This window comes from Amycolatopsis sp. w19 (assembly GCF_051373225.1).
GTDB classification, from domain to species: domain Bacteria; phylum Actinomycetota; class Actinomycetes; order Mycobacteriales; family Pseudonocardiaceae; genus Amycolatopsis; species Amycolatopsis japonica.
In genome coordinates this window covers 1-57,671 of sequence record NZ_JBPQFM010000027.1, presented here as the reverse complement: position 1 = coordinate 57,671, position 57,671 = coordinate 1, and the positions used below count along the sequence as shown (strand labels likewise).

40 protein-coding genes, 1 rRNA gene and 2 pseudogenes (1 of these 43 running past the window's edge) are annotated in these 57,671 nt (G+C 67.0%); 29 read left to right on the top strand and 14 right to left on the bottom strand.

Features of this window, described 5'->3' with window-relative positions; genetic code table 11:
- From ACSMFO_RS35375 to ACSMFO_RS35360, 4 genes are all read left to right on the top strand, one after another.
- Positions 1-180: the final stretch of a hypothetical protein gene (locus ACSMFO_RS35375; RefSeq protein ID WP_436461982.1), read on the top strand. The gene continues 417 nt to the left of window position 1, outside the view; 180 of the gene's 597 nt are visible here — the last part of the coding sequence; its start codon lies beyond the left edge, outside the window; the stop codon is at positions 178-180.
- 4 nt (positions 181-184) lie between these two features.
- Positions 185-1,183, top strand: a complete 999-nt coding sequence (locus tag ACSMFO_RS35370) for a C40 family peptidase (RefSeq protein WP_038518851.1) — start codon at positions 185-187, stop codon at positions 1,181-1,183.
- Between the two features lie 102 nt (positions 1,184-1,285).
- Entirely contained in the window at positions 1,286-2,404 is a 1,119-nt protein-coding gene (locus ACSMFO_RS35365; RefSeq protein WP_436461981.1) for a hypothetical protein, read from the top strand.
- A 34-nt stretch (positions 2,405-2,438) separates the two neighbouring features.
- Entirely contained in the window at positions 2,439-2,636 is a 198-nt protein-coding gene (locus ACSMFO_RS35360) for a hypothetical protein (RefSeq protein WP_125680358.1), read from the top strand.
- Between the two features lie 153 nt (positions 2,637-2,789).
- Here ACSMFO_RS35360 and ACSMFO_RS35355 read toward each other — a convergent pair whose 3' ends face one another.
- Entirely contained in the window at positions 2,790-3,755 is a 966-nt protein-coding gene (locus ACSMFO_RS35355) for an AAA family ATPase (RefSeq protein WP_436461980.1), read from the bottom strand.
- Positions 3,756-3,889: 134 nt separating this feature from the next.
- Here ACSMFO_RS35355 and ACSMFO_RS35350 point away from each other — a divergent pair, with 134 nt between their 5' ends.
- Complete coding sequence (locus ACSMFO_RS35350) at positions 3,890-5,299, top strand: RNB domain-containing ribonuclease (protein ID WP_436461998.1); 1,410 nt, start codon at positions 3,890-3,892, stop codon at positions 5,297-5,299.
- Positions 5,296-6,057: a helical backbone metal receptor gene (locus ACSMFO_RS35345; protein ID WP_436461979.1), complete on the top strand. Its 762-nt coding sequence runs from the start codon at positions 5,296-5,298 to the stop codon at positions 6,055-6,057. The genes ACSMFO_RS35350 and ACSMFO_RS35345 overlap by 4 nt, the downstream gene beginning before the upstream one ends.
- A 39-nt stretch (positions 6,058-6,096) precedes the next feature.
- Here the strand turns inward: ACSMFO_RS35345 and ACSMFO_RS35340 are convergent, their stop codons facing one another.
- Both ACSMFO_RS35340 and gabT read right to left on the bottom strand, forming a co-directional pair.
- A complete protein-coding gene (locus tag ACSMFO_RS35340) occupies positions 6,097-7,527 on the bottom strand; it encodes an aldehyde dehydrogenase family protein (RefSeq protein WP_360125961.1) in 1,431 nt (476 codons plus the stop codon).
- Positions 7,524-8,855, bottom strand: coding sequence for a 4-aminobutyrate--2-oxoglutarate transaminase (gene gabT, locus ACSMFO_RS35335; RefSeq protein WP_436461978.1), 1,332 nt, complete (start codon positions 8,853-8,855; stop codon positions 7,524-7,526). Before gabT ends, ACSMFO_RS35340 begins: the two co-directional genes overlap by 4 nt.
- Positions 8,856-8,965: 110 nt before the next feature.
- On the opposite strand from gabT, the gene ACSMFO_RS35330 reads away from it, so the two are divergent.
- Positions 8,966-10,435 (top strand): PucR family transcriptional regulator, encoded by a 1,470-nt coding sequence (locus ACSMFO_RS35330; protein ID WP_436461977.1) that lies wholly within the window; start codon positions 8,966-8,968, stop codon positions 10,433-10,435.
- On the opposite strand, the gene ACSMFO_RS35325 is transcribed toward ACSMFO_RS35330, so the two are convergent.
- The gene (locus tag ACSMFO_RS35325) at positions 10,419-11,153 is read right to left on the bottom strand and encodes a PDC sensor domain-containing protein (RefSeq protein WP_436461976.1); all 735 of its coding nucleotides are present in this window, start codon (positions 11,151-11,153) and stop codon (positions 10,419-10,421) included. The genes ACSMFO_RS35330 and ACSMFO_RS35325 overlap by 17 nt on opposite strands.
- 32 nt (positions 11,154-11,185) lie before the next feature.
- Entirely contained in the window at positions 11,186-11,929 is a 744-nt protein-coding gene (locus ACSMFO_RS35320; RefSeq protein ID WP_038518834.1) for a FadR/GntR family transcriptional regulator, read from the bottom strand.
- 158 nt (positions 11,930-12,087) lie between these two features.
- Between ACSMFO_RS35320 and ACSMFO_RS35315 the strand changes: the two genes are divergently transcribed.
- The 5 genes from ACSMFO_RS35315 (at position 12,088) to ACSMFO_RS35295 (ending at position 17,634) form a co-directional block, all read left to right on the top strand.
- Entirely contained in the window at positions 12,088-13,509 is a 1,422-nt protein-coding gene (locus ACSMFO_RS35315) for a gamma-aminobutyraldehyde dehydrogenase (protein WP_436461975.1), read from the top strand.
- A 20-nt stretch (positions 13,510-13,529) separates the two neighbouring features.
- On the top strand, positions 13,530-14,624 hold the full coding sequence (locus ACSMFO_RS35310; protein WP_436461997.1) for an ABC transporter ATP-binding protein: 1,095 nt from the start codon (positions 13,530-13,532) through the stop codon (positions 14,622-14,624).
- Positions 14,625-14,651: 27 nt separating this feature from the next.
- The gene (locus tag ACSMFO_RS35305; protein WP_073847580.1) at positions 14,652-15,857 is read left to right on the top strand and encodes an ABC transporter substrate-binding protein; all 1,206 of its coding nucleotides are present in this window, start codon (positions 14,652-14,654) and stop codon (positions 15,855-15,857) included.
- A gap of 76 nt (positions 15,858-15,933) precedes the next feature.
- The gene (locus ACSMFO_RS35300; protein WP_038518829.1) at positions 15,934-16,818 is read left to right on the top strand and encodes an ABC transporter permease; all 885 of its coding nucleotides are present in this window, start codon (positions 15,934-15,936) and stop codon (positions 16,816-16,818) included.
- A 9-nt stretch (positions 16,819-16,827) separates the two neighbouring features.
- Positions 16,828-17,634, top strand: coding sequence for an ABC transporter permease (locus ACSMFO_RS35295; protein WP_038518826.1), 807 nt, complete (start codon positions 16,828-16,830; stop codon positions 17,632-17,634).
- 52 nt (positions 17,635-17,686) lie between these two features.
- On the opposite strand, the gene ACSMFO_RS35290 is transcribed toward ACSMFO_RS35295, so the two are convergent.
- Positions 17,687-20,677 carry a PQQ-dependent sugar dehydrogenase gene (locus ACSMFO_RS35290; RefSeq protein WP_436461974.1) on the bottom strand — a complete coding sequence of 997 codons (2,991 nt, stop codon included), beginning with the start codon at positions 20,675-20,677 and terminating at the stop codon, positions 17,687-17,689.
- Between the two features lie 440 nt (positions 20,678-21,117).
- On the opposite strand from ACSMFO_RS35290, the gene ACSMFO_RS35285 reads away from it, so the two are divergent.
- From ACSMFO_RS35285 to ACSMFO_RS35275, 3 genes are all read left to right on the top strand, one after another.
- Entirely contained in the window at positions 21,118-30,672 is a 9,555-nt protein-coding gene (locus ACSMFO_RS35285) for an RHS repeat-associated core domain-containing protein (RefSeq protein ID WP_436461973.1), read from the top strand.
- 14 nt (positions 30,673-30,686) lie between these two features.
- Entirely contained in the window at positions 30,687-31,232 is a 546-nt protein-coding gene (locus ACSMFO_RS35280; RefSeq protein ID WP_436461972.1) for a hypothetical protein, read from the top strand.
- A 262-nt stretch (positions 31,233-31,494) separates the two neighbouring features.
- Positions 31,495-32,163 (top strand): polymorphic toxin-type HINT domain-containing protein, encoded by a 669-nt coding sequence (locus tag ACSMFO_RS35275; RefSeq protein ID WP_436461971.1) that lies wholly within the window; start codon positions 31,495-31,497, stop codon positions 32,161-32,163.
- A gap of 57 nt (positions 32,164-32,220) precedes the next feature.
- Here the strand turns inward: ACSMFO_RS35275 and ACSMFO_RS35270 are convergent, their stop codons facing one another.
- Positions 32,221-32,577 (bottom strand): XRE family transcriptional regulator, encoded by a 357-nt coding sequence (locus tag ACSMFO_RS35270; protein WP_436461970.1) that lies wholly within the window; start codon positions 32,575-32,577, stop codon positions 32,221-32,223.
- Positions 32,578-32,666: 89 nt separating this feature from the next.
- On the opposite strand from ACSMFO_RS35270, the pseudogene ACSMFO_RS35265 reads away from it, so the two are divergent.
- The 5 genes and pseudogenes from ACSMFO_RS35265 to ACSMFO_RS35245 all read left to right on the top strand — a co-directional run.
- A pseudogene (locus tag ACSMFO_RS35265) lies at positions 32,667-33,152 on the top strand (polymorphic toxin-type HINT domain-containing protein); the annotation flags it as partial.
- A 243-nt stretch (positions 33,153-33,395) separates the two neighbouring features.
- Positions 33,396-33,785: a hypothetical protein gene (locus ACSMFO_RS35260; protein ID WP_436461969.1), complete on the top strand. Its 390-nt coding sequence runs from the start codon at positions 33,396-33,398 to the stop codon at positions 33,783-33,785.
- 494 nt (positions 33,786-34,279) lie between these two features.
- A complete protein-coding gene (locus ACSMFO_RS35255; RefSeq protein WP_436461968.1) occupies positions 34,280-34,864 on the top strand; it encodes an SUKH-3 domain-containing protein in 585 nt (194 codons plus the stop codon).
- A 61-nt stretch (positions 34,865-34,925) separates the two neighbouring features.
- A complete protein-coding gene (locus ACSMFO_RS35250; protein ID WP_436461967.1) occupies positions 34,926-35,063 on the top strand; it encodes a hypothetical protein in 138 nt (45 codons plus the stop codon).
- A 164-nt stretch (positions 35,064-35,227) separates the two neighbouring features.
- Positions 35,228-35,710, top strand: coding sequence for a hypothetical protein (locus ACSMFO_RS35245; RefSeq protein WP_436461966.1), 483 nt, complete (start codon positions 35,228-35,230; stop codon positions 35,708-35,710).
- Between the two features lie 99 nt (positions 35,711-35,809).
- Here the strand turns inward: ACSMFO_RS35245 and pip are convergent, their stop codons facing one another.
- The 3 genes from pip to panB all read right to left on the bottom strand — a co-directional run bounded on the left by pip (position 35,810) and on the right by panB (position 39,066).
- Complete coding sequence (gene pip, locus ACSMFO_RS35240) at positions 35,810-36,769, bottom strand: prolyl aminopeptidase (protein ID WP_436461965.1); 960 nt, start codon at positions 36,767-36,769, stop codon at positions 35,810-35,812.
- An 89-nt stretch (positions 36,770-36,858) separates the two neighbouring features.
- The gene (locus tag ACSMFO_RS35235) at positions 36,859-37,833 is read right to left on the bottom strand and encodes a hypothetical protein (RefSeq protein WP_436461964.1); all 975 of its coding nucleotides are present in this window, start codon (positions 37,831-37,833) and stop codon (positions 36,859-36,861) included.
- A 357-nt stretch (positions 37,834-38,190) separates the two neighbouring features.
- Entirely contained in the window at positions 38,191-39,066 is an 876-nt protein-coding gene (gene panB / locus ACSMFO_RS35230; protein ID WP_063276161.1) for a 3-methyl-2-oxobutanoate hydroxymethyltransferase, read from the bottom strand.
- Positions 39,067-39,310: 244 nt separating this feature from the next.
- Here panB and lysX point away from each other — a divergent pair, with 244 nt between their 5' ends.
- Both lysX and ACSMFO_RS35220 read left to right on the top strand, forming a co-directional pair.
- Positions 39,311-42,628: a bifunctional lysylphosphatidylglycerol synthetase/lysine--tRNA ligase LysX gene (gene lysX / locus ACSMFO_RS35225; protein WP_436461963.1), complete on the top strand. Its 3,318-nt coding sequence runs from the start codon at positions 39,311-39,313 to the stop codon at positions 42,626-42,628.
- A 95-nt stretch (positions 42,629-42,723) separates the two neighbouring features.
- Positions 42,724-43,311, top strand: a complete 588-nt coding sequence (locus ACSMFO_RS35220) for a DinB family protein (RefSeq protein WP_038518815.1) — start codon at positions 42,724-42,726, stop codon at positions 43,309-43,311.
- A gap of 3 nt (positions 43,312-43,314) precedes the next feature.
- Here ACSMFO_RS35220 and ACSMFO_RS35215 read toward each other — a convergent pair whose 3' ends face one another.
- On the bottom strand, positions 43,315-43,851 hold the full coding sequence (locus tag ACSMFO_RS35215) for a methylated-DNA--[protein]-cysteine S-methyltransferase (RefSeq protein ID WP_436461962.1): 537 nt from the start codon (positions 43,849-43,851) through the stop codon (positions 43,315-43,317).
- A gap of 90 nt (positions 43,852-43,941) precedes the next feature.
- Between ACSMFO_RS35215 and ACSMFO_RS35210 the strand changes: the two genes are divergently transcribed.
- Entirely contained in the window at positions 43,942-44,568 is a 627-nt protein-coding gene (locus ACSMFO_RS35210; RefSeq protein WP_037335714.1) for a VOC family protein, read from the top strand.
- On the opposite strand, the gene ACSMFO_RS35205 is transcribed toward ACSMFO_RS35210, so the two are convergent.
- Together ACSMFO_RS35205 and secA2 are read right to left on the bottom strand one after the other, a co-directional pair.
- Positions 44,539-46,296: an NAD+ synthase gene (locus tag ACSMFO_RS35205; protein ID WP_436461961.1), complete on the bottom strand. Its 1,758-nt coding sequence runs from the start codon at positions 46,294-46,296 to the stop codon at positions 44,539-44,541. The two genes, ACSMFO_RS35210 and ACSMFO_RS35205, sit on opposite strands and share 30 nt — an antisense overlap.
- Before the next feature lie 149 nt (positions 46,297-46,445).
- On the bottom strand, positions 46,446-48,773 hold the full coding sequence (gene secA2 / locus ACSMFO_RS35200; RefSeq protein WP_436461960.1) for an accessory Sec system translocase SecA2: 2,328 nt from the start codon (positions 48,771-48,773) through the stop codon (positions 46,446-46,448).
- A gap of 149 nt (positions 48,774-48,922) precedes the next feature.
- On the opposite strand from secA2, the gene ACSMFO_RS35195 reads away from it, so the two are divergent.
- Together ACSMFO_RS35195 and ACSMFO_RS35190 are read left to right on the top strand one after the other, a co-directional pair.
- A complete protein-coding gene (locus ACSMFO_RS35195) occupies positions 48,923-50,494 on the top strand; it encodes an alpha/beta hydrolase (RefSeq protein WP_436461996.1) in 1,572 nt (523 codons plus the stop codon).
- 52 nt (positions 50,495-50,546) lie between these two features.
- A pseudogene (locus ACSMFO_RS35190) lies at positions 50,547-52,098 on the top strand (alpha/beta hydrolase).
- A gap of 78 nt (positions 52,099-52,176) precedes the next feature.
- Here the strand turns inward: ACSMFO_RS35190 and ACSMFO_RS35185 are convergent.
- Positions 52,177-52,845 (bottom strand): LppX_LprAFG lipoprotein, encoded by a 669-nt coding sequence (locus ACSMFO_RS35185; protein ID WP_436461959.1) that lies wholly within the window; start codon positions 52,843-52,845, stop codon positions 52,177-52,179.
- Between the two features lie 89 nt (positions 52,846-52,934).
- On the opposite strand from ACSMFO_RS35185, the gene ACSMFO_RS35180 reads away from it, so the two are divergent.
- From ACSMFO_RS35180 to ACSMFO_RS35165, 4 genes are all read left to right on the top strand, one after another.
- Positions 52,935-54,200 (top strand): MFS transporter, encoded by a 1,266-nt coding sequence (locus ACSMFO_RS35180; protein ID WP_038524345.1) that lies wholly within the window; start codon positions 52,935-52,937, stop codon positions 54,198-54,200.
- A gap of 68 nt (positions 54,201-54,268) precedes the next feature.
- Positions 54,269-55,612, top strand: coding sequence for a type I glutamate--ammonia ligase (gene glnA / locus ACSMFO_RS35175; protein WP_016331613.1), 1,344 nt, complete (start codon positions 54,269-54,271; stop codon positions 55,610-55,612).
- Between the two features lie 14 nt (positions 55,613-55,626).
- A complete protein-coding gene (locus ACSMFO_RS35170) occupies positions 55,627-57,189 on the top strand; it encodes an amidase (protein WP_073847593.1) in 1,563 nt (520 codons plus the stop codon).
- 394 nt (positions 57,190-57,583) lie between these two features.
- Positions 57,584-57,671 (top strand): 16S ribosomal RNA (locus tag ACSMFO_RS35165); the annotation flags it as partial.

Genomic DNA, 57,671 nt, shown 5'->3' with positions numbered 1-57,671 from the left:
ATGACCTCGGTGGATCCCGCGAACATCACCGCGACCAGGGTCGCCGGGGAGCCGCAGGTCGTCTCCTCGCTCGCCGGGTCGATGGAGGTGGAGGTCGCGACGGACGGCCCCAAGGTCCGGGTCACCGTCGTCAAGACGAACCCGGGATGGCGGGTCACCAAGTACACCCAAGCGGGCTGACCCGATGAAGATCGGGATCATCGTCGGCGTGCTGATCGCCGCGGTCTTCGCCGCGGTGGTCACCACGAGCACGGTCACCAAGGTGGTGACCGACCACGTGGAGGCCCAGTCGGGCGGGATCGTCAAGACCTCGTGCGACGCGTCGGTCGGGCCGACCCTGCCGGGGCAGACCGATCGCGGTTCTTCGGACATCAACAAGCTGGACGAGGAACAGAAGGGGATCGTCGCGCTGATCATCTCGATCGGCAAGCAGCGCACACTGTCCCCGCGCGCGTGGCAGGTGGCGATCCAGGCCGGGATGACCGAGTCGAAACTGCGGAACCTGACCTACGGCGACCGCGACTCGCTCGGCATCTTCCAGATGCGGCCGTCGATGGGCTGGGGCACCGTCGCGCAGGTCACCGACCCGCCGTACCAGGTCAACAAGTTCTTCGACGTGCTGCTCGCGGTGCCGGACTGGGAGAACATGCGGCCCGGCGACGCCGCCCAGCGTGTCGAGCGGTCCGGTTTCCCCGACCGGTACCACAACTGGGAGCCGATGGCGGCGCTCCTCGTGCAGAACGAGGGCCAGATCGTCGACGTCGTCGGCTGCGGGACGAGCGTGGGCAGTGTCGTGCCGCCGAGCCAGGCGGCCGCGCAGGCCATCAAGTTCGCCCTCGCCGAGCAGGGCAAGCCGTACGTCTGGGGCGCCACCGGTCCGAACAGCTATGACTGTTCCGGCCTGATGCTGCGGGCCTACGAGTCGGCGGGGATCATCATTCCGCGGGTTTCGCGTGACCAGTACAAGGGCGGCGCGATGCTGCCGGTGCGTCAGGCGCAGCCGGGTGATCTGCTGTTCCTCGCCACCGTGCCGTCGAACCCGGCGACCATCCACCACGTGATGATGTACCTGGGTGACGGCAAGATCGTCGAAGCGCAGCAGACCGGGGTGCCGGTGCACATCCGCGACTTCTCCTTCGACGAGGCCGAAGTGGTCGCGCAGGCGGTCCGTCCTGGCGTTTAGCATGGTGAAAGCGTGGTATCGCGATCGCGGGACCATCCGATTCACCCGAAGTGGCGGCCTGTCCACCGGCGAGCGGCCGCACACTGGCAGAGGATGAAGAACGTGGCACGGAAATTCGGAAGGCGAGGCAAGCCCGCGGCGGGGAACGGCCCGGAGGTCGATCCCCGCGATCTCTTCGGCACCGCCCAGCCCGCGCGGCAGGCGGCGCGGCCGGCGTCGAGCACGCCGCTGGCCGATCAGCTGAACCAGGGCTGGCCGGGCGTCGACCCCGGTTACGTCGTGTTGCCGCGTTCGCTGGCCGAGGGGATGTCGCTGCCCTGGCAGCAGCAGATGGCCGCGTTGCTGGCGCAGTTCCACCAGGAGAACGGCAGGCTCGCCTGGCCGATCTACCGTGTCGTCCCGTCGCGTTACGAAAAGCTCGTCGACCTCGACGAAGAGCAGCTGGCGGAGGCCGGCTACCTGGTCGAGATGGACACCGAAGGCGAGATGATCTACCGCGAACGCAGTGGGCGGAAGGTCGAAGATCCGGCGAACACCACTGTGCTCGTCTCGTGCCTGGACCCGATCCCGAAGCCTTCGCAGCGCCAGGCGCCTCCGCCGCCTTCGCAGGCCGCGCCGCCCGCGACCGGGCAGCCGCCGCGTGCTCCGGCGCCGATGAACATCGGACCCGCGCCGGTGTGGCGTACGGTCGCGCCGCCTGCCGGGCCACCTGCTCCGCCGTTGCCGGGCAATCACGGGGCTCCGCAGGCTCCCGCACCTCAAGCCCCTGCACCTCAGGCGGCCCAGACTCCTGCACCCCAGGTGCCCGCTTCTCAGCAGGCGCTCGCGCCTCAGCCGCCGGTGTCCCAGGCACCCCCGACCCAGCCGCCGCCTCCGCTGCCCCAGCCCAGCCGGATGCAGCCACCGCCGGTCAGCGCCCCTCCGGCCACTCCGGAGGTCCCACCCGCCGCGGCGGGCCAGGCCGAGCCGGAGCCGCCCGTGAGCCCACCCGACCCGCCGGTCACGGCGCCGCCGTCGGCCGCAATGCCGGCGTCACCCCCGCAGGGGATTCCCGTCGCGCCGGAACCGGCGACCCCGCCCCGTGGTGTGCCGATGCACCGGGGCTGGTTCGACGAGCTCGCCGAGAACGTGCCGGAAAGTTCGAAGGTGGATCCGCCCGAGGGTGGCGAGTTCGGTCCGACCGGCGATCCCACGGAGATCCCCTACCGCTATCGCAAGTGATGACAGGACGTCCCGGTGATGTCAGGCTTGACGTATGTCGAGCGACCCGAACCCGGATCAGGGCTGGTACTTCAACACCAAGACGAACCAGGTCGAGCACCTGGAACGAGGCCGGAGCATCGACCTCCTCGGCCCGTACCCGGACGAGGCGACGGCCAGGCGCGCCCTGGAAATCGCCAAGGAACGCACGAAACAGGCCGACGCCGAAGACGCCAAATGGAGCGGCGACTGACCCGCACCAGGCCCGCACTCACGTGATCAGCGACGTGACTCGCGTGATCGAAGCCGGAACTCGCGTGATCAGCGGCGGAACACCCGAGTCACGCCTCCAATCACGCGAGTCACGTCCCTGATCACGCGAGTCACGCCTCCGCGCACACTGCGATCAGGCGTCCTGACCGGCGAGGGCCGGCCCCAGCATGAACTCCGGGTCCACCTGGGCCGTGAGGTCTTCCCCGGCCCGTCCGCTGCCCCACGCCCGCGCGTTGCGCAGGTGGAACTCGACGCCCTGCCGCTGGTAGCGGGCCCAGTCGCGCCGTTCGCCGTCGACGGTCGCGAGCATCGAGCCCAGTGTCCCGAGGTTGTGCGCCTCGAGTTCGCCGATCGGGCGCGCGCGACCGCGTTCGGCGGCGCGGACGTGCCGCGAGTTCTCCATCCAGCCCAGCAGGGCGTCGCCGACCTCTTCGCGCAGGAACTCGATGTCCTCGTCCTCGGTCACCTTGTTGCCCACTACGACCAGCCGCACGCCGAAGTCCCGCGCGTAGTCGGCGTACTGCCGGTACACGCCGACGCTGCGCACGGTCGGCTCGCACACCAGGAACGTCACGTCGAACCGCGTGAACAGACCGGACGCGAACGCGTCGGCCCCCGCGGTCATGTCCATCACGACGTACTCGCCCGCGTCGTCGATCATGTGGTTCAGCAGCAGTTCCGCCGCGCCGACCTTCGAGTGGTAGCACGCGACGCCGAGGTCGTCCTCGTCGAACTGCCCGGTGACGCCGAGCCGCACGCCGCCGAACTCGCGGAAGCACGCCTCGAAGATCGGGTTGTCCTCGAACGGCCGGACCAGCCGCGACCCGCGCCCCGGCGGCGTCGTCTTGATCATCGAGGCCGCGTCGGCGATCCGCGGGTTGTCGCCGCGCAGGTACTCCTTGATCAGGCCCATGTTGTCGCCCAGCGTCGGCCACGCGATGGCCTCTTCCTCGCTCGCGCCGAGCGCGACGGCGAGGTGCTGGTTGATGTCCGCGTCGATCGCCAGCACCGGTTTCCCGCCGCCTGCCAGGTACGCGGTGAACAGCGACGCCAGCGTGGTCTTGCCGCTGCCGCCCTTCCCGACGAACGCGATCTTCACGCCACGGCCCTTCCTGTCGTTTTGAAAAGGGTATCGGTTTTCATTTCGATCCGTAACGTACACCCGACCGGCCCGCACCCGAACGGGCGATCAACGGCGCCGGATCGGGATAGGGTTGGGTGGTGCCTCCACTCGTGATCAGGACACATGCGGCGGGAGGGGACTTCGGTCACCTGCGCGCCGAGTTCGTGCTGCCGGAGTCGTTCGGGCCCGACGTGCTCGCCGAGGCGGAGGCGGCGGTCGTCGACCCGCTCGAGTCGGCCGGGGAACGCGAGGACGCCACCGGTCTGCCCTTCGTCACCATCGACCCGCCCGGCGCCAAGGACCTCGACCAGGCGGTGCTGATCGAACGCGTCGACGGCGGCGGCTTCCGGGTCCACTACGCGATCGCCGATCTGGCCGCGTTCATCCCGCCGGGTGGCGCGCTCGACAAGGAGGCACGCCGCCGCGGGCAGACGCTCTACCTGCCCGACGGGAACGTCCCGCTGCACCCGCCGGTGCTGTCCGAGGGCGCGGCGAGCCTGCTGCCGGGGGAGACCCGGCCCGCGGTGCTGTGGACCATCGACGTCGACGCGAACGGCGAGCCGACCGCGACCAAGGTCCGCCGGGCACTGGTCCGGTCCACCGAGCAGTTCGACTACGAGACCGTCCAGGCCTCCATCGACGCGGGCGACCCGCATCCCTCGGTCGCCGCGCTGCCGGAACTGGGCCGCCTGCGGCGCGAGCTCGCGATCCGGCGTGGCGCGGTCGAACTGCAGTTGCCGGAGCAGGAGATCAGCGGTGACCCCGACGGCGGCTGGGCGCTGATCCAGCGCCCGCGCAACGACGTCGACGCGTGGAACGCCGAGATCTCGCTGCTCACCGGCATGGCCGCGGCCGAGATCATGATCGACGCGAAGATCGGCGTCCTGCGCACGCTGCCGCAGCCCGACCCCGAGGCGGTCGAATGGCTCGGCCGGTCCGCGCAGGCGCTGAACATCGACTGGCCGGAAGGCAAGAGCGTGTCGGAGTTCCTGGCCGCGCTCGACCCCGGGCAGCCCGCGTCCATGGCGCTTTTCGCCGACACCACAAGGCTTTTGCGCGGCGCCGGGTACACCGCGTTCGACGGTGAGCTGCCGGAGCTGACGACGCACGCCGGGATCGGCGGCGCGTACGCCCATGTCACCGCGCCGATCCGGCGGCTGGTCGACCGGTTCGCCACCGAGATCTGTCTCGCGGTGAGCGCCGGCCGCGAAGTGCCCGAGTGGGTGCGCGCGGCGCTTTCGGAGGTGCCGGAACAGATGTCGGCGTCCGACACGCTGGCGGCCAAGGTCGAACGCGCCACCATCGACCAGGTCGAGGTCTGGGTGATGGCCGAGCACATCGGCGGCGAGTTCAGCGCGATCGTGCTGCGCGCGGAGGAGACCAAGGCCGAGATCCTGGTCGAGGATCCGCCGGTGATGTCCAAGTGCACCGGCGAAAAGCTGCCGGAAGGCGAGCGGATCCGCGTCCGGCTCACCGCGGTGGACGTCGACAAGCGGAAACTGTCGTTCGAGCGGGCATGATCGACGACCTCGGCGAAGTCGTCCCGCTGCGCGAACCGGCGTCGCGAGTGGTCTCGCTCGTACCGTCGCTGACCGAGGCCGTCGAAGTGAGCGCGCCGGGACGGCTCGCCGGCGCGACGGACTACTGCACCCACCCGGTCGATTTGGACGTCCCGCGGGTGGGCGGCTCGAAGTACCCGAACGTCGACAAGGTGCTCGAACTCGAACCGGATCTGGTGCTGGCCAACTCCGAGGAGAACCGGCCGGAGGACGTGGAACGCTTACGCGCCAATGGAATCCCGGTCTGGGTGATGGAGGCGTCGGCGACCGTGCCCAGCGCGCTCGCCTCGATCCGGAGGATCCTGACGCAGGCCTACGACCTCGCCGAGCCCGAGTGGCTCGTCGAGGCGGAGGAGATCTGGCGGGAGACGGTGCCGGAGCGGTTCCGCGCGGTCGTGCCGGTCTGGCGGAAGCCGTGGATCGTGCTCGGCCGGGACACCTTCGGCGGCGACGTGCTGCATCGCGTCGGAATCGGCAACGTCTACGCGGACCACGAAGAGCGTTACCCGCGCCCGAAGCTCGACGAGCTCCAAGCGCGCTTCGCGGCCGAAGAGGCGAACCTGCTCGTGTTGCCCGACGAGCCTTACGAGTTCACTGCCGACGACGGCCCCGAAGCGTTCCCCGGCACGAAGCACGTTCTGGTCTCCGGTCGCTACCTGACCTGGTACGGCCCTTCGCTCGTCGAAGCGCACGCCCACCTCACGCATTTCGTCCTCTGAATGCGGTAGTAGCGCATCCAGAGGACGAAATGCGGGGCGTCAGAGGGTCAGGCCGGTCAGGACGGTGACACGCTCTTCGGTGAAGTCCGCCATCGCCGACGCCGGGCCCTCGCGGCCGACGCCGGAGTCCTTAACTCCGCCGTAGGGCATCTGGTCGGCGCGGAAACTCGGCACGTCGCCGACGAGCACGCCCCCGACCCGCAGCTTCGCGGACACGTCGAACGCCGTCGGCAGGTCACGCGTGAACACGCCCGCCTGCAGGCCGAAGCGCGAGTCGTTGATCCGGCGCACGCCGTCTTCCACCGAGTCCACCCGGGTGATCGACACGACCGGCCCGAAGACCTCGTCGGCCATCACCGACGCGTCCTCGGGCACGTTCGCGAGCACCGTCGGCTCGACGGTGGCGCCGTCACGCTTGCCGCCGGTCAGCAGTTCGCCGCCCGCCTCGACGGCCGCCGTGATCCACGATTCGACCCGGGAGGCGGCGGCGGTGTTGATCAGCGGCCCGACGTCCACGCCGTCCGCCCGCGGGTCGCCGGTCCCCAGCGCGCGCACCTGCTCCAGCACCTTCGCCTGAAGCTCTTCGTAGACGTCGGCGTGCGCGTACACACGCTGCACCGAGATGCACGACTGACCGGCCTGGTACATCGCGAACGTCGCGATCCGCTGCGCCGCGAAGTCCAGATCCGTCCAATCAGGACAGACGAGCACCGCGGCGTTGCCGCCGAGTTCGAGCGCGACGTGCTTGCGCGGCACGCTGTCCCGGATCCCCCAGCCCACCGGCACGGAACCGGTGAACGACACGACCGGCAGGCGCGGGTCGGCCACCAGCTTGGCCGATTCCTCGTTGCTCACCGGGAGGATCGACCAGCTGCCGGCGGGCAGCTGGGTCTCGGCGAGGATCTCGCCGAGCAGCAACGCGGTCAGCGGCGTCGCGGGCGCGGGCTTGAGCACGATCGGCGCGCCGACCGCGATCGCCGGCGCGACCTTGTGCGCCACCAGGTTCAGCGGGAAGTTGAACGGCGTGATGCCCAGCACCGGGCCCTTCGGCACGCGGCGCACCAGCGCGAGCCGTCCGGTGCCGCCGGGGTCGGTGTCGAGCCGCTGCAGGTCACCGGAGAACCGGCGGGCCTCCTCGGCGGCCCAGCGGAACGTCGACGCCGCGCGCCCGATCTCGCCGCGAGCCCACTTCAACGGCTTGCCGGACTCGGCGGTGATCAGCTGTGCGATCTCTTCGGACCGCTCACCCAAAACTCGGGACACGTGGTCCAACGCGCCCGCCCGGACGTGCGCGGGCAGCGTCGCGAACTCGTCCTGGACGTCGTGCGCGGCCTGGACCGCGGCTTCGATGTCCGAAGTGGACGGAACGTGGTGCGACCCGGCCTCGCTTCCGTCGAAGGAGTGACGGACGACGACGGTCTCGTCGCTGGTGACCGGCTTTCCGGCTACCCAGTAAGGGAAGGTGGTCACTTGGAGGCCTCCGTGCGGACAGCGTGCTCCAGGACCGTCAGGCCCTCGTCGAGCAGTTCGGTGGACAGGGACAGCGGCGGCAGCAGACGGACGACGTTGCCGTAGGTGCCGCAGGTGAGGACGACGACGCCCGCCTGGTGGCAGGCCTGCGCGACGCGTTTGGTCAGGTCGGCGTCGGGTTCGGTGGTGCCCGGCTTCACGAACTCGGCGGCCAGCATCGCGCCGCGGCCGCGGACGTCGCCGATCACGCCGGTCTCCTCGGCCAGCGCGCGCAGCCGCGGCAGCACCGTGTTCTCGATGCGCTTCGCCGACGCCGCGAGGTTCTCCTGCCGCATGATCTCGATCGAGCCGAGCGCCGCGGCGCACGCGATCGGGTTACCGCCGTAGGTGCCGCCGAGCCCGCCCGGACCGACGGCGTCGAGCAGTTCCGCGCGGCCGGTGACGGCGGCGAGCGGCAGCCCGCCCGCGATGCCCTTGGCGGTGGCGATCAGGTCCGGCACGACCTCCTCGTGCGTGGACGCGAACCACTCACCGGTACGGCAGAAGCCGGTCTGCACCTCGTCGGCGACGAACACGACGCCGTTTTCGGTGCACCAGCGGGAAAGCGCGGGAAGGAAACCCGGGGCGGGCTCGATGAAACCGCCTTCACCCTGCACCGGCTCCAGCACGACCGCCGCGACCTGGTCGCCGCCGATCTGCTTCTCGATCCGGTCGATGGCGATCCGCGCGGCCTCGGGTCCGGACAGACCGTCGCGGTACGGGTACGACCCCGGCACCCGGTAGACCTCGGGCGCGAACGGGCCGAAACCGTGCTTGTAGGGGATGGACTTCGCGGTCAGCGCCATCGTCAGGTTGGTGCGGCCGTGGTAGGCGTGGTCGAACACGACGACCGCCTGACGGCCGGTCGCGGCGCGGGCGATCTTCACCGCGTTCTCGACGGCTTCGGCGCCGGAGTTGAACAGCACCGAACGCTTCTCGTGCGTACCCGGCGTCAGCTTGTCGAGTGCTTCGCACACCTCGACGTAGCCCTCGTACGGCGTGACCATGAAACACGTGTGCGTGAACCGGCCCGCCTGCTCGCGGACGCGGTCCACGACGGCGGGGGCGGCGTGGCCGACGTTGGTCACCGCGATACCGGAACCGAAGTCGATCAGGACGTTGCCGTCGGCGTCGGTGAGCAGGCCGCCTTCGGCCGAGGTGACGTAGACGGGCAGCACCGAGCTCACGCCGGCGGCGACGACGGCCGCGCGTCGTTCCTGCAGGGCGCGCGAGGCGGGGCCGGGGATCTCGGTGCGCAGCCTGCGCTGCGTTGCGGTGGTGGCGGTCACGGCCAAACTCCTGCGGACGCGAGGGACGGTGGTCGCCCTCCAGGATGGGAGCCGCGCCGGGTGTCGTCAGCTCGACATCTTGTCGATATCGAGGCGTAGAGTTGGACAACATGGCACTGACGCTGGCCGCCCTCGCGGCGGAACGCCCGCTCGGCCTGCGGGTGCGTGCGGCCGAGGCGGCGCTCGACCGGGCGATCGGCTGGGTCCATCCCACCGAACTGACCGATCCGCAGGCCTTCCTCGAAGGCGGCGAACTGCTGCTGACCACCGGCCTCGCCCTCGACGAGACCACGTCGCCCGAGTACATCCGGCGGCTGGTCGACGCGGGTGTGGCGGGGCTGGGTTTCGGGGTCGGCCTCAGCCACGAAAGCATCCCTCAGTCCCTTGTGGACACCGCCGAAGAGGTGGGGCTCCCGGTGCTGGAAGTGCCGAGGAAGACGCCGTTCATCGCGATCACCCGCGCGGTTTCGCGTGCGGTCGCCGCGGACGAGTACGCCTCGCTCGTGCGCACCGGCAAGGGGCAGCAGGAGCTGACGAGGACCGCGGTCGGCAAAGGCGGTCCCGGCGGGGTGGTGCGGAAACTGGCGAAGCTGGTCGACGGCTGGGTGCTCCTGCTCGATTCGTCCGGTGCGGTCACCGAGGCTTCGCCTTCCGCGCGGCCCTTCGCCGACGAACTCCAGGACGACTTCGCGCGGCTGCGCGCGGGCACGCTGGTGACGGTGCTGGGGGAGTACGAGGTCGTCCTGCAGACGCTCGACACACGCGCGCGGGGCGTGCTCGCCGTCGGCACCCGCGAGCCGCTCGACGCCGCGGGGCAGCACATCGTCAATACCGCGGTGTCCTTGCTTTCCCTTGCCCTGGAACAGAACCGTGAGCACAGCGGGGCCTTGCGGCGGCTGAGGTCCGGGCTGTGCGACCTGCTCGCCGCGGGGCAGGGCGAGCTCGCCACGCGGACGATGAAGTCGCTCTGGAGTGGTGTCCCGGAAGCGCCGTGGTCCGTGCTGGCCGTCGCCGGACCCGCGAGTGCGCGACGGTCGCTCGCCGACGCGCTCGACGCCGAAATGGCGGGGGAGAGGGTGTTCTTCGGCGAGTCCGGCGCGTTCGTGCTCGCTTTCGGCGACGTGGAGGCGGTCACCCGGCACGCTTCCCGGATCGGCGGCTTGCACGCCGGGCTGTCCGAACCCGTGTCCACTGTGGACTTTCCGGCCGGGCTGCGGCAGGCGAAACAGGCGGCGGAAGCGGCGAAGGCCGAGCGGTCCCCGCTGGTCCGGTTCGCCGAACACGCCGGACGCGGCTTCCTGGAGATCGTCGATTCCCAAGCGGCGCAAGCGTTTTCGGACAGCTTGCTGGCGCCGCTGCGGCAGCACGACGAAACCGGCAGGGGAGAGCTGGTCGCCTCGCTGACCTGCTGGCTCGAACACCACGGTCACTGGGATCTGGCGTCCGCGCGGCTCGGCGTCCACCGGCACACCTTGCGCAACCGCATGCGCAAGGTCGCCGAACTGACCGGCCGCGACCTCGATTCCCCTGGCGTGCGCGCCGAATTCTGGCTCGCGCTGCAGGTCAGCGCTCGGACCTGACCAACGCGATCGGCGAGTCCCCGCAGCGCCGCAGGTGTGTGCCGGTCTCCGTCGTGACCGGCTCCGCGCCGGCGGACCACCACGCCGGGACGTCGACCTCGCGGACCAGCGAGCCCGTCGCCTGCCGCGCGTTGTTCGACACGATCACCCTGCCCTGCGCGTTGACCAGCGCCGCACGGCCGCCGAGGGCGCGCAGCTTCGGCTGCAGCAGGCGCTCGACCTCGCGCACGTAGATGTCCGCGCCGACGACGCCCGCGAAGGCCCCGTCACGCTGGACGGGGACGGTGAAGGTCAGCGTGTATTCGTCGGTGCAGAGGTAGTCGACGTACGGGCCGTTGATGTGGCGGCGGCCGGTGTCGCGCGGGACGGTGAACCACGACTGCCTGGTGTAGTCCAGGAAGTTCTCGCTGTCCGGATCGAGGCCGATGACCAGTTGCACCGGCTCGGCGTCGCCGGTCTCGGTCCACCATTCGAAGCCGAATTCCTGATCCGCCAGTGCGTTCGGCGCGCTGATGAACCCGGCGCCGACGACCAGGCCGCCGAGGACCTCGAAGACCTGCGGCCGGAGACGGGTCAGGTCTTCCGCGGTGGCATCGGCGGATGCGGCCAGGAGCCCCTCGGCGCCGGCCAGTACCGGCTTCAGTCGGCCGAAGACGTCTTCGACCAGGGCGGATACCTGTTCGACGACCTCGGAACCGGCGGACGGTGTGTCGTTCACGATGCTCACCTCGGATGCGCGGATGTCGCAGCTTAAGGGGCCAGAAGGTCTAAATGCACGTCCGCCAGCCGGTCTATCGCTTCGAGGATGTGCTCCTCGGTGAGCTTCCTGGCCAGCTCGCCGTCGCCCTGTGCGATGGCGGCGGCGATCGCGCGGTGTTCGGCGTAGGCGTTCTCGCGGGTGCCGTGCGGTTCGAGCGGCAGCCAGAGCAACCCGCCCCGCTCGCTCTGCAACTGCACTTCTTCCCTGGTCAGCCGTGGCGATTGGGCGGCCGCGGCGACTTCGAGATGGAACTGGCGCTCGGCGCGCGACGCTTCCGCGCCGGTGGCGGTGCGGATGTCCTCGGTCGCCAGCTCGAGCCGCTCGATGTCTTCGGGCGAACTACGCTCGGCGGCGAGTTTGGCCGCCGCGCCCGCGATGGCGAGGTAGTGATCGCCGACGTCGCGAAGCTCGGACAGCGAGACCGTGCGAAGGCGCTCTCGCCACGAAGCGGCCGAAGGGTTGGCAGGCGTCTTCACGAAGCTTCCGCCGCCTCGGCCGCGTCGCGTCTCGACAAGGCCCTGCTGTCGCAAGGCCACGAGCGCTTCGCGGACCGTCACGGTGGAGACGCCGAACTGGGCGGCCAGCTCGGCTTCGCTCGGCAGCTGTTCCGAATCGGCCAGCAGCCCGAGCGTGATGGCGTCGACCAGCCGCGAGGTGACCGCTTCCGCCCGGCCGATCTGGTCGAGCGGAGCGAACATCGCTGATCGCGCGCTGTGCGACATCCCCTTACGCATGGTGGCCCTTCGCCCGTACCGCTACCCGATGGAACCAATCTTGCACCATCGTCTTGTCATTTAACCTATGGACTTATATGTTTTAGCTCCCGCGCCGCCCCACAAGGGAGCAAGGGACCTTTGCCACCACCTCACGCCACCAGGCCCCTGGAGGTCTCGTGCAGCAGTTGAAGCACTTCATCGGCGGTGAGTACACCGGATCCGCGTCGGGCAAGGTCGCCGACGTCGTCGATCCCGTCACCGGCCGCCCGTATTGCACCGCCGCCGTCGCCGGCCCCGAAGACGTCGACCGCGCGCTCAAGGTCGCGGCCGCCGCCTTCGAAACCTGGCGCGAGACCACACCCGCGCAGCGCCAGCTCGCGCTGCTGAAGATCGCGGACGCCGTCGAGGCCCGCGCGGACGGCCTCGTCCTCGTCGAATCGGCGAACACCGGCAAGCCGGTCGCGCTCACCGCGGCGGAAGAACTGCCGATGATCGTCGACCAGTTGCGGTTCTTCGCGGGGGCCGCGCGTGTCCTCGAAGGACGGTCGGCGGGCGAGTACATGGAAGGACATACCTCTTTCGTCCGCCGAGAACCGATCGGCGTGTGCGCGCAGGTTACGCCGTGGAACTATCCGCTCCTCATGGCGGTCTGGAAGATCGCGCCCGCGCTCGCCGCGGGGAACACCGTGGTCCTCAAACCGGCCGACACGACGCCCGCGTCGACCCTTCTCTTCGCCGAGATCTGCGCCGAATTCCTGCCACCCGGCGTACTCAACGTGATCTGCGGCGACCGCGAAACCGGGCGGGCGCTCGTCGAGCACGAGATCCCCGCGATGGTGTCCATCACCGGTTCCGTACGAGCCGGGATCGAAGTCGCCGCTTCGGCCGCGAAGGACGTTAAGCGCGTACACCTCGAACTCGGCGGTAAAGCGCCCGTAGTCGTCTTCGCGGACGCCGACATCGAAGCGGCCGCAGAAGGTATCGCCGCCGCCGGCTACTTCAACGCGGGCCAGGACTGTACGGCGGCGACGCGCGTCCTGGTCGCCGACGAGGTCCACGACACCTTCGTCGCGGCTCTCACCAGGCAGGCGCGGGCGACCACCACCGGCAAACCCGGCGACACATCGGTCACCTACGGCCCCCTCAACAACGCCGCCCAGCTCGATCGGGTCGCCGGTTTCGTCGACCGGCTGCCCGCGCACGCGATGGTCCACTGTGGAGGCAAGCGGCATGGGGACGAGGGTTACTTCTACGAACCGACGGTGATCTCCGGGGTCCGTCAAGACGACGAGATCAGCCAGACGGAGATCTTCGGCCCGGTCATCACCGTGCAGCGCTTCGAGACCGAAGCCGAAGCGCTCGCCGCGGCCAACGGCGTCGAGTACGCGCTCGCTTCGTCGGTGTGGACCACCGACCACCAGCGGGCGATGCGGCTGGCCGGGAAGCTCGATTTCGGCTGCGTGTGGATCAACACGCATATCCCGCTGGTCGCCGAAATGCCGCACGGCGGCTTCAAGAAGTCCGGCTACGGCAAGGACCTCTCGCTCTACGGCCTCGAGGACTACACCCGCGTCAAGCACGTGATGAGCGCGCTGTGACGACCACCGAAAGGCACGCCATGCCTCATCAAGCGCCCACCGCCGCCGCGGGGGAGCAAGGGACCTTTGCTACCACTTCCGCGGGTGGAGGCGGTATTCCGGCCATCAGGCTGCGCGGGCTGCGCAAGGAGTTCGGCCAGGTCCACGCGGTCGACGGCGTCGACCTCGACATCCCGCCCGGCGAGTTCTTCTCCATGCTCGGCCCGTCCGGTTCCGGCAAGACGACCGTGCTCCGCATGATCGCCGGCTTCGAACTCCCGACGTCGGGCACGATCGAACTCCACGGCCGCGACGTCAGCCGCCTCGCGCCCTTCGACCGCGACGTCAACACCGTCTTCCAGGACTACGCGCTCTTCCCGCACATGACCGTGCGGCAGAACGTCGAGTACGGCCTTCGGGTGAAACGCGTCCCTCGCGCGGAGCGCCGTCAGCGCGCGAAGGAAGCCCTCGACACCGTCCGGCTCGGTGAGTTCGGGGAGCGCAAACCCGACCAGCTCTCCGGCGGCCAACGGCAGCGGGTCGCCCTCGCCAGGGCACTGGTCAACCGGCCGAAGGTGCTCCTGCTCGACGAACCGCTCGGCGCGCTCGACCTGAAACTGCGCCACACCATGCAGACCGAGCTGAAGCAGATCCAGCGCGAGGTCGGCATCACCTTCATCTTCGTCACCCACGACCAGGACGAGGCGTTGACGATGAGCGACCGCATCGCGGTGTTCAACGCCGGCCGCATCGAACAGGTCGGCTCACCGGTCGAGGTCTACGAGCGGCCCGCGTCGGCGTTCGTCGCCGGTTTCGTCGGCACCTCGAACCTGCTCAGCGGTGGCGGCGCCGAGAACATCATCGGCAAACCCGGTGTGTTCAGCATCCGCCCCGAGAAGATCCGCATCGACGCCGATCTCTCGAAATCCGCCGAGGTCGGCGAGACCAGCGCCACCGGCACCGTCACCGACACCGTCTACGCCGGCGCGACCGTGCGCTACGAGGTCACGCTCGACGCCGGTGGCCAGCTCTCCGTGGTCCGGCAGAACACCGCCGAACCCGCGGACTTCGAAGGCGGCCGTGTCCGCCTGAGCTGGCGGCACGAACACAGCTTCCGCGTCCCCGAAGCCGGTTAGTTCTCCCCTGTACCGAAAGGTTGTTCAATGAAGAACAGGAAACTCGCGCTCGCCGGCCTGCTCGGCGCCGGCCTGCTCGTGGCCGCCTGCGGAACGTCCGGATCCAGTTCGACCGCCGCCGCGCCCGGCGGACAGGGTTTCACCCCGCCGAAGCTCGACGCGCTCGCGCAGCTCGGCCAGCCGGAAGGCCAGGTCAACGTGCTGGCCTGGCCCGGCTACGCGGAGAACGGCTCCAACGACCCGGCCGTCGACTGGGTCACCGGCTTCGAGAAGGAGACCGGCTGCAAGGTCAACGTCAAGGCGTTCGGCACCTCCGACGAGGCCGTGAGCCTGATGAAGACCGGACAGTACGACGTCATCTCCGCCTCCGGTGACGCTTCGCTGCGGCTCATCGCGTCCGGCGACGTCGAACCGGTGAACACCGCGCTCGTCCCGAACTACGCCGACGTCTTCGACTTCCTCAAGAACCGCCCGTGGAACAGTGTCAACAATGTCTCCTACGGCGTGCCGCACGGCTGGGGGGCGAACCTGCTCACCTGGCGCACGGACAAGGTGACCCCGGCGCCGACGTCGTGGTCGGTCATGTTCGACGCGAACAGCCCGTACAAGGGCAAGATCTCGGCCTACGACTCGCCGATCTACATCGCCGACGCCGCGCTGTACCTGCAGACGCACAAGCCCGAACTCGGGATCAAGAACCCGTACGCCTTGGACGACAAGCAGTTCCAGGCCGCCGTCGACCTGCTCAAGCAGCAGCGCCCGATGGTGGGGGAGTACTGGTCGGACTACCTGAAGGAAAGCCAGGCGCTCAAGAGCGGCGACGCCGTCGTCGGCACCGCCTGGCAGGTGACGGTGAACCTGACCAAGAGCGAGGGCGCGCCGGTCGAGTCCGTGCTGCCGTCCGAAGGCGCGACCGGCTGGTCGGACACCTGGATGGTGGGCGCGAAGTCGCCGCACAAGACGTGCTCCTACAAGTGGCTGAACCACATCGTCAGCCCGAAGGCGAACGCCCAGGTCGCCGAGTACTTCGGTGAATCGCCCTCGAACCCGAAGGCGTGCGCCGAAACCAAGGACAAGAAGCACTGCGAGACCTACCACGCCGGTGACGCCGCGTACGCCTCGAAGATCCAGTACTGGACGACGCCGATCACGCAGTGCCTCGACGGCCGCACCGACGTCAAGTGCAAGGACTACGGCGAGTGGACCCGCGCCTGGACCGAGATCAAGGGCTGACCTCCCGAACTCCGGGAGCGGCCGGTGGGCCCCCACGCCGGCCGCTCCCGGTCCCATCCCACACCTGGTGGAGACGATGACGACCACCCTCGATTCACCGAGGCGGAAAGCCTCCGCCTACCTGTACCGCAAACCCAAGCTGCGCCTGGGAATCCTGCTCTCCGCGCCGATGCTGTGGCTCGGCCTGGCCTACCTCGGCGCGCTGGCCGCGTTGTTCGTGACCGCGTTCTGGAGCACCGACGTCTTCACCGGCCAGGTCGTGACCGAGTGGTCGCTGAACAACTTCGTCACCCTGTTCAGCGACGCGGTGTATCGCACGATCACCCTCCGGACGGTCGGGATCGCCGCGCTGGTCACGGTGGTCACCGCGATCATCGCCTTCCCGATGGCGTTCTACATGGCCAAATTCGCCTCACCCAGGGCACGGCGGCTGCTGGTGATCGCCGTCATGACGCCGCTGTGGGCGAGCTACCTGGTGAAGGCCTACGCGTGGCGGACCATGTTGTCGGGCAACGGGGTTCTGCACTGGCTGCTCAACCCGTTCGGCCTCGACACCCCCGGCTACGGCGTGCTCGCGACCGTGATCACACTGTCGTATCTCTGGCTGCCGTACATGATCCTGCCGATCTACGCGGGCCTGGAGCGGCTGCCGAACTCCTTGGTGGACGCCTCGGGCGACCTCGGCGCCCGGCCGTTCCGGACCTTCCGCTCGGTGGTGCTGCCGGTGACCTTCCCGGCCGTCGTCGCCGGCTCGATCTTCACGTTCTCGTTGTCGCTGGGCGACTACATCGCGGTGAAGATCGTCGGCGGCACGTCGCAGATGCTGGGCAACGTCGTCTACGACAACATCGGCGCGGCCAACAACCTGCCGTTCGCGGCGACCGTCGCGACCGTGCCCGTGGTGATCATGCTCGCCTACCTCGCCGCCGTGCGCCGCACGGGCGCGCTGGACAACCTGTAGGAGCGCGCGATGCGGCTTTCCCGGACGACCAAATACCTGCTGCTGGCCGCGCTCGTGCTCGGCCTCGGCGTCATCTACTTCCCGCTGCTGGTGGTCCTGCTCAACTCTTTCAACGCGGACACCACCTTCGGCTGGCCGCCGTCGAGCTTCACCCTCGAATGGTGGAGCCGGGCCGCGGAGAACGAAGGCGCGCTCAACGCGCTCGGCACGAGTGTCCAAGCAGGACTCGCGGCGACCGCGATCGCCCTGATACTCGGCACGATGGCGGCCTTCGCACTGCAGAAGTACCGTTTCTTCGGCCGCAACCAGGTGTCGCTGCTGATCATCCTGCCGATCGCGCTGCCCGGTATCGTCACCGGTATCGCGCTGAACAACGCCTTCCGCACGATCCTCGGCATCGACCTCGGCCTGTTCACCGCGATCGTCGCGCACGCGACCTTCTGCATCGTGGTGGTGTTCAACAACGTCGTCGCCCGCCTGCGGCGGATGGGCGGCAACCTCGAAGAGGCGTCGATGGACCTCGGCGCCGACGGGCTCACGACGTTCCGGCTGGTGACCTTCCCGATGCTGCGGTCGGCCCTGCTGGCCGGCGGTCTGCTCGCCTTCGCGCTGTCGTTCGACGAAATCATCGTCACGACGTTCACCCTCGGGACCGGGCTGGAGACCCTGCCGATCTGGATCCTGAACAACCTGTTCCGGCCGAACCAGGCCCCGATCGTCAACGTCGTGGCGGCGGTGCTGATCCTGGCCTCGACCGTGCCGGTCTATCTGGCGCAACGGCTTTCCGGCGACACGACGTCGGGCGGACGGCTGTAGACGGCGAAACGCCGGTGCGGCTCGAAAGCCGCACCGGCGTTTTCACGTTCACTCAGTAACGACGGTCTTCGATCGCTCCCGTCGATCCGTTGTAGGTGATGTAGCCGTACTGGAAGTCGCTGCGCTTGCCGGTCGGGATGTTGTACTCACCGCTGGTGGGGAAGCCGAGATACGATGTTTCCCAGCCGAGATCCCGCCAGCGCAGCCGGATCATCCCCTTGACCTCCCAGGCGACGTTCGTCCCCGCCCGCCAGTAGATCGAGTGATCGAACCCGCCTTGGCGGAAGTGGTTGTACTTACCCTTACTGCCCGGCGTCCAGGTCTCGTCGGTGATCGGGTAGCCGACACCGGTTTGCCAGCCGGTCGCCGCGAAGCGGTCGCGGATGTATCCATGCACTTCGAAGGCATCCGTCGACGGGGACCAATAGATCGAGCCGTTGCCGCTGAAGTGGGTGTACCGGCCGACGCCGTCCGGCGTGGGCACTTCGTCGGTGGTTGGGTAACCGAAGAACACCTCCCAACCCAGCGAACGCCACTTCTGCCAGATCCGGCCCATGACGTAGTGCGCGCCGGTCGCCGCGGTCCAGTAGATCGAGGCGTTGTTGTTGTTGAAGTGGTTGACGCGGCCGATACCGTCCGGTGTCGTCAGCTGGTCGCTGGTCGGGAAGCCGAGCGACCCGGCCTCGCCGTTGGTCGCCTGCCACTTCGTCCGGATCTCTCCGTAGATCGCCATGGCCCCGATGCTCGAGGTCCAGTAGATCGAGCCGACACCCGTGGTCGGCCCGCCCGTGAAGTCGTTGTAGCGACCGTTGTTCGCTCGAGCCACCAGCTCGTCCGTGGACGGAGAACCGAGGAACGCGTGCGCCCCGAGCGTGACGTACTTCGTCAGGATCTCCCCGGCGACTGCTTTGACGCCGTGCTGATCCGTCCAATACAGACGGCCGGAAGCGTACTGCTGCCAATGGCCGTCACCCTCGATGAGTTCCAGTCCCACCGGAGCGCCCATCAAGGTCCGGATAGGCGCCTCGTCCGCATAGCGCTTCTGGATGGGGGTCTGATACTCCGCGCGGAGGGTGAGCCCCGCGACGGGCATCTGGACCTGACGGACCGGCTCGGTGCTCTGGTTGTCCGGCCATTTGACGAAGTTCGCCGCGTCCAGGGATTTGGGGGGAGCGGAGATCTGGACGGGGGAGTTCACGGTCACCAGCCGGTTGGCACTCTCGTTCACCCCGATCTTGAGCCGCGCCGGGCGGGTGCCGGCGACGGCCAGCCGAGCCGTCCGAGGATTGACGGAGTACCGCTGACTCGTGATGACGCCTCGGCCGTTCTCCGCCGTCGCGGTGACCACGACACGGGTGTCGGTCTCGTTCGGGAAGGCGAACGAGAAGGTGGGGCCCGTGCCGGTACGCAGCGTGGTGTAATCGCAGGTGCTGCTCTGAGGACAGCGCATCCGGTCTGCCCGCCACTTCACGGCCAGCGGTCCATCGATGGGATCCTCGGCCGAAGAAACACCCACGGAGACAGTTTCGCCGCCGGAAAAGACGGTGTTCGGGTCAGGAGCCGCGAGCGAGAGCGTGGGTGTGGCTTCACCGGGAAGGAAGGTCTGGCTGGCGTTCGTCACCGCACCGTGCGCGTCGCTCACCGTGAGACTGACCGTCACCACGTCGCCGGTCGAGTAGGTGTGCTCCACGACCTGACCGCTACCGGTGGTGCCGTCCCCGAAGGTCCATTGGTAGTCGAGGGTGTCCAGGTCCGGGTCGCTCGACCCTCCCGCGTCGAGTGAGATCTTCTTCGTGTCCGGCGTCACGGTTCCGGTGAACGCCGCGAAGGGGGCCTTGTTCGCCGGCTTGTAGCTCAACCTGCGCAGTTTGGAAGATGCGGAGTCGGCCAGCACGACGTCGCCGTTCGGTGCCGTCAGAACGGCGACCGGATCGCCGATGTCGGAGGCGATCGCGTTGATCGCCTGGGTGACCTTGCCCCCGGCGTCGAACGCGAAAGTCGAAAGCGTGTGACCGCTCTTGTTGGCTACGAAATGAAGTCCCCGATAAATCTCGGGATACGAAGTCCCGGTGTAGGGAACTCCGCCGACGAGGGTATCCGTCGCGCCCTGGGTCGCCTCACTGATCGGTGCGGAGTTCGCGACGTTCGCGCACTCCGGGAGGTCGCGATAGCCAGGCGCACGCGTGGTCCCTTCCCAGCACGGCCATTTCAAGTTCTGGCCGGGGAAGGCGAGATTCGCTTCGCTGCGGGCCGCCCAGCCGATGTCGGTGACGACGACACCGCCTCGCGGATCCACCGCGATCCGGGGATCGCGCAGTCCGCTCGTGTAGTTGCGGCTGCGCCAGGACGCCGGAGCCCCCGGGTCGTAGAACGGATTGTCCACCCGGCCTTTGCCGTCCGTGCCGATGCGAAGCACCTTGCCTGTCGGTTGAGCGGGATCCAGTGCTCGCAGTGCGAACTTGTCCACATTGTCCTTGGTCGCACCGGCCGGAGCCTGAACTGTCGCGTTGTCCCCGACAGCGACCCAGAGGACGTCGCCGCCGGGATCCACGACGACGTCCTGGATTCCCTTGCTGTCGGCGTTGACCGGGAACTCCAGGACCGGGGCCTCGTCGGTGAGTCCCGTCGGGGCGCCCACACCCTCCGCCCGCCATTTGCTGAGGCGGAACACCTGAGTGGACGTACCGGTCGCGAGTGCCCGAGTGGTATAGACCGTTCGGCTGGTGGTGAAGTCCGGTGCCACCGCGATGCCGGTGAGGCCGAGCGAACCGGCGGTGTGCACCGGAAGTGAGGCGATCTGTACCGGCTGACCACCTCGCGGTACCAGCTGTACCGATCCCAGGCGGCCGGTGGTCAGCGCACTTCCGTCCGGGAGGTAGGCGGCGTCGGTGAGATCTCCGGCCTGCTGACCGGTGGGTGTGTCGATCAGAGCGAACCCCGTCGGGAGCGCCGGCGCGGCCTGTGCCGGGGGTGCCGTGGTGACCACGGTGCCGAGCAGCACCGTGGCGGCCGCGGAGACGACCAGGGATCTTCGAGTCCGCATTGGACCTTCCTTCTCCGAATACGGAGAGTGCCATGCGCGGAAAGTGCTCACGAACGCACAAAAAATCGCGTCGGCGCGACAGAGTTGCCCATTCTGTAACGCGACGCGACCTTCCGCCCCCAGCGCCCTCGTTTTTGACTTTGAGCACGCCGGACGCTAGCGGCTGGTCAGAGCGCCGTCATTCGGCCGAAAGTGTGATTCGGCCACCCCTGTCGAAGATTTGTGATCTAGCTCATCATCGGCTAACGCGCTAATCGAACTATCGAACTCATGATCGACCGCTGTTCGGTCATCCACGCGTGCCCATTCGACCACGGCCATTTGGCCCAAAATCGGCAAAAGGCCTTGCCGGACGTCTCGTCGCCCAGCAATATCAACTCGCCGACCTGCTCTCAAGGAGCCGAGGGCTGTCCTGGGTGGGCAGCCCAAGGGGGGAAGTCATGAAGCGGATCCGTCGTGGACCTGTCCTGCGCGCAAGACTCCGGGTGACGCTCGCGTTGCTGCTGATCGTCGCACTCGTGGCGACGCTGGGGCCGGCGGCTTCGCAACGGTTTCCGTCGTCGGACGAGGCGGGTGCGTCGGCTGTGGCGGACGCCCCGAAGCAGGAGTCGGGATCCGCGGAAGGCGTCGCGGACCGTCCGACCCCCGACAACGCCGCCACTCCCGCGGTCAATCGGGCGACGGCCACTTCACTTCAGTCGAAGTACCCGCCGATCGCCTTTCCCGAACCCGCCTCCGACAAGCGCAGCAGCGCGACGGTCGTACCGCCGCCTGCCGCCCAGGTGCGTGGTTTCGACGCGCAGGCCAGCAAGGAACTGCCGCAGCAGCGCACCACGCACAGCAGTGTTTACGACAATCCCGACGGTACGCAGACGACCGTCTACGGCCAAGACCCGCTGAACTTCCCACTGCCCGAGGGCGGATTCGGTCCCATCGACACCCGCGCCGTCCCCGATCAGGCAGGCGGCTGGCGCAAGGCGGGCGACGAGCTTCAGGTCCACATGGGACAGACAAGCGGCTCGATGCGGGTGAGCGACGGCGCCGGGCATGAGGCGGCCTTCAGCCTGCTGGGTGCGCGGGCGACGGCCGGGCACGCGGAAGGCAACGCGGTCGGGTACCCCGACGTTCTGCCGAACGCCGACATGCGGGTCGAGTTCACCGCGGGCGCGGCCAAGGAGTGGTTCGTCCTCAAGAATCCCGACGCTCCCCATGCCTGGGAGTTCGCGCTGGATCTGAAGGGACTCGAGGCGAGGATCGCCGATGGTCAGGTGGTCTTCGTCAATCAGGCCGGCGCCGTCGTCCTGCGTGTCCCGCTGGGTTACATGCTCGACTCGAGCCGTCAGGAAAGCGGTGAACCCGCGACCTCCTATGGCGTCACCTACCGGCTCGGAAGCCGTGATGGCAAGCAGATCCTCCGGGTGGAACTCGACTCCGCGTGGCTGCGGGACCCGGCAAGGGTCTACCCCGTGCGGGTCGATCCCACCGTGGTCAAGGAGTCGGTCAGCACCGGCAACCTAGTGGTGGAGAACGGCACTCGGTACACCAACCACGGCGAGTTGCGTATCGGCCGCAGCGGCGGCAAGACCGCTTCGAGCTACCTGCGCTTCGGCGGCATCGGCGGAGATCTGAAGGACAACCGGATCTTCGGCGCGCAGCTGCAGCTGACCAACTTCTGGTCCGGCTCCTGTACTCCCCGTCCGATGAGCGTGCACCCGGTCACCGCGGACTGGGGTTCCTCCGGAACACCCCCGATCGGCGGTGCGCTGGGTGGCGGGGTCTTCTCGCACGGGTACATGGCCCCCTTGGCGACCAGGTCGAACTGCCCGACCGCCCACGAACTGATCGACCTGGGCGTCGGCGGCCGGGAGCTCGTCCAGCAGTGGGCGGGCGGCGCTCCGAACCATGGTCTCGCCCTTCAGGCGCCGACGGACCCGGCGGCGTGGAAGCGCTTCACCGGCTTCGGCACGGCCAACCCCCCGCGTCTGTACGTGACTCACTCGCCTTACAACGCCGACTACCGCATCGACCGCGCCACACCGGAGCCGCCGGTCACCCGTACGGCCTCGGGCAAGGTCAAGATCACCGTGACGAACCGTGGGGCGCAGGCCTGGCCGCGCAACGATTTCGCGCTGGGTTACCGCGTCTACGACCGGAGTGGGAACCCGCTCGGCTCGCAGATCGCGGCCGAGCTTCCCGGTGACGTGGCGCGCGGAGCTTCCGTCACGCTCGACGCGGAGATCAAGGCGATCGGGGTGGGCAGCTATCTCCTCGACTTCAGCATGCTCCGCAAGCCCGGCGACTACTTCACCGATCACCAGGTCGCGCCCGCTCGTATCGGCCTCGACGTGTACGACGTGCCGCCGTTCATCAAGCAGCAATACCCGCTCAACGGCGCCTCGGTCCAGACGCTGACCCCGCAGTTGTGGGCGAGCGGTATCGACGTCGACCCGCCCGCGGGCAGCACTCTGAAGTACCGGTTCGAGGTTTGCGAAAAGGGCGCGGACGGCAACCCGGTCAACTGCTTCAGCTCGGCGCACCAGGCGAGTCCGACCTGGACGGTTCCGGACAAGAAGTTGTTCTGGAACAAGATCTACCTCTGGCGCTCGTTCGCGTTCGACGGAAACAGCGAAAGCGAAGCGCTGCCGTTCAGTGCCATCTTGAGCGCCGTCCCGCAGCCGGCGATCACCTCGCATATGGCCATGACTCCGCACAGCGGAACCGACCGCGACTTCGACCCGATGGTCGGCAACTACCACTCCAGTGCGATCGACGTCCAGATGCCGACGGCCGGCCCCGGCCTGAGCGTCATCCGGACCTACAACACCTTGGATCCCCGCCGCGACCACTGGTTCGGCACGGGATGGGCGACGAAGTACGACATGCGCGTGGCCCGGGACTACGCGGGGAACGCCCTCGTCACCTATCCCGACGGCCAGCAGTTGAGGTTCGGGCTGAACCCGGACGGCACCTACGCGCCGCCGCAGGGCAGGTTCGCCGGTTTCAAATCCGAGCCGGACGGCGGCTGGTCGCTGACCGACAAGTCGGCGACCACGTATCGCTTCGACTCCGCGGGCAAGCTGACCGGTTACACCGACGGCGTCGGGCGCGGCGTCAGGATCTACTGGGAGGGTGACGCGCTCACCCGTGCCCTCGATCTGGCCAGCGGGCGGCAATTGGTCTTCCTGATCCAGGATCGCAAGGTCGCCGAGGTGTTCGCGACCGAGGTCAACGGCCAGATCCGGAACTGGAAGTACTCCTACGAGGGCAACCGGTTGCGACAGGTCGAAGACCCCCTGGCGAACATCACCCGGTACGACTACGCCGATCAGTCCAGGTTCCGCACGGTCGTCAATGACACGGCGCCGGACGGCTACTGGCGATTGGGTGATCAGAACGGCGAAACAGCCGTCAGCCAGGTGGCGCTCAACCGGGGCAAGGACAACGGCAAGTACAAGAACGTCGTGCTCGGCGCGGCGGGAGCAGTGCCGGGTTCGGCCGACACCGCGGCGACCTTCAACGGGTCGACCTCGGTGCTGCAACTCCCGGACGGGGCGATCAAGAAGAGCAGGGATCTCTCGGTCGGGCTGTGGTTCAAGACCAGCGGTGCCGGTGTCCTGCTGGGCTATCAGCAGAACGAGATCTCGGGTTCGCTGCAGAACGCCTACACCCCGGCGTTGTACGTCGGGACGAACGGAAAGCTCTACGGGCAGTTCGCGGACGGCACGACCGCGCCGATGAGCACTTCCGGTGTGGTCAACGACAACAAGTGGCATCACGTGGTGCTTTCCGGATCGCTGGCGACACAGTGGCTCTATCTCGACGGTGTCCAGGTCGCGACCAAGCAAGGCGTGATCGATCACGGCAACCAGACCAAGACGTACGTGGGCGCCGGCTTCGTCTCCGGTAACTGGCCTGCCAAGCCCAGCAACGACCACGGGTACTTCGCCGGGGCGATCGACGAGGTGGCCGTCTACACCAAACCTCTAGGGGACAACGCGGTCCGCGAGCAGTTCCAAGCTGCTCAGCCGTCCGAAGGGCTCAGCAAGATCACTCTGCCCAGCGGCAAGATCGCCGCCGAGGTGGAATACGACACGGTCAGCGAGCGGGTGAAGAGCTACACCGACCGCAACGGCGGGGTCTGGCGGCTCGGCGTGCCGGTGATCACCGGTGAAGAGAACAATCTGATCCGCACCGTTCAGTTCACCGATCCAGGAAACCGCAGCCACACCTTCGACTACGACCCGGTTCGGGGCCGGATTCTGCGGACGGTCACCCCGCTGGGGCTCGGCGTCCGTCCGGAAGACCAGGCCGGGCAGCCCGCGGGGGAAGTCGGCTACGGGATCCGAACCTACGACTACGACGACGAAGGCAACCAGAACACCATCGTCTCCGAGAACCTCAATGAGGTCACGCTCGGATTCGACCAGCGGGGTAACGTCATCAGCAAGCGGGCCTGCCAGATGCCCGGCCGCTGCCAGACCGAATATTTCGGCTACCACTTCAGCCCGGACAACCCGCTCGATCCGCGTAACGACAAGGTCGTCTGGAGCCGGGACGGAAGGTCCACGAACGCCGAGGACAACCGGTATCTGACCACGTATCTCTACAACGCCAAGGGCGACCTTCTCAGTCAGAAGATGCCCGACGGCGGCGAGGTCGTGCACAGCTACACCACGGGTACCGAGCAGCCGCTCGACAACGTGGGCGTCCCGGTTCCGGCCGACCTGTTGCTGTCGACGGTGAGCGCGACGGGGGAGAGCACGAACTTCCGGTACTACAGCACCGGCGATCTCGGTGAGATCCAGCAAGCGTCCGGAATGCGGACTCGATTCGTCTACGACGCCGCCGGACGGCGGACCTCTTCCACGATCTATGTGGACGCGTACCCCGACGGCATCACGACCACCTACGAATACGACGCGCTTTCGCGCGTGAAGGCCGAGACAGGGCCTGAGACCACGAACGCCGTCACCGGTGTCAAGCATCGTGCCCGGACGGTCACGTCCTACGACAAGGACGGGAACATCGAGCGCGAGGAGGTTTTGGACCTCGTCGGCGGTGACCCTTCCCGCGTCACCACTCGTGAGTACGACGATCATGGCCGTCTCGTGCACCTCGTCAACCCGGAGGGCAAGGGGACACGGTACGGCTTCGACGTCTTCGGCAACCGGATGTTCGAAATCGACGCGAGCGGTGTGAAGAAGTCCTACGCCTATACGGCTCGCAATGAAGTCGCCGAGGTGCGCCTGCACGGCTGGCACGGTGGCGTGGTCGACCCTGCGGACGGGGACGGCCGCCCGGGTGACGGGGAAGGGGATACCGATCCGGCGAACTCGAAGCCGACGGTGCTCGAGTCCTTCCGGTACGACGAGTCCGGACGACAGATCCTGCACGTCGACGCGATGGGCCGTACGACGCGGAACAACTACTACGCCAACGATCTGGTCGCTCAGGTCGTCGCGGAGGGCTACAAGGATCCCGTCACCGGTTACGTTCGAGACCTCGTGCTGGAGAACAACAGCTACGACGGCGCCGGGAACCTGACCAAGCAGACCACGGCCGGAAACCGGACCACGACCTACGACTACGACACGGTCAACAGGCTCACACAGTCGATCGAAGACCCCGGCGGACTCGATCGCAGCACGAGGTTCACCTACGACCGCAGCGGCAATGTGATCCGCACCGAGAAGTCCGGTAATCCCTCGAACACCGGTGGCGGACAGGTGAACACCCTTGAGGTCACCGAATTCGAATACAACGCCTCCGGCCAGCGAATCAAGCAGACCGTCCACAATGGTCAGGAACGGCTGATCACCAGCTGGGACTACGACGAACGCGGGATGCCGGTGTCCGTCACCGATCCTCGTGGGAGCCAGTCGTCGTCCCAATACACGACGACGATGGCGTACGACCAGCTGGCCAGGCCCATCCGGGCCACCGGTCCGCGAGTCCGCACGGAGTCGAACGGCGGCGCGCCGGTGGACGCGCAAGCGACCATGATCACCGGCTACGACACCTTCGGTTCGGTCACGCACACGAAGGACCCGCTCGGTCGCGTCACCACGGCCGAGTACGACAAACTCGGGCAGCTGGTGAAGGCGAGCCTGCCGTCGTACACGCCGCCCGGCGCCACGGCGCCGATCACACCGACCAAGGAGATCCGGTACGACGCCGTGGGGCGCGTGATCAAGCAGATCGACGCCCGGCAGCACGCGACCGAACTGCGGTACGACCAGCTGGGAAGGCTGCTTGAGCGGCACGACCCGCAGGACAACGGCACGGCCGCCGGTGTCTGGAAGTACTCGTACACGATGACCGGCCTGCCCCTGTCCGCGACTTCGCCGACGGGTGCCCGGGTCGAAGCGACCTATGACGAACTGGGCCGCAAGGCCACGTCGACCGCGGTGGAGCGGTTCCCGACGCCTGCCGCGTACACCACGAAGTACCGGCACGACGACGCGGGCAACGTGGTGGCGGTCGAGAATCCGGCCGGCGAGAAGAGCCTGAACACCTACGACAAGCTGAACCAGCTGATCACCGCGGTCGACCCGGCCGGGGTCACCACCAAGCGGGGCTATGACCGGCAGGGCAGGCTGGTCCGGGCGAGCGACGGCGCGGGCGCCACGAAACGGCTCAACTACGACCTGGCCGGGCGCGTGATCTCCGAGTTCGACGTCGACGGCCAGTGGACCGGCTCGCAGCCGCTGTTGCGGGAGCGCAAGTTCACCTACGACCCCGCCGGCAACATGCGGACGTCGGAGGACTGGGAAAAGCGGGTCACCACGTTCAGCTACGACGCGGCGAACCGGCTGTCCAGCCAGATCGAGCCCGTCGCGGACGGGAAGACGATCACGACGTCATTCGGCTACGACGCGGCCGGAAACCGCACCAGGTTCACCGACGGCCGATCCAACAAGACCGTCTTCACCTACAACAGCCTGAACCTGCCGGAGTCGGTGGTCGAGCCGTCCACCGCCGCACATCCCGCGCCGGCCGACCGGACCTGGACGCAGTCCTACGACGCCACGGGCAACGCGACCCGGCTGACCGCGCCCGGAAACGTGAACCGCGACCGGACGTTCGACGCGCTGAACCGGATGCTCACGGAGACCGGCTCGGGCGCCGAGACGCAGACCACCGGCAAGGCGCGGACCTATGACGCCGACGGCCGTGTGCGGGTGGCAGGAAGTAACGCGTACACCTACAACGACCGCGGTGGTCTGCTGACCGCGACCGGTACCTCCGGCGCGTCATCCTTCGAGTACGACAACGCCGGGCGCGTCATCACCCGGAAGGACGCCGCCGGCACCACCGGTTACGGCTACCTCAAGGGCCGTCTGGACTCCGTGACCGACGGCGCGACCGGCGGCAAACTGACCTACGGCTACAACGAAGCAGGCAAGGTCAAGACGATCGACTACGGCGCCGGTCGCGTCCGGACCTACGACTACGACAACCTCGCACGGCCGAAGTCCGATGTCCTGAAGGAAGCGAACGGCACGGTCCTATCGTCGATCGCCTACACCTACGACCCGAACGACCGGGTCAAGACGAAGACGACCGCGGGGTTGGCCGGCTCCGGTCAAAACAGCTACTCGTACGACTTCCAGGGCCGGATGCTCTCCTGGACGGACCCGTCGGGTAAGTCGACCGAGTACGGCTGGGACGACTCGGGCAACCGAGTCAAGGCGGGTGACAAGAACGCGACCTACGACGAGCGGAACCGTGTCCTCGCCGACGGCGACTACACCTACGCCTACTCGCCGCGCGGTTCGCTGAGTTCACGCACGTCGTCCGGCATGGAGGAGAAGTACTCCTTCGACGCCTTCGACAGGCTGGTCAAGTTCGGCACGACCGAGTACACCTACGACGACTTCGACCGGCTCGCCACCCGAGGCGGACAGAAGTTCTCGTACGCGGGCATGGAACGGGACACTGTCAGCGACGGCGTCTCGCGCTTCGGCCGCGGTCCGGATGGCTCTTTGGTGTCGCTCTCGCAGGGAGCCGATTCCCGGCTCACGCTTTCCGACCGGCACGGCGACGTCGTCGGCGCGCTGGCGCCCGCGTCGGGTGGCGTCGTCGACTCGACGGCGTACGACCCGTACGGCAAGCGGATCGCGTCGACCGGTGCCTCGCGGACGGTCGGTTTCCAGGGCGACTGGACGGATCCCGACAACGGGAACGTCAACATGGGGGCGCGGTGGTACCTGCCGGGTTCCGGCACGTTCGCTTCACGCGACAGCATCGAGCTCCCGTTCTCGCCGTCGATCAGCGCGAACCGGTATTCGTATGTGCTGGGTTCGCCGCTGAACTACTTCGACCCGGACGGCCACGGCTGGTTCAGTGACCTGTGGGACAAGGCGGGCACGATCGTGCACACCGCCCTGGACGTGGCGGGCATGATCCCCGGCATCGGCGAGATCGCCGACCTCGCGAACGCCGCGATCTACGCCGCTGAAGGTGACTGGGAGAACGCCGCCTGGTCGGCGGCGGGCGCGATCCCGTTCGGTGGCAACGCCGCGACCGCGGCGAAGTGGGCTCGAAAGGCGGGCGACTTCATCGGCAACGGCCGGCGGGCGGGCCGCCACGCCGACGACGCGATCGGCCTCGGCCGTCGCTATGGCGATGATGTCGCCGGCGCCGCTCGCCGGGGTGTTGATGATGCTGCGTCGGCTGCTGCTCGGAAGGCTTCTGCTGTTGCGGCTGCTCGTAAGGCGGCTGCCGCCGCCGCTGCGGCCGCGGCTCGGCGGGCCGCGGCGATCCTGGCGAAGAAGAAGGCGGCCGCGGCCGCAGCGCGGGGTGCCGCGGAGCGGACGGCGAAGCGGAATCCGATTCCGACGTTGAAGGCGGCTTTGAAGCCGGTGTTCAAGGGGACGGATCTGGTGTCGTCGTCGCCGTTGACGCCGGCTCGGGTGGTGCAGGCGTTCAAGGCGGATGTGCAGGATTCGGGTCGGGTTTTCGATTTCTTCAAGAAGCAGGTGGTGGGGGACGGGAACGTCGTCCAGAACGTCGCGGAGACTGTGACGGCGGTGTCGGAGGTTGCTCAGTCGGGGGCTTCTCCTGATGATCTTTTGTCCGCTCTGGGTGGTTTGGCTGGGCGGAACAAGAGCCGGGGTAAGCATCACGACGAGTCGTCGAGCGGTTCGGCTACGAGCTGTGTGTCGAAGAACAGTTTTGATCCGAACACGCTGGTGGTGATGGGTGACGGGTCTCGTAAGCCGATCAAGGATGTGAGGGTCGGGGACAAGGTCCTGGCGAAGGATCCGACGACGGGGCGTACTGCGGTTCGGGTGGTGACGGATGCCCGTTCGCATGCGAGTAAGCGGACTCTGGTCGAGGTCGGTGTCGCGAGCGGTGCTGATCGTGGGTCTGTGGTGGCGACGGATGAGCATCCGTTCTGGGTGGAATCGGAGAAGCGGTGGTCTCACGCTGTTGATCTGAAGTCCGGGTATCGGTTGGAGACCGGGGATCATCGGGACGCCACTGTCACGGGGACGCGGTCGTGGTCGGAGGTGCGGCGGGTCTACAACCTGACCGTCGACACCGACCACACGTACTTCGTTGTCGCAGGTCAGACGCCGGTTCTCACGCACAACTGCGACCTTTCTGGCAGAGCGAGCGAAATCCATGAAGCGGAGCCCAACGAGTTCATCAGAAACAGGGTCAGCACCGTTGCGGTAGTGCAGGCGAACACTCCACATGGCCGGGTCAACGTCGTGGCGGGTTCCGGAGATGGTTTGACGCCCGCTCAGATGTCGGCTGTCAATCGGAGCGAGATCGTCGCGGATAACATTCCCGGCACCCACGCCGAACAGAACGCACTGCTGTTCATCAACGAAATGGGGTGGACCCCCGCTGCAGGCGGTACCTCAAGGAACGTTTGCCGAGGCACCTGTGGTCCTCTGATTCGAGGCACCGGCGGTAGGATGATGGGGCAGGTGTACCCAGGCAACGGTGTCACCACAACTCGTCAGAGGAGCTTTGAGTGGTAGTCGATACTGAGGTCGTGGCGGCACTCCAAGGTCAATCGCGATCTCAAGTGAATGCCTTCGTGGCAGGTTGTGCCGAACGGATGTCGCAGATCTTTACGGGAATTCGTGGCGAAGATCGCTCGCGCGTGGAAGATGTCGAGCTTTTTTTGCGGATCTTGGATGATCTTTGGGATTTCGACGCTTCGCAAGAGCTATTCAATGAACATCTTAATCTGCTGGACGAATTTCCGGAGATTTCATCCGCTGATGAGGTTGTCGATGTGGCTGAGATTTATTGTTTCTATTCAGTTCTCAGTCTCAGATATGCGGTGCTCAGTCGCGCCGGGGGTGGTGTCGACTCGGCTCTCGAGTGCGCACATATCGGCCTGACCGCGATGGGGCAGTTGGATCAGAACCTTGCTGGCGCCGAGTACTTTGTGCAGGAGGGTGAAGGTCAAAGCAGAGAGGCTGGTGTCTCTCTGAGGAAGGGGATCGAGCAGGGCGAGATCGAAGGCTTGAGGAACCTGAACCGCGAGATCGGTCGCGAGCGGCTGATGGCTATTCTATCGCGAGCAAGGTGACGGCCACGCCTCTGATGGTGATCAAGAAGCATGTGATCGGGGACGTTGTCCTGAACGTCGCGGAGACCGTGTCGGCGGTGTCGGAGATCGCTCAGTCGGGTTTCTCTGCCGATGATTTGCTGTCCACTCTGGGTGGTCTGGTTGGCTGGAATAACGGGGCGGGGTAAGCATCACGACGAGTCGTCCGGCGGTTCGGCTACGAGTTGTGTGTCGAACAGTTTTGATCCGAACACGCTAATGGTGTGCGAGTCAGCGGACTCTGGTGGAGGTCGGTGTCGCGGGTGAGGCCGGTCGTGGGTCTGTGGTGGCGACGGATGAGCATCCGTTCTGGGTGGAGTCGGAGAAGCGGTGGTCTCACGCTGTTGATCTGAAGTCCGGTCATCGGCTGGAGACCGGGGATCATCGGGACGCCACCGTTACGGGGACGCGGTCGTGGTCGGAGGTGCGGCGGGTCTACAACCTGACCGTCGACACGGACCACACGTACTTCGTTGTCGCAGGTCAGACACCAGTCCTCACCCACAACTGCGGCCCAAGCGCCGGTCACACCGAGATGTATGTCGCGGGGCGTCCTGGTACGGACACCACCCCGCAGGACCCTCTCCCCGCGAGCGCAGTGGTCACCAGGGGAGGAAATCTCCAGGACGGCAACTACCATTACGTAGTAGCGCCGGGTGGTTCAGTGAGAGCATTTCACGAAAGCGTCTTCGACGGTGGCGTGTGGGCGGGGCATACGAGCCTCTCTGGCGGTAAGCCTGTAGCCATGGCTGGCACATTTGACGTATCAAATGGATCGATTACCGAATTCGGCAACTTCTCTGGCCATTATAAGCCGAATGGAGCTGGTATGGCATTGGTGGCGCGAGACGCCCTGAGTAAGAATGGCTTCAACGTTAGTAGAGCAAGGTGGGATCCCTTCAATTTTGGATGAAACCTCGTTCGTCCGGTCCTGCTCGTCCGAAGGGGTGGGCAGGACCGGACGAGTGACTTAATTGTTATCTTCCGAATTCAGGCTTCGCGCAACGACAATTAGCCGCCGAAGTTGTTCAGCTGAAAGCGAGCTTGCAATAGAAACTAGCTCGCCGATTTCAGTTGAATTGCGGTAAGGCTTGGCGGTGTTTGAGGATTGACTTGTTGCAATACCGGCGATTATGAGCAAGTCGGCTTCGGGTATGTTCAGCACTGGTGCGATATCCTTTACTGTTTCCGGCGATGGTGAAACAACTCCATTAAGTAATTGAAGAATGGTTGATTCGGCCCGTGCCGAAGCTCGACTAACAGCTCGGGGCGACAATTCACGGTTGTCCATTAGGCCCTGCAAGATATCGGCAAACCTTTGAGTCATCCTTGTATCTTACTGAGAATGTCACTTACGTGGTGTGTCTGTGGCTTCGAGGATGAGGACGGTCAGATCCCTCTTGGGATCCGACGACGGGGCGTACTGCGGTTCGGGTGGTGACGGATGCCCGTTCGCATGCGAGTAAGCGGACTCTGGTCGAGGTCGGTGTCGCGAGCGGTGCTGATCGTGGGTCTGTGGTGGCGACGGATGAGCATCCGTTCTGGGTGGAGTCGGAGAAGCGGTGGTCTCACGCTGTTGATCTGAAGTCCGGGTATCGGTTGGAGACCGGGGATCATCGGGACGCCACTGTCACGGGGACGCGGTCGTGGTCGGAGGTGCGGCGGGTCTACAACCTGACCGTCGACACCGACCACACGTACTTCGTTGTCGCAGGTCAGACACCCGTGTTGACGCACAACTGCGGTGACAGCAAATCGTCGCATCTCGTTAGAAAGGGCGATGACCCCGAGGTTCCGGAGCTCGTCGACGAGATCAACAGTCGTAATCGGAGCACGTTGTGGCTCAAGGTATTGCTATCAATCGCACTGACGGCAGCACGTTCACAGACTTTGATGTCGTGACTCGAACCGCTGTTGTTCAAGTCAAAACCGGCAATGGCAAGTGCACTGTCCCAAGCGGAGGTCGCATAGGGGCCTACTGACCTTCCTGTGATTGTGTACCTTCCACAAGGACGAGGTAGCGTGTTCAAGAGTCTCGAAAAAGCTGGATTTATGGTCACTCGGGACAAGAACGTCTTGATGGATGTTCTTAGGCCTTAGCGCTAGCTGTTGGTTGAGGCTTGAGATGAAGAAGAAGGAGTCAGGGTGCGTCCGACCATTGTCCTGATCGCAGGCTTGGATTCTCGACGTGAACTCGAGGGTCGGTTGCGGCGAGCGGGATCATATACCGAAGGGGATGTCTTCGATCACCTTGACGTGGGTGAATGTCGATTCGGTATTGATTTATCAGATCGCGTACTATCTGATTACGATGAATTAGAGTTGAAAGAAATAGCCGACCGACTTGGTGAATTTGGTTCAATTCTTTTAGAGTATTCGGACGTGTCATGCCTACGTCCGCTTCTTAAAGTCGTACTCGTGGGCTTGACTGGTATTCTTGACACAAATTTTGGCGAACTTATCGACTATGTTGAAGTTCTGGAGCGGTTTGACCGGGAATCTTCCTGGGACTGGAGTGTTCTCCGGTCTGATTGAGAGTTTACTTATCGTGCGCATTTCTGGAAGTTTCTTCGGTATCCAGGGTTCCGAGTTGGGCGGCGTTAAGGTAGGGGTAGGCCTTTTTGCATATTGGGTTCTTGAACTCGATATGTCACAGTTGGTGCCAGTCTGGAATTGGTAAGCGCCCTGACAGGAATCCCGACTCGGGGAGTCTTGGTCACGTCGACCGAAGGATTCCTCTCCAGCCTGGAGTGCCGGCGGCATCCGGATCCGCTACGGCGTGACCGGCCGCCTCCATCGGTCTTCCTGGTCCTCGCTTCAGTGACTCGGGCAATCGAGGGCATATCGAGGCTAAATGGTGACTGATGCCCGTTAGTATGCGGGTAAGCGGACGTTGGTGGAGGTCGGTGTCGCGGGTGAGGTCGGTCGTGGGTCTGTGGTGGCGACGGATGAGCATCCGTTTTGGGTGGAGTCGGAGAAGTGGTGGTCTCACGCTGTTGATCTGAGGGCCGGTCATCGATAGGAGACCGGTGATCATCGGGATGCGATCACCGTTCGCAGTGCCACGGGTGCGCCAGAAGCGGCGTGCTTGTCCTGTCAGAGTGTTCTTGTTCGGCGTGGAGCGACAGACCTATCAAGGTGAAAGGATGAGCGGGTCGGAGCTGGAAAAATTCCTCAGATCGTGTGGCTGGGAGGGGGCTGGATTTCACTGTGAGACGGATGCCGTTGTGGCGGGTCTGGAGCGTGTCGGTTTCACCTGCCATGAGGAGGCGAGGAAGTTCTTGGGTGAATATCTTGGCCTAAGGATCGATCATCTCCCAGCCCTCGTTATCGCGGGGGAGAGGATCTCAAGTTGGACGAATTTTGATCCGTCCGTGGTCTGCACCACCCGTGATGCAGGCGTGGCGCGCCGATGCACAGAGGTGACTGACACCCCCCTATTCCCGATTGGCGCGGACAGCTTCCATCTGACCGTTTACTCGGGAAGCGACGGAATGTTCTATGCAGGGTTCGATTCATCGGTCTATCAATATGGGGAAGATTGCAACGCGATGTTCTCGATGATGAAGGCTGGAATTCGACCAATTGCGTTGGGTGAGTGGACGATTCAGTGAGAAGGATGCGCGGCAGTCCCTGATCCTTAGGTGTCGTCGCGCGGAAAGAGATAATAGGCCGGTGTTCTCAGGCTGGAAAATCGAGATTGTCGAGTTTGGTGACCTTGTACAAGATGATGACGACGTTACTCCTCAAGATGAGGATGAGCGTCGCTGGAATCGGTGCGTCGAACTGGCCGATTTAGTTGACTGGCGATGAAGGTCCAACTGGAGTCGCGGCGATTGTTTCTTCCCTGAAAGTCGAGGAAGACTACGGTGCGTACCAATCGGCGCAAGCGGCTTTGCGGCGATTCCCGGATGAAGATTTAGGATTATTCGGCGCTTTCCTTGGGTGCGGTATTAGGAAGTAGTGAGAAGAATTTGATGTCACCCACGGGCGGGGCGATGGAGTACGTAGACAGCGAGCATGTCCAGGACTGGGTTGATTCCGGGAAAGCGAAGCGAATCGGAGCCGACCTTTGTCGAGCCTTCCATGAGCATTTGCTCCGCTTTCCTTGGCTTCCTTCCAGGGTGGATTGGGCCAGGCTGGGGCATGTTGCTATCGACATGTCGGAGCTTGACGACGCGGCGATTGTGGAGCGAGTAAGAGATTCGCCGATGGGTGTCCATTCGCATATTTTGATCATGTACACGCCTGACCAAGACGGCCTCGTCTGTCGTTTCGAAGATGCGATTGGCAACCTCGATCTTCTCTATTGGAAATCGCCGGGCGTTCGCTACTTTTGTGGCGTGGACCTGGCTGGCTTCTCTGATGAAAAGAAGCTAGTTCCGTCGTATTCAAATTTTGCGGAGTATGACGGGTCGGCTAAGATCACGGTATGCCTTTCTGGGGCGCCTACTGCTTGACCTGCCTTTGAGATCGCGGTCGCGTCAGGTGAGCGCGATCTCGACTAGGGTTGTAATAGTAGTCGGGCCTGGCGCTCGTCGAATACGTGGATCGACCGATTACCTCAGTCGGAATGAATCCGTCGCTTCCCTCAGTGCCGCCAGCATCCCCGGATCCGTCACCGCGTGCCCGGCAGCCTCCACCAGCTCCAGCTTCGAGTCCGGCCAAGCTCGGTGCAGTTCATAAGCCGTCGCCGGCGGGCACACCGCGTCGTACCGCCCCTGCACGATCACGCCGGGAATCCCCGACAGCTTCCCGGCTTCCCGGATCAACTGCCCTTCCTCAAGCCACGCCCCATGGCAGAAGTAGTGCAGCGCCAGCCGGGCGAAGGTGACCGCGAACTCCGGCGACGCGTACTGGTTGTGGAAGGCGGGATCCGGGCGCAGGCAGACGATCGCGCCTTCCCAGGTGCTCCAGGCGATGGCCGCACGTTCCCGGATCGCCCGATCGGGGTGATAGACGAGCTCGCGGTACGCCGACAGCGGGTCGTCGCGGCGGTCTTCGGGGATCGGCGCGAGGAAGTCTTCCCACTCGCGGGGGAAGAGGTTCGCGGCGCCGCCGTTGTAGATCCAGTCGAGTTCGCCGCGGCGGACGGTGAACACGCCGCGCAGGATGATCTCGCTGACGCGGCTCGGGTGGGTTTCGGCGTAGGCGAGGGCGAGCGTCGCGCCCCATGAGCCGCCGAAGAGCTGCCACTGGTCGAGATTCAGCCGTTCGCGCAGCTTTTCCATGTCCGCGACGAGGTGCCAGAGGGTGTTGGCCGACAGGTCGACGTCCGGAGTGCCGATATGCGGAGTGCTGCGCCCGGCGCCGCGCTGGTCGAACAGGATGATCCGGTAGGCCTCCGGGTCGAAATGCCTCCTGGCCATGGGAGAGATGCCGCTACCAGGGCCTCCGTGCAAAACGACCACGGGTTTGCCGTCCGGATTCCCGGCTTCCTGGCAGTAGATCCGGTGCCCGTCGCCGACGTCGAGCATGCCCTCGGCGCGCACCTGGATCGGCGGGTACAGGTCATCCATAAGAACACTCTGCCCGAATCGGCGAGTGTTCGAAGGGTGGGGGCCCGCCCCCGCCGCCGGGCTGAGCGGGCCCCCGGTCTTCGGTCGCGTCAGCAGCCCGCCGTGGCGGCCACGTTCGCGAATCCCTTCCCGGCACCGGTCACCTTGTTGCTCGCGCAGACCTTGTCGCCCGTCGCGGCCTTCACGAGATAGAAGCCGTACGCGTAGCTGGACTGCACGTCCGCGGTGTTGCCGGAGAAGGTGTTGCCGCGGCCCCAGCCGTCAAGCTGGACATGGACCTCGAAGCCGCCGTAGGTCGCGTCGTGCACGAAGACCTTGCTGCCCCGGTTGTCCGCGACCACGTAGTTGTTGCCCTTCATGTCCACCCAGCTGTCGGCGAAGTGCTCGCCGCTCTGCCCGGTCCCGTCGAAGACGTTGCCGCGCAGTTCGCCGCCGGTGGTGCCTTCCTTGATGTCGATCGACTCGGCTCGCACGTTCGGGCCGATCTTGTTGTTCAGCGCCTTGTTCCGGTCGCTCCGGTCGGGCGTGCCGCCGGGCCAGTTGCCCTTCGCGGAACCGAAGTAGATGCCTTCGCCGTAGCCCGCGTACTCGCGGCCGGTGTCGGTCACCTCTGAGTTCTTCACGACGTTGTCGGTGCTCGTGTACTGGAAATGGATGCCCTCGTGGCCGACACCGGCGACCTTGATGCCGTCGACGACGGTGTTCTTGACGCCCGTCGCCATCAGGCCTTTCTGGCCACCGGTGAGGGTGAAGCCGGTCAGGTTCCAGTGGCTGCCGGTCAGTTCGAGCGTGCGCCCGGCCGAGGCCTTGATGACCGCGCTTCGCGGACCCTTCAGCGTGATGCGGCTGCTGGACGTGCCGCTCTTCGCCGCCTTGAAGTTGCCCGTGAAAGTCGTGTCGGCCGCGAGTTCGATGACGGTGCCTGGAGTGACCGAAGCGAGCGCCGCCGTGAGCTGCTCCGAAGTCCCTACGCGGACCGTCGCGGCCTGTGCCGGGTACGCCGCCAACGTCGACAGCAGGGCCGCGCCGGCCGCAACGGCCAGAACCCGCTCACGAACACGCATCCGTGGTCCTCCTCGTCGAGGGATCGAAATTCGGTCGTGGCGGCGACGGGCTAGACGTTAAGCCTCTTTACGAATGAGAGTCAAGGACATGATTGAAGTTCATATACGTGAACAACTAAAGGAGGGTCGCCAAGCAAGGACCGCCTGGAAAGAGAGCGAGGGACCTTTGCTACCGCGGGCGGCGGGAGGGGATGAGAGGCGTTGACCCGCGTGTCGACTGTGTGGATTTTGGTGCGTTGGATGACCCGAAACCCACACGGTCACAGCGCGAGGGAGCAAGGGACCTTTGCTACCGCGCTCCCTCGGCGGGAGTGGTAGCAAAGGCCCCTTGCTCTCTTTTTGCAGGTCAGGGGTGGGTCAGTCGTGGAACGAGTGCTCCGGCGCCGGGAATTCGCCTCGCCGGACGTCCTCCGCGAACGCGGACGCGGCTCCGGCCAGCACGCCGGCGAGGTCGGCGTACTTCTTCACGAAGCGAGGCGTCTTGCCGCGCCGAAGCCCGGCCATGTCCTGCCAGACGAGCACCTGCGCGTCGCAGTCCGGCCCGGCGCCGATGCCGACGGTCGGGATCTTCAGTTCGTGCGTGATCCGCTTCGCCGCTTCGGCGGGCACCATCTCCATGACGACCGCGAAGGCGCCGGCCTCCTCCAGGGCGAGCGCGTCGGCGAGCAGCGCTTCGGCCGCTTCGCCGCGCCCCTGGACGCGGTAGCCGCCCAGATTGTGTTCACTCTGCGGCGTGAATCCGATATGTCCCATCACGGGGACACCGGCCGACGTCAGTGCCTCGACGTGCGGAGCGAATTTCCGTCCGCCTTCGAGCTTCACCGCGTGCGCGCGGCCTTCCTTCATGAACCGCACCGACGTCTCGAGCGCCTGCTGCGGTGAAAGCTGATACGAACCGAACGGCAGATCGGCGACGACCAGGGCCCGCTTCACCGATCGGGTGACCGCGCGGACCAACGGAAGCAGCTCGTCCACGGTCACCGGAAGCGAAGTGTCGTAGCCGAAGACGTTGTTCGCCGCGGAATCCCCGACGAGCAGCACGGGAATGCCTACTTCGTCGAACAGCGCGGCGGTGTACATGTCGTAGGCGGTGAGCATCGGCCAGGCCTCGCCGCGCTCCTTCATGTCGCGAAGGTGATGTACGCGGACCTTCTTCCCAGATGTGGCCTGGGGCGCCGCGCCGGTCCCGTACGGGGCGGTGAGCTCGCCGGAATCCTTTTCGGTGGCAGACATCCTTGTCGACCGTCCTTCCCTCGAGGCCTCGAAGAGGTCCCCGGGTAGTGGAGCTGAACAGGACAAAGCCTGACATGCCCGGATACCGCTCCCAAGGCCGTGCGACCAGCTTCACACCGCGGCGTCACGCCTGTGGATGAGGAAATTCAGACCAGAGGATGATGATCGTTGACAACCACACAGGGTTGTGTGACGTCAAGTAAGTACAGCTGTCGATCCCCTGTGTGTACCGCGAAGGACCAGAATGGCAAACCCAGTGAGCCGAGTCGCGCCGTGGAAGGCGAGGGCCGGCGGGATCGTCGCCACCCTCGTGCAGCTCGCGGCCGTGTTCTCGGTGATCCTCCTGCTCGCCGGCGGTGTGAAGGGGCCGGTGCTCAGGACGGGTGACATCGCCTTCTCGGCCTTGAGCATCCCGACGAACGCGAGCCTCGTGATCGTCCTGCTGCTCGTGGTCCTCGGTGCCGCGCTCCGCCGCCGCAAACGAGCGGCTCTCTACACGCTTCTGCTGTTCCAGGTCGGCGGCCTGGCGGTGACGCTGGCCTTCCAGGCCGCCCTGCTGTGGTCGCCCGAGCTGCTGAAACTGGGTCCGTGGCAGGTCCGGCACATCCCGCATCAGGTGTGGGTGCTGGCCATCGCCGACCTGATCTCGATCGGGATGATCGCGTTCCTCTGGATCCTGCGTCCCGCGTTCCCCGCCCGGCTCGCGCCCGGCGCCTGGCGTGACGGCTTCACGGTGCTGTTCGGCGGCTTGGCCGCGGTCATCCTGGTCGGCTGGGGCTTGAGCGAAGCCTTCCCCGGCCGTCTCGCCGACACCTGGGCGCGGTTCGCCTGGGTGGTCAACCACACGACCGGGGAGAACATCCAGCTGCGCCGGGTCGGCATCGGCGAAGGGCCCGCCTGGCTCGATCTCGTGCTCGACCTCAGCGCCACGGCGGTCGCGACGGCCGCGCTGTACACGCTCTTCCGCGGCGTGCGCAGCCGTCGCTTGAGGACAGACGAGGAAGAACTTCGCGTACGCCGCCTTCTGGCCGAACACGGCGAAGACGACTCCCTCGGCTATTTCGCCACCAGGCGCGAGAAGAGCGTCGTCTTCTCGCCGAACGGCCGCGCCGCCGTGGCCTATCGCGTGCTCGCGGGCACCAGCGTCGCGAGCGCGGATCCCATCGGCGATCCCGACGCCTGGCCCGACGCGGTCCGCGCCTGGCTGAACGAGGCGCGCACCTACGGCTGGACGCCGGGCGTGCTCGGCGCGAGCGAACACGGCGCGAAGGTCTACGCCGACGCGGGTCTGCGTGCCCTGGAGATCGGCGACGAAGCCGTCCTCGACGTCCGTGACTTCAGCCTCGCCGGGCCGGAACGCCGCTCGGTCCGACAAGCGGTCAAACGGATCGAAAGGGCCGGATACAGCACGAAAGTCCGGCGGCACAGCGAAATCCCGGCCGACGAAATGGCGGGGCTGTTACTGCACGCGCAGCAATGGCGTGGCGCGGAGACCGAACGCGGGTTCTCGATGGCGCTCGGCAGGCTCGGCGATCCGAGCGACGGCCGCAGCGTGATGGTGGAGGCGTACGACGCCAAGGGCGAGCTTCGCGGCATGCTGTCGTTCGTGCCGTGGGGCCGTCGCGGCCTGTCGCTCGACCTGATGCGGCGCGACCGCGACGCCGAGAACGGGCTCAACGAGTACATGGTCGCCGAGGTCGTCGCGGCGAGCTCACACCTTGGCGCGCAACGGATTTCACTGAACTTCGCGATGTTCCGCGCGGTCTTCTCCGAGGGGGAGCGGATCGGCGCGGGTCCGGTGTTGCGCGCCTGGCGCGGCGTGCTCAGTATGGCGTCGCGGTTCTTCCAGCTGGAATCGCTCTATCGGTCCAACGCCAAGTACGGGCCCGACTGGGAGCCGCGTTTCCTGTGCTATTCCTCGGCTCGACGGCTGCCGCGGGTCGGTATCGTCGCTGGCGCGCTCGAAGGATTCGTCCCGACAGGACGATCGGCGCGGGCGCTGAAACTGGAGACTGTCACTGAGGATTTCGTCGCCGAAGTCCACCGTATCGAAGCGAACGCGGCCACTCCCGCGCCCAAGGAGGTACGACGCCCCGACCAGGTCCGTGTGCGGATGGCGAAGCTGGATCGCCTGCGGGAAGCCGGGATCGACCCCTACCCGGTCGGTTTCGCCCGGGAAGATCTGCTCGGCGACGTCGTCTCGAAGTTCGGAGACCTGGGCCCGGGCACCCACACCGGTCATCGGGTCCGCGTCGCGGGCCGGGTGCTCGCGATGCGCAACCTCGGCGGGCTTTGTTTCGCGAGGGTCAAGGATTTCAGCGGCGAGATCCAGCTGATGCTCGACGCCTCGGTGCTCGATCTCGGCGGTTGGCGGCGAGGCGTCGACCTCGGTGACCATGTCGGCGTGAGCGGGCAGGTCGTGACGTCGCGGCGCGGTGAGCTTTCCGTGCTCGTCGACGAATGGACCGTGACGGCGAAGAGCCTGCATCCGTTGCCGGACAAGCGAAAAGGCCTCACCGACCCGGAGACGCGGGTGCGGCAGCGGTACCTGGACCTCGCGGTGAACCCGGACTCGACGGCGATGCTGCGGATGCGTTCGACCGTCGTGCGCGCGGTGCGGGAACGGCTGCACCAGGGCGACTACCTCGAAGTCGAGACGCCGATGTTGCAGACCGTGCACGGCGGCGCCAACGCCCGCCCGTTCATCACGCATATCAACGCCTACGACATGCGGATGTACCTGCGGATCGCGCCCGAGCTCTACCTGAAGCGGCTTTGCGTGGCGGGCGTCGAGCGCGTCTTCGAGCTGAACCGGAATTTCCGCAACGAGGGTGTCGACGCGACGCACAACCCCGAATTCACCATGCTGGAGGCATATCAGGCGTATGCCGACTACAACACCATGCGGACCTTGACGCGCGAACTCGTGCAGTGCGCCGCGGAGGCCGCGTACGGCGCGCAGGTGGTTCGCCGTCCGGGGCCGGACGGGAAGGTCGTCGAGTACGACATTTCCGGTGACTGGCCGGTGATCCCGGTCCACGAAGCCGTCTCGGCGGCGCTCGGGGAGAAGATCGACGCGAGCACCTCCGTCGCCGAACTCCAGCGGCTGTGCCGCGCGGCCGGCGTGCCGGTGAACGAGGACGCCGGGCACGGCGATCTCGTGCTGAAGGCACACGAGCACCTGGTCGAAGGCGCGACCGTGCTGCCGACCTTCTACACCGACTACCCGACCGACGTCTCGCCGCTGACCCGGCAACATCGCGTGGACCCGCGGCTGGCCGAGCGCTGGGACCTGATCGCGTTCGGCTCCGAGGTCGGCACGGCCTACACCGAGCTGACCGACCCCCTCGAGCAACGACGGCGGCTGGAGGCCCAGTCGCTGCGCGCCGCGAGCGGGGACGTCGAGGCGATGGAGCTGGACGAGGACTTCCTGCTCGCGCTCGAACACGGGATGCCGCCGACCGGCGGGCTCGGCATCGGCGTCGACCGGCTACTGATGATGCTGACCGGGGCGTCGATCCGGCAGACGGTGCTGTTCCCGTTCGTGCGGCCGCAGGGGTAAGTGGTAGCGAAGGTCCCTTGCTCCCTTCCGGGCCGAATCGCCCCAGGAAGCGCGTGCCGGATGCCATGATCCTCTTCCCAACGGAAGGAGCCATCATGGCTGGAAACGTTCCCCCGGTCGCCGACGAGCGCGAAGGACTCCTCGCGTACCTCGAGCAGCAGCGCCACGTCCTGCGCATCGCCGCGCACGGCCTCACCGAAGAACAGGCCAGAGCCGTCCCGACCAGAAGCTCACTGAGCGTCGGCGGCCTGATCAAACACACCGCGTTCACCGAAGACGGCTGGATCGACATCCTCCTTCAGAAACCCTCGAAGCCGATGGACGAGGCGATGAAGGAGTACGAAGCCGGCTACGTGATGGCTGACGGCGAGACGCTCGAAGACGTCTTCGCGCGCTACGACGAAGTCGCCCGCCGTACCGCGGACGTCATCGCGGGTATCGCCGACCTCGGCCAGCCGGTCCCGGTGCCCAAGGGCGTGCCCTGGTACCCGCAGGACGTCGACGCGTGGTCGGTCCGCTGGGTGCTGCTCCACCTCATCGAGGAGACCGCGCGGCACGCCGGGCACGCCGACATCATCCGCGAGCACATCGACGGCGCGACGGCGATCCCGTTGATGGCCGCCGCGGAAGGCTGGCCGGAGACACCTTGGCTCAAGCCCTGGTCGCCGGGTCAGAGCGACTAGAACCTAGAACAAGGTCGGTTCGTCCGCCAAAGCGCCTTCGATGACCAGCATCCGGCGCTTGGTGGCGACCCCTCCGCGCGCGGAGAAGCCGCCGTCCTTGCCGCCGGCGGCGAGGACGCGATGGCACGGAACGATGATCGGGACCGGGTTCCGGCCCATCGCCTGCCCCACGGCCTGCGCGCCGCCGGGCATGCCGAGGATGTTCGCGATGTCGCCGTAGGTCAGCGTCTTGCCCGCGGGGATCGTGCGGATGAATTCGTACACGCGGTGGTGGAAGTCCGGTACTCCTTCGTAATCGAGTTCGACGCAGGTGAGGTCCGTGCGCTTGCCGTCCATCAACGAGACGATCCCGTCGATCGCGCGCTGGATCTCCTCCGGTGGTGTGGATTCGGTCGCTTGGGGAAGGCGCGCGGTCAGCCGCGCCCTTGTCTTCTCTTCACTGCCCTCGGGGAGCTGGACCGCGATGACCCCGCGTTCCCTCCACGCGATGCCGCAGTCACCGATCGCGGTGCCGAACACGGAGTAGCCCGGTGCCGTCATGAGCCCAGGGTACGAGAGTGGTCCGACAGTTTCGGATCCATCGCCAGGCCGCGGTGCCGCCGGAGCCGTCGCTGCGGTAGGAGTATGGACATGAGCGACCTCGTGCTTGATCACCTCGTCTACGCCGGGCCGGACCTCGAAGAGGCCGTCGAGCGCGTCGCCGAGCTGACCGGCGTCACGCCGGTACGCGGCGGAAGGCATGTCGGTTTCGGTACGGCCAACTACCTGGCCGATCTGGGCGCCGGTGCCTACCTCGAGGTGGTCGGTCCCGATCCGGATCAGCCCGAGCACATCGGGCCGCGTCCGTTCGGCATCGACGAGCTGACCGCTCCCGCCCTGATCACCTGGGCGGCGCGTGTGGACGGCATCGACGAGGCGATCGCTGAGGCACGCCAACGCGGCTACGACCCGGGCGAAGCGTCCGAGATGTCGCGGACCACAGACGACGGCGAACTGCTGACCTGGCGTCTCACCGGTGCGGGCGGGCTCGACGGGCTCGCGCCCTTCCTCATCGACTGGGGGAGCACCCCGCATCCGACGACGCGGGGGCTCCCGTCGATCCCGCTGCTCATGGTCACCGGCGTCCACCCCGAGCCGGCCGCGGTCGAAGCCGCGGTCCGCGCGCTCGGGATGGACATGCTCGTCCGGCGTGACGAGAAGCCCGGCCTGGTGGCCGTGCTGACGAACTCAGCCGGGAAGCAGGTCGCGCTGAGCTGAGCGGGTCACGACGGTGCCCTCCCGCCAGCCGTTGGTCATCGGCAGCCGCCGGTCCCGCCCGAACGCCTTGAACGTGATCTTGGTGCCCGGCGGATATTGGCGGCGCTTGTATTCGGCCTTGTCGACCATCCGCACCACGCGGTCGATGGTCTCCGGCTCGAAGCCCGCGTCGACCAGGTCGACGTAGCCGCGGTCTCCCTCGATGTAGTCGTCGAGGATGTCGTCGAGCATCAGGTAGTCGGGCAGCGAATCGCTGTCCAGCTGACCCGGGCGCAGCTCCGCGGACGGCGGTTTGGTGATCGAGTTCTCCGGGATCGGCGGGGTTTCGCCGTTCTTCTCGGCTTCCTTGTTGCGCCACTTGGCCAAGTGCCAGACGTGCGTCTTGAACAGGTCCTTGATCGGCGCGAAAGCCCCGACGGCGTCGCCGTAGATCGTCGAGTAGCCGACGGCGAGTTCGGTCTTGTTGCCGGTGGCGAGCACCAGGTGGCCGTCCTGATTGGACAGCGCCATCAGCAGCATGCCGCGGACACGGGCCTGGATGTTCTCCTCGGCGAGCCCGGTCAGCTGAAGCTGCTCGACGTAGACCTTGACCATGTCCGCGATCGGTTCGACGCGATAGTGCGCGCCGATCCGGCGGGCGAGGTCTTCGGCGTCGCCCTTCGAGTGCTCCGAGGAGTACTCCGAAGGCATCGAAACGCCGTAGACGTTGTCGCCGCCCAGCGCGTCGGCGGCCAGCGCCGCCACGACCGCCGAGTCGATGCCGCCCGAGAACCCGAACGTCACCGACGAGAAGCCGTTCTTGTGCACGTAGTCGCGCAGACCGACGACGAGCGCGTGCCACACCTCGGCTTCGTCCGACAGCGGCTCGCTGATCGCGGACTCGGTGCTCGGGGTGTACGCCGGGACCGGGTCTTCGCTGAGCACGCGGCGCTTGACCCGCAGGCCTTCGAACTCGCCTTCGGCGGTGTGACCGCCGGCGACGAGATCCGTGTCGACGACGAGCAGGTGCTCGACGAACTGCGGCGCGCGCGCCAGCAGCCGGCCGTCCGCGCCGACCACGATCGAGTCGCCGTCGAAGACGAGGTCGTCCTGACCGCCGATCTGGTTCGTGTACACCAGCGGCGCCCCGGCCTCGGCCGCGCGGCGGGCGATGAGCGGCAGACGGATGTCGTCCTTCGCGCGCTCGTAGGGCGAGGCGTTGGGCGCGACCACGAGGTCCACCCCGGCCTTGCCCAGCGCGGAGATCGGGCCGCCGTCCTGCCAGACGTCCTCGCAGATCACCATGCCGACGTCGACGCCGTGGAAGCGGACGATCTCGAGCTCCTGGCCCGGCTTGAACCAGCGGTGCTCGTCGAAGACGCCGTAGTTGGGCAGATGGTGCTTGAACTGGCGTGCGACCACTTCGCCGCGGTACAGCGCGGCGGCCGCGTCGCGCGGGCCGGTCTCGTCCAGGTCGAGGTACCCGATGTAGGTGAGCACCTCGCCACAGCCGGCTTCTTCGAGCCGCCGGGCGAGAACTTCGACCATCTGCTTCGAGGCGGAGGCGAAGGTCGGGCGGAGGGAGAGGTCCTCGACGGGGTAACCGGTGAGGGACATCTCCGGGAAGACGACGATGTGGGCGCCTGCTTCGGCGGCCTTGCGAGTCCACTCGACGGTGAGCTCGGCGTTGCCTTCGAGGTCGCCGACGGTGGTGTTGACCTGGGCCAGTGCGATGCGCAGTTGCGGCATGCCGACATTCTCACCCACCGGCGTCCGCGGGGACGACCGGATGTGCCGAATCGCCCACCCGGGTGCGGCCGGTGCGAAAAGAGAGCGGGGGACCTTTGCTACCGCTCTCCCGAAGAGAGTGACAGCAAAGGTCCCCCGCTCCCCGCGCGCTACTTGCGCTTGATCATGCTCCGCACCTTCTTGATGGTCTGCTCGAAGTCGGAGTCGAACGGGTTGTCGTGCACCAGGTACGTCCACGTCGTGTTCGCCCGCCGCACCCCCGCGTCGCCGAGGTCGATGCCGTTGTCGGTGATCTCGGCCTCTTCGAGCGTCTTCGCCGCCCGCTCGGCCGCCTCCGGGATGATCTTGTGGAACTCGGGGATCGCCGCCCGGTGGAACTCGTCGATCGGCGTCTCCCGCGCCAGCGCCCGCAGGTGGATGCTCTCCCGCACGTCGGTCAGGAACGCCAGGTGGTCCGACCACAGCTGGTCGATGTGGAACAGCAGCACCTCGCGGCTCAGCTGCTCGACGCGAGCCTCGTCGTCGACCTTCTCCGAAAGCTCCTTGAACTTCTCCGGGTGCGCCTTCTCCAGCACCTCCGCCGCGTGCGCCGTCCGCAGCACCTTGTCCCGGTGCTCCAGCAGCTCGCCGCGCTGCCGCTCGATCAGCCGCGTGTAGCGCCAGGTGTTCCGGTGGATCTCCAGGTCGACGCCCTCGGCGACGCGCTGGGCGTGGTTGATCTGCCGCAGCGCCGCCGGGTCGACGATCTCGCCGCTGCCCACGTCCGAGCTGATGCCCTCGGGGATGTCCGGCGCGTTCGACAGCACGAGCTCGTCGTTCAGGCTGGCGAAGAACACCGCGCTGCCCGGGTCACCCTGTCGCCCGGACCGGCCGCGCAGCTGGCCGTCCAGCCTGCTCGACGGGTAGCGGGCGGTGCCGATCACGTGCAGGCCGCCCAGCTCGACGACCTCGTCGCGGCCGTCGCCGTCCTTGCCGCCCAGCCGGATGTCGGTGCCTCGGCCCGCCATCTGGGTCGAGACGGTGACCGCGCCCTTCTTGCCGGCGTCGGCGATGATCGCGGCCTCCTCGGCGTCGTTGCGCGCGTTGAGCACGACGCATTCGAGGTCGACCTTCGCCAGCTTCTCGGCCAGCTCTTCGGATTCGGCGACGTCCTGGGTGCCGACGAGGATCGGCCGCCCGCTCTCGTGCACCCGCCGGATCTCCTCCTCGATCGCGCGCAGCTTCTGCGACGGCGACCCGAAGATCCGGTCCTCCTGGTCTTCACGGATGTTCGGCGTGTTCGGCGGGATGACCGCGACCTCGAGCTTGTAGAACTCGCGCAGCTGTTCGGCGACCGCGACCGCGGTACCGGTCATGCCCGCGACCTCGGGATAACGCGCCAGCAGCGCCTGCACGGTGATCGAGTCGAGGATCTCGCCCCGGTCGGTCGCCTTGACCTGCTCCTTCGCTTCGACGGCGGCCTGGAGGCCGTCCGGCCAGCGCTGAAGTTCGGCGACGCGGCCGCGCGCGGCGTTGATCAGCTGCACCTTGCCGTCGCGCACGAGGTAGTCGACGTCGCGGGTGAGCAGCGCGTGCGCGTGCAGCGCCACGTTCACCGCGGGCAGCCGGTCCGAGCCCGTCTCGTCGTAGAGGTTGATGTCGTCGCCGAGGGCCTTCTCGACCACCGAAGCGCCGGCCTTGGTCAGCCAGGCGTTGCGGCCGTCGGCGTCTGTCTCGTAGTGGAGCCCGAGCCGCAGCCGCCGGACGATGTTCGCGACCTCTTCGTCGGCGTCGGTGTGGTCGATCGATCCGGCCATCACCAGCGGCACGCGGGCCTCGTCGACCAGCACCGAGTCGGCCTCGTCGACGATCGCCACCTCCGGCTCGCGCTGGACGAGGTCCTCTTCGCGCGTCACCAGGCGGTCGCGCAGCACGTCGAAGCCGATCTCGCTGACGGCGCCGTACGTGACCTCCTTCGCGTACGCCTCGCGGCGCTCGTCGCGGGAATGCGCGGGCTCGACCCAGCCGACGGAGACGCCGAGCAGGGCGTAGATCGGGCCCATCCACTCCGCGTCACGACGGGCGAGGTAGTCGTTCACCGTGACGACGTGGACGTGCTTCCCGCGCAGGGCGTACCCGGCGCCGGCCAGCGCACCCGCCAGCGTCTTGCCCTCACCGGTCTCCATCTGCACGATATGCCCGCTGAGCAGGCCCATCGTGCCCAGCAACTGGACATCGAAGGCACGCTCGCCGAGTGCCCGCCGCGCGGCCTCGCGACCGAGCGCGCAGACCTCGATCAGCTGTTCGTTGCCGAAGGAAGCGGCGTCCCGAAGCTTGCCGGCCCGCTCTGTCAGCTCCTCGTCGGAGAGCTTCTCCAACTCAGGCTCGAGCTTCTCGATGGCCGGCAGCAGCGCTTCGTAGCGGGTCAGCTCGACGCTGCCCGGCCGCTGGATGATCCGGCGCAGCTTCTTGCCCACCCGGCTGATCAGTGCTGCCACCCCTGTGCTCCCGTCTGCTCTTCTGCCGTCCGCACCCGTATCACCAACGCAGTGGTGGTGCGGCCGAGTTCCACGGCCGATGGCACGATCCAACCGTGTCCACTCATGTCAGCGCCAGGTCCCGTGCCCGTCGATTCGCCGCGATCACGCTGTCCGGCCTGCTCGCGGTCACCGTCGCCGCGTGCTCGTCGGGAGAGGGTAGAACCCAGCCGCCGCCTCCGGCCACCGAGTCGCACGCTCCGACCGGACCGGTGCCCGCCGGACTGGAGAAGTTCTACGGACAGAGCCTGACCTGGGCCGACTGTGCACCCTACGCGACATCCGATGACGCGAAAGCGGCGTTTCGAGTGAAGGACGCACAGTGCGCCCGGCTCACCGTCCCGCTCGACTACGCGAAGCCCGAAGGCGACTCGATCACGCTCGGCCTGCTGCGCCGCAAGGCGCTGGATACCGACGAAAGGATTGGGGCGCTCGTGGTCAATCCCGGCGGCCCCGGCGCTTCCGGGATGCAGGCCGCGGCCGGTCTCGCCTCCCGGACGGCGACGAACGAGCTGGGCAAGCGCTTCGACATGGTCGGTTTCGACCCGCGCGGCATCGGCGCGAGCCAGCCGCAGGTCCGCTGCCTGACCGACGCCGAACGCGACGCGGACCGCGCGGACGACAGCGAGACCGACGGCTCACCCGAGGGGGTGAAAAAGCAGGAGGCCGAGTCCCAGGACTTCGCGGCGAAGTGTGCCGAGCGGACCGAACACGGCGCCGCGATGCTCGCGAATCTGGGCACGCGTGACGTCGTCAAGGACATGGACATCCTGCGGTCGGTCCTCGGCGAGCCGAAGCTGAACTATCTCGGCTACTCCTACGGGACGCGGATCGGGTCCGCCTACGCCGAGGCGTTCCCGGCGAACGTCCGCGCGCTGGTGCTCGACGGAGCCGTCGACCCGGAGCAGGACGCGGTGGAGTCGCTGGTCGGGCAGGGTCAGGGTTTCGGCAAGGCGTTCGGGGAGTTCTCGAACTGGTGCGCCGCGCGTGAGGACTGTGCGCTGGGGCGCGACGCCGCCGGCGTGACGAAGGCGTTCCAAGATCTGGTGCGGCCCCTGATCGACTTCCCGGTGCCGGTCAGCGACGGCCGGAAACTGTCGTACGAGGACGCGACGACGGGCGTGATACAGGCCCTCTACCAGGAAGATCTCTGGGAACCGCTGAACTCCGCGCTCAACGACCTGAAGCGCCAGCGCGGCGACGGCCTGGAGAAACTGGCCGACCTCTACAACGAGCGCGGCGCAGACGGCCGCTACGGGACGACGCAGGACGCCTTCGTCGCGATCCGCTGCGTCGACGACCCCCGGGTCACCGATCCGGCGAAGATCCTCGACGCGCAGAAGCGGTACGCGCAGGCGGCGCCGTTCCTCGACGACGGCAAGCCGGACGGGGCCGCGCGTGACTCCTGCGCCTTCTGGCCCGTGCCGAACACCTCGGAACCGCATCAGCCGAACGTCGAGGGCCTGCCGAAGACGCTGGTCATCTCGACCACGAACGATCCGGCGACCCCGTATCAGGCGGGCGTCAACCTCGCGAAAGCGATCAAGGGAGCTTTGCTCACGTTCGAGGGGAACCAGCACACGGTGTTCCTCCAGGGCGTGTCGTGCGTCGACCAGATCGGCATCGACTACCTGGTGAACGGCGCCCTGCCGGACGAGGGCACGCGCTGCGCGGCCAAATAACGAGTTCGGCGCGAAGGGCCTTAAGCGGCCGGGACGCTGCGAAGATCGCGAGATGAGCCTTCGCCGCGTCCCGGCCGTGCTCGTTGTCGCCGTGCTGGTCGCCTCCTGCACGACGCAGCAGCCACAGCCCGCGCCGTCGGTATCGCCGACCACCACTGCGTCGCCGACTCCGGACCCGAAGGCACTCGAGAAGTTCAGCAAGCAGAAGCTGGCGTGGGGCGCGTGCGCGTCGTTCAAGGACAAGGCGTTCGACTGCGCGAAACTCACCGTGCCGCTCGACTACCTGAAGCCGGACGGCGAAACGATCTCGATCGGCGTCCTCCGGCACAAGACGAAGAGCTCCGGCAGGCGCATCGGCTCCCTCGTGCTCAATCCGGGTGGCCCCGGTGGCTCGGGCGTCTCGGCCGCGGCGCGGATCGCGAAGTCGCGGCCCGCGGCGGCGCTGGCCGAGCGCTTCGACATCGTCGGATTCGATCCGCGGGGCGTCGGGTCCAGCGAGCCGAAGCTCGTCTGCCTCACCGATGCCGAACGCGACGCGGACCGCGCGGAAGATTCGGAAAGCGACTCCACGCCCGCCGGGATCGCGAAGCAGCTCGCCGACGCCAAGTCGTATGCCGCGAAGTGCGCCGAGCGCACGAAGCACGGCACAGAGCTTCTCGCCAACATCGGGACCAGGGACGTCGTCCGCGATCTCGACGTCCTGCGCTCGGCCCTCGGCGACGAGAAACTCACCTACCTGGGCTTTTCGTACGGGACGCAGATCGGGACCGCCTATGCCGAGGCCTACCCGGACAAGGTGCGGGCGCTGCTCCTCGACGGCGCGGTCGATCCCGTGCTCGACACCGCCGAATCGCTGGTCACACAGATGGCCGGCTTCCAGAACACGTTCGCCGAATTCGGCAAATGGTGCGCGGCTCGCACGGACTGTGCGCTCGGCCGTGACGCGGGCGCGGTGACGAAGGCGTTCCAGGACCTGGTCCAGCCGCTGATCGCCGACCCGGTGCCCGCGGGGAACCGTGAGCTCTCGTTCGAGGACGCCATCACCGGGACCAGCGCCGCGCTGTACTCGCGGGACGCGTGGAAGTTCCTCAACGACGGGTTCGCCGAGCTCAAGCGGGGAAGTGGCAAGACTCTGGTCGCGCTCGCCGACAACTACTACGGCCGCGAGCCCGACGGCCGGTACACCGGCATCCTCGACGTTTACTTCGCCGTCCGATGCGTCGACAGTGCGCGGATCGCCGACAGGCGCGTCATCGACGACGCTCACCAGCGGATGGCTTCAGGGCGCGCCGTTCCTGACCGGCGGCACGCCGGACATGAGCGAACTGGACATCTGCTCGGCGTGGCCGGTGCCCGCGACGTCGGAGGTGCACAAGCCGGACGTCGACGGCCTGCCGCGGCCCCTGATCATCTCGACCACCGACGACCCGGCGACCCCGTATGCGTCCGGCGTGAATCTGGCGAGGGACCTCAAGGGAGCTTTGCTCACGTTCGAGGGCGCGCAGCACACTGTCTTCCTCGACGGCAACGAGTGCGTCGACAGCGCAGGCCTCGCCTACCTGATCGATGGCGAACTGCCCGCCCCCGACACCCGCTGCTCCTAGCGGGGGAGCAAGGGACCTTTGCTACCACCGGGCCCTCTGACCAGGCATTTCCCGCCCAAAGGGAGCAGGGGACCTTTGCTACCGCCCGGCCCCCACGACCACCGCGTTATGCCTGGTCAACGCCAGCTCCAGCATCACCGCGAACTCCTCCGGCTTCGTCGGCGGCACCTGCAACCACACCCGCACCAGCCGCCGCGGCTCGTCCCGCGAAATCCACAGCTTCACGAACACGTCCGACTTGATCTCCGGCACGATCCCGCCGATCACCGCGGCCGGCACCTTCGCGGCGATCCGGAACGACTCGGTGTCCTGCACCCGCTCCCACCGCTCGCCCCGCAAGTCGGTCGCCCCGGTCAGCAGCCGCCGAAGCCCTCCTTCAGGCCCGAGCATCGCTTCAGGCGTGTACGGCGGCGAAGCCGGAATCACCCGCTCCCCACGGGGCCCACTGAGCGTGATCTCCGAGCCGGACAGCCGGTAGTCGACTTTCATCCGTTCGAAGTCGTCCTGCAGATCGGCCTTACCGACCGCACCACCCTCGAGGCTGACTTCGCCGTTGAGCCCGCGCACCGGCAACCCGGTGACGACACCGTTCACCCCGAGCGTGAACCGCACGCTGCGCAACGAGACGAAGGAGTCGGCCGCCGCGCTCACGTAGTCCTGGGCAGGCGGCAGCGGGGGAGACCCCGCGCAACCGCCGATGAGCCCGACCGTGAGCAGCAGCGCCGGCACGAGGTGACGGCAGCGCATGGCCAGAGCCTATGTCCATGGCCCGAATCTTGCGCACAGTGTCCTTCCGGCCGCTTTCGCCGAACGCCGCCGCCGATGACGCTGTATCCGTGCAAACCGAGACCCGTCTCCACCGCGCGTGGTTCGTCGCCGCCGCCGCGTTCATCGCCCTGCTCGCCGCGGCCGGCTTCCGCGCCGCCCCTGGCGTGCTCATCGACCCGCTTCACAACGAGTTCGGCTGGTCGCGCGCGACGATCGCGTCGGCCGTCTCCGTGAACCTCGTCCTCTACGGACTCTTCTCGCCCTTCGCCGCGGCTCTCATGGAGCGCTTCGGCATGCGACGCGTCGCTTCGACGGCGTTGTTCGTCGTCGCGATCGGCGCGGGCGGCACGGTGTTCATGAACGCGAGCTGGCAGCTCATCCTCTGCTGGGGCGTGCTGGTCGGCGTCGGCACCGGCTCGATGGCGATGAGCTTCGCCGCCACGGTCGCCGCCCGCTGGTTCGTCCGCAGCCGCGGCGTCGTCACCGGCGTCCTCACCGCGGCGGGCGCCACCGGCCAGCTGATCTTCCTGCCGATCGTGGCGAACCTCGCCGTCGACGAGGGCTGGCGGACGGCGTCGCTCGTCATCGCCATCGCCGCGCTGGCCGTCGTCCCCGTCGTTCTCCTGGTGGTCCGCGATCACCCGTCCGACGTCGGAACGACCGCTTACGGAGCGGAGCCAGGCGAAGTCGCTCCCGTCGCCCGCACGGGTGGTTCCGCCCGCCGCGCGCTGTCGGTCCTCGGTTCGGCGGCACGCACGAGGACGTTCTGGCTGCTCGCCGCCGGCTTCGCGATCTGTGGCGCCACGACGAACGGCCTGGTCAGCACGCACTTCGTGCCCGCGGCGCACGACCACGGCATGCCGCAGACGACCGCTGCCGGCCTTCTCGCCCTCGTCGGCATCTTCGACGTCGCAGGCACGATCGCCTCGGGCTGGCTCACCGACCGTGTCGATCCCCGGATCCTGCTCGGCGTCTACTACGCCCTTCGCGGCGTTTCGCTCGCTCTGCTCCCGCAACTGCTGAGCGGAACGGTGGAACCGAGCATGTGGGCGTTCATCGTCTTCTACGGCCTCGACTGGGTGGCGACGGTTCCGCCCACCGTCGCGCTCTGCGTCCGGCAATACGGCGCCGCCGGGCCGATCGTCTTCGGCTGGGTCTTCGCCAGCCACCAGCTCGGAGCCGGTCTCGCGGCCTTCGGCGCCGGCGCGATCCGCGACGCGTCGGGCAGCTACGCGCTCGCTTGGTACATCGCCGCGAGCCTCGCCGTGATCGCTTCGGTCGCTTCGCTGTCGATCACCAAGGCGGCCAAGCCCGAGCCGGTCCTCGTGGGGTGATCCACCACTTCCGGTCGATCGGCGCGTCGCGAAACATGTCGTTAACACGTTCTCGTTAGGGTGCGGCCATGGATCGCCAGCAGGAGTTCGTGCTCCGTACCTTGGAAGAGCGCGACATCCGTTTCGTCAGGCTCTGGTTCACGGATGTGCTGGGGTTCCTCAAGTCCGTCGCGGTGGCGCCGGCCGAGCTCGAGGGCGCCTTCAGCGAGGGCATCGGCTTCGACGGATCGGCCATCGAAGGATTCGCGCGCGTCTACGAGTCGGACATGGTCGCGAAGCCCGACCCCGCCACGTTCCAGGTCCTCCCCTGGGAGACCCCGGACGGCGGCCCGTACTCGGCGCGCATGTTCTGCGACATCGCGATGCCGGACGGCTCCCCGTCCTGGGCGGATCCCCGGCACGTCCTGCGCAGGCAGCTCTCGAAGGCTGGCGAAGCGGGCTTCACCTGCTACGTCCACCCCGAAATCGAGTTCTTCCTGCTCTCGAACCTGCCGGACGACGGCAGCGAGCCCGAGCCCGCGGACAACGGCGGCTATTTCGACCAGGCCAGCCACGCGACCGCGACGCACTTCCGCCGCCACGCCATCGAGACGCTCGAAGCGATGGGGATCTCGGTCGAGTTCAGCCACCACGAGGGCGCGCCCGGTCAACAGGAGATCGACCTCCGGTACGCCGACGCGCTGACCATGGCCGACAACGTGATGACCTTCCGTTACGTGGTCAAGGAGGTCGCCCTCACCCAGGGGGTCCGCGCGACCTTCATGCCGAAACCCTTCACCGACCAGCCGGGTTCCGGGATGCACACCCACGTGAGCCTGTTCGAGGGCGATCGCAACGCCTTCTACGACGCGGAAGACCCGTACGAGTTGTCCGCGACGGGCAAGGCCTTCGTGGCGGGGCTCCTGCACCACGCGAAGGAGATCTCGGCGGTCACCAACCAGTGGGTGAACTCCTACAAGAGGCTGATCAGCGGCAGCGAGGCCCCGACCACCGTTTCGTGGGGCCGGGCCAACCGCTCCGCGCTGGTCAGGGTTCCGATGTACTCGCCGGGCAAGGCGTCGTCACGCCGCGTGGAGATCCGCACGCTCGACTCCGCGTGCAACCCCTATCTGGCGTATTCGGTCATCCTGGCCGCCGGTCTGAAGGGCATCGAGAAGGGCTACGAACTCCCGCCGCCCGCCGAGGACAACATCTGGCAGCTGTCGGACGCCGAGCGCCGCGCGGCCGGGTATGCCCAGCTCCCGCAGAACCTCGGGGAGGCGCTGGCGGAGATGGAAAAATCGGAACTTCTGCCCGAAGCGCTCGGAGAGCACGTTTACGACTTCTTCCTTCGCAACAAACGTGTTGAATGGGATAACTACCGCAGCGCGGTGACCCCGTACGAGCTGCGGACCCTGCTTCCGGTTCTCTAGACGAAGGAGACCTGATGGTGCGGCGGCCGGTGTTCGGAGTTCTGACGGCGTTGGTCGCCGCGACCATCGCGGCGAGTGCCGCACCAGCGGCATCAGCCGCCGGGAAACCACTAGATCTCGACGCCGCCGACATTCCCGCGCTCCAGGCCCGGATGTCCTCCGGACGGCTGACCGCCGTCGGCCTGACCTCGGCTTATCTCGACCGCATCCACAAGGTCGACCGGAAGGTGAACGCGGTCATCGCGGTCAATCCGGCCGCGATCGCGCAAGCCGCGGAGAGCGACGTCCGGCGCCGCGCGGGCAAGACGCGCGGGCCGCTGGACGGCATCCCGGTCCTGGTGAAGGACAACGTCGACACCCGCTCTCAGCAGACGACGGCGGGGTCGCGCGCACTGCGCAGCAAGCCCGCGAAGGACGCGACTCTGATCCGCCGCCTGCGCGACGCGGGCGCGGTCGTCCTCGGCAAGGCGAACCTGTCCGAGTGGGCGAACTTCCGCGCCGCCAAACCCACTTCCGGGTGGTCGGGCGTCGGTGGACAGACGAACAACCCGTACGTGCTCGACCGCAACCCGTGTGGGTCGTCCGCCGGATCCGCCGCGGGCGTGGCCGCGTCACTCGCCCAGGTGGCGATCGGCAGTGAGACCGACGGCTCGATCGTCTGCCCGGCCGGGATGACCTCGACCGTGGGCCACAAACCGAGCCTCGGCCTGGTCAGCCGCACCGGCGTCGTGCCGATCTCGGCCGAACAGGACACCGCCGGCCCGATGGCCAGGCACGTCGTCGACGTCGCGCTGACCCTGTCCGCGCTCCAAGGCCGCGACCCGAGCGACCCGGCCACCGGCACGTACCCGCCGAACCAGCCGACCGACTACGCCGCGCACCTGCGGCCCGGCGTTCTGAAGGGCTCCCGGATCGGGCTCTGGCGCCTGCCGGTCCTCGGCCCGGACGTCGAAGCGGTGATGACGAAGACCAAGAATTCGCTGGTCAAAGCGGGTGCCGAGGTCGTCGAAGTGACACCGCCGTACCAGGCCAGGCTCGGCGAACTGGAGTTCCCGGCCCTGCTCACCGAGTTCCACCGCGACATCGATCGCTACCTGGCCACGCGCCCCGAAGGCCCGCGCGACCTCGCCGCGCTGATCGCCTACAACCGGTCCGACCCGCTGGAGCAGACCTGCTTCGCCGGGCAGGAACTCTTCGAACAGGCACTCGCCGCGCCCGGTCCGTCCGACCCCACCTACCAGGCGAACCGCCGCGAACTGACCGATCTGGCGAAACGCTCGATCGACGAGACCCTCGCGAAGTACCGGCTCGACGCCATCGCCGCGCCCACGAACCCTCCCGCCTGGAAGACCGACTGCAAGACCGGCGACAACGACGTGATCCCGTCGTCGACGCCGGCCGCGGTCTCCGGCTATCCCGCGGTGACCGTGCCCGCCGGCTTCGTCGGCGAGCTCCCGGTCGGGGTTTCGTTCATGGCGGGGCAGTGGACGGACGCCCGAGTGCTCGCCTACGCGGCCGACTTCGAACGCGTCGTCCCCGTCCGCAAACCGCCTCGCTACCTGAAGACCGTTGGATGACGGGGGTTTGTACCGGCTGACCTGCGGCGATGTCGTTAAGTGACCCCCCTGTTTTCGGGGGGTTCCGGGGCATGTAATCTTCTCTTCGTCGCCAGGAACACCGGGCCGCCGGGGCCGAAAGCCCCGAGGTCAGGAACCAGGGCCGAGCGGGTTGACACCGCGAACCGGACCAGGTAACGTTCAGCGTCGGCCCACGAGCGGCCGCCGACCCCCTACGACTAAGACCGTAGGATTCGGCATGCTCGACCAAAAGCTTGTGAATATCGCTTTGAAACAAAGCGTGTTGCTTGAGAACTCAACAGTGTGCTAGTGAACTAAGCCAGTAGAGCTTATATTTGAACCTCGTTTGAGGTTCCTTTGAGAGCAAGAAAATTTGCCTCGATCAAATTTGACATTGTTGGAGAGTTTGATCCTGGCTCAGGACGAACGCTGGCGGCGTGCTTAACACATGCAAGTCGAACGATGAAGCCTTTCGGGGTGGA

Excerpts from the sequence above, each read along its gene's own strand:
- ACSMFO_RS35370 (WP_038518851.1), top strand. The coding sequence starts at position 185 with ATGAAGATCGGGATCATCGTCGGCGTGCTGATCGCCGCGGTCTTCGCC.
- ACSMFO_RS35360 (WP_125680358.1), top strand. The coding sequence starts at position 2,439 with ATGTCGAGCGACCCGAACCCGGATCAGGGCTGGTACTTCAACACCAAG.
- ACSMFO_RS35345 (WP_436461979.1), top strand. The coding sequence starts at position 5,296 with ATGATCGACGACCTCGGCGAAGTCGTCCCGCTGCGCGAACCGGCGTCG.
- ACSMFO_RS35330 (WP_436461977.1), top strand. The coding sequence starts at position 8,966 with ATGGCACTGACGCTGGCCGCCCTCGCGGCGGAACGCCCGCTCGGCCTG.
- ACSMFO_RS35320 (WP_038518834.1), bottom strand. The coding sequence starts at position 11,929 with ATGCGTAAGGGGATGTCGCACAGCGCGCGATCAGCGATGTTCGCTCCG.
- ACSMFO_RS35310 (WP_436461997.1), top strand. The coding sequence starts at position 13,530 with ATGCCTCATCAAGCGCCCACCGCCGCCGCGGGGGAGCAAGGGACCTTT.
- ACSMFO_RS35305 (WP_073847580.1), top strand. The coding sequence starts at position 14,652 with ATGAAGAACAGGAAACTCGCGCTCGCCGGCCTGCTCGGCGCCGGCCTG.
- ACSMFO_RS35300 (WP_038518829.1), top strand. The coding sequence starts at position 15,934 with ATGACGACCACCCTCGATTCACCGAGGCGGAAAGCCTCCGCCTACCTG.
- ACSMFO_RS35295 (WP_038518826.1), top strand. The coding sequence starts at position 16,828 with ATGCGGCTTTCCCGGACGACCAAATACCTGCTGCTGGCCGCGCTCGTG.
- ACSMFO_RS35290 (WP_436461974.1), bottom strand. The coding sequence starts at position 20,677 with ATGCGGACTCGAAGATCCCTGGTCGTCTCCGCGGCCGCCACGGTGCTG.
- ACSMFO_RS35285 (WP_436461973.1), top strand. The coding sequence starts at position 21,118 with ATGAAGCGGATCCGTCGTGGACCTGTCCTGCGCGCAAGACTCCGGGTG.
- ACSMFO_RS35270 (WP_436461970.1), bottom strand. The coding sequence starts at position 32,577 with ATGACTCAAAGGTTTGCCGATATCTTGCAGGGCCTAATGGACAACCGT.
- ACSMFO_RS35245 (WP_436461966.1), top strand. The coding sequence starts at position 35,228 with ATGTCACCCACGGGCGGGGCGATGGAGTACGTAGACAGCGAGCATGTC.
- pip (WP_436461965.1), bottom strand. The coding sequence starts at position 36,769 with ATGGATGACCTGTACCCGCCGATCCAGGTGCGCGCCGAGGGCATGCTC.
- ACSMFO_RS35235 (WP_436461964.1), bottom strand. The coding sequence starts at position 37,833 with ATGCGTGTTCGTGAGCGGGTTCTGGCCGTTGCGGCCGGCGCGGCCCTG.
- panB (WP_063276161.1), bottom strand. The coding sequence starts at position 39,066 with ATGTCTGCCACCGAAAAGGATTCCGGCGAGCTCACCGCCCCGTACGGG.
- lysX (WP_436461963.1), top strand. The coding sequence starts at position 39,311 with ATGGCAAACCCAGTGAGCCGAGTCGCGCCGTGGAAGGCGAGGGCCGGC.
- ACSMFO_RS35220 (WP_038518815.1), top strand. The coding sequence starts at position 42,724 with ATGGCTGGAAACGTTCCCCCGGTCGCCGACGAGCGCGAAGGACTCCTC.
- ACSMFO_RS35215 (WP_436461962.1), bottom strand. The coding sequence starts at position 43,851 with ATGACGGCACCGGGCTACTCCGTGTTCGGCACCGCGATCGGTGACTGC.
- ACSMFO_RS35210 (WP_037335714.1), top strand. The coding sequence starts at position 43,942 with ATGAGCGACCTCGTGCTTGATCACCTCGTCTACGCCGGGCCGGACCTC.
- ACSMFO_RS35205 (WP_436461961.1), bottom strand. The coding sequence starts at position 46,296 with ATGCCGCAACTGCGCATCGCACTGGCCCAGGTCAACACCACCGTCGGC.
- ACSMFO_RS35185 (WP_436461959.1), bottom strand. The coding sequence starts at position 52,845 with ATGCGCTGCCGTCACCTCGTGCCGGCGCTGCTGCTCACGGTCGGGCTC.
- glnA (WP_016331613.1), top strand. The coding sequence starts at position 54,269 with ATGGATCGCCAGCAGGAGTTCGTGCTCCGTACCTTGGAAGAGCGCGAC.
- ACSMFO_RS35170 (WP_073847593.1), top strand. The coding sequence starts at position 55,627 with ATGGTGCGGCGGCCGGTGTTCGGAGTTCTGACGGCGTTGGTCGCCGCG.